The sequence below is a fragment of the Variovorax sp. 01N425 genome, assembly GCF_056399465.1.
Genome location: NZ_JBFTRJ010000021.1, coordinates 55834 through 110724, shown reverse-complemented (window position 1 = coordinate 110724; position 54891 = coordinate 55834). Strand labels below are relative to the sequence as shown.

Sequence of the window (54891 nt, the reverse complement as noted above, 5' to 3'; positions counted from 1 at the left end):
TGCAACAAGACCGTCGGTAGATGTGCAGTCTGTTCCTCGTTTCGTTGCGCCTCGATCCTCAATGCCTCGCAAGCGATACAGCTTGGTAGAAAAACCAACCCAAACCCGTGCTTGACTGCGCGAGAAGTCCCGGTACAAGGGGGAGGCCGCAGGCCGGAGGACATTCGCGGAGCAAGGTACCCCGTCGGCGGGAGCGCGCCCTGAACCGACAAGCGCGCAAGAACCAGAATTCAGACCACCGGCACCCGCACCGAATCCGCCGGGTCCACGTTGCGCCGATAGAGCACCAGCGTCGCCACCAGCCCGCAGGCGGCAGCGGCCGTCATCCACAGGCCCGGCGCGCCCTTGTCGCCGGTCATCTCGATCAGGCCGGTGGCAATGGCGGGCGTGAAGCCGCCGAACAGCGCCGTCGCGAGGCTGTAGGCCAGCGAGAAGCCGGCGGTGCGCACATTGACCGGCATCACCTCGGTGAGCGCCACCACCATCGCGCCGTTGTAGCTCGCGTAGAGAAACGACAGCCACAGCTCCACTTCGAGCATGCGCCCGAAGCTCGGCGCGCCGACCAGCCACTTGAGCGACGGGTACGCAGTGAGGATGGTCAGCACCGTGAAGAGAATCAGCAGCGGCTTGCGGCCCACGCGGTCGGACAGCGCGCCCATGACCGGCAGCCAGATGAAGTTGGAGATGGCCACGCACAGCGTGACGACCAGCGCGTCGGTCGTGCTCAGGTGCAGCACCGACTTGCCGAAGGTGGGCGTGTAGACCGTGATCAGGTAGAACGACACGGTGGTCATCGACACCAGCATCATCCCGGCCACGACGAGGCCCCAGTTGGCCACCATCGACTGGAAGATCTCGCGCGCGTCGGGCCGGTGCTTGCGCGCCATGAACTCCTCGGTCTCCTGCAGCGAGCGGCGGATGATGAACAGCACCGGCACGATCAGGCAGCCGACGAAGAACGGAATGCGCCAGTAGAAGTCGCCGATCTCCTGCGGGCTGAACGTCACGTTGAGCCAGTAGCCGAGCGCGGCCGCCACGATGATCGCCACCTGCTGGCTGGCCGACTGCCAGCTCACGTAGAAGCCCTTGCGTCCCGGCGTGGCCATCTCCGACAGGTAGACCGAGACGCCGCCCAGTTCCACGCCGGCCGAGAAGCCCTGCAGCAGCCGCCCGACCAGCACCAGGAGCGGCGCCGCGAAGCCGATGGTGGCGTAGCTCGGTACGCAGGCGATGAGCAGCGTGCCCACCGCCATCAGCGCGAGCGTGGCGATCAGGCCCTTGCGGCGGCCCACGCGGTCGACGTAGGCGCCCAGGAAGATCGCGCCCAGCGGCCGCATCAGGAAGCCCGCGCCGAAGGTCATGAAGGTCAGCATCAGCGAGGCGAATTCGTTGCCCGCCGGGAAGAAGGCCTTCGAGATCTGCGTGGCGTAGAAGCCGAACAGGAAGAAGTCGAACATCTCCATGAAATTGCCGCCCGTCACGCGCAGCACGGTGGCGAATTTCGAGGAGGAGGAAGCGCTGGAAGAAGCGGTGCCTGGCGCGGTGCGGGCGGCGGCCGCGGCCGATGGTTGCGCGGCGGATTGCGCAGGATTCATCTGGTTGTCCCCTTGGGCGATGTCGTTCGTCCGAGGGTAGGCCGGGGTTCCCGACCACCGCCTGACCGCGCGAGTCAGGTACCTGTCACTGCCTGTGGGGCGTCGTCAGCTCTTGTACTTCACCGAGCAGCCGTAGGGCCGCGTGGAGGCGGTCGAGATCGGCTTGCCGCCGAAGGCTTCGCCGAGCGCCCGGTTGACGTAGTTGGTCGCGCTCTTGATGTCGTCGGGCCGGGCCGAGGCGATGCTGTCGATGCCGCCGGCATACACCAGCATGCCCTTGGGATCGATGATGAAAATGTGCGGCGTGGTGCGCGCGCCGTAGGCCTGGCCGATCACGCCGTCCTCGTCCATCAGCACTGCGGTGGGCGCGGCCTTCTGCGACTTCATCCAGGCGTCGAGCGCGGCGGGCTGCAGGTAGTCGCTGGCCGCGCGCTCGGTGGAATTGACCGACAGCCAGACCACGCCCTGGGCCGTGGCGGCCTTCTGCGTGGCGGGCATGTTGCCGCTGTTGTAGTGCTTGCGCACGAAGGGGCAGCCCGGGTTGGTCCACTCGAGCACCACGAACTTGCCGGCAAAGTCGGACAGCTTGTGCTTGGCGCCGCTGGTGTCCACCGCAACGAAGTCGGGCGCCTGCTGGCCCACGGCGGGCGCGGCGAAGGCATTGTTGCCCATCAGGAAGGTGGCGCCCAGCGCCACGGCGGCCGCCACCACGGCGCGGCGCGAGGCGCGGCTGAGGGCCGCACGGGCATGGCGCGCGGCACGAATGGAACGCGAGTCGGACGATGGCGAAAGTGACATGGCCAGCTTGAACTCCAAAAGAAAAAACGAACAACGGCGACAGCTTAGAGCGCTTTGCTCATGTGCATGTGACAACCCATGTCACGCCGGGGGTCAAAGCGCGGCAAGCGCGGCGCGCACCTCGTCCTTGCCCAGGATCTCGGTCAGCACGACCGGCGCCTTGCCGGGCGCCTGCAGCACGTACAGCGGCACGCCGCTGCGGCCGAGCGCGGTCAGCGCGGCGGTGATGGCCGGGTCGCGGCGCGTCCAGTCGGCGCGCAGCATCGCGACCTTCTTGCTGTCGAAATCGGCCAGCACCTCGGCATCCGCCAGGGTGGCCTTCTTGTTGTACTGGCAGGTCACGCACCAGGCGGCCGTGAAGTCGATGAACACCGGCTGCCCGGCGCCCGTGAGCTCGGCCACGCGCTCGGCCGACCAGGGCTGCCAGCGCTGCCCCGCGGTGGCCGCCATCCTGGCCGGCTCCACCGTCTGCAGCACGTTGCGCCCGATGGCAGCGGCCAGCACCGCGGTGAATGCGACCATCAGCGTGGCAATCACCAGCCGCGTGCGGCCGCGCAGCGTCAGCGCCCAGACGATGGCGGCCATGCACACTAGCAGCGCGAGCAGGGTGCCCGCGCCATCGATGCCGCTTTGCTGGCCCAGCACCCAGACCAGCCAGGCCACGGTGGCGAACATCGGGAACGCCAGCAGCCGGCGCAGCGTGTTCATCCAGGGGCCGGGCTTGGGCAGCAGCAGCGCCACGGCCGGAATGAAGCCCGCCACCAGGTACGGCAGCGCCAGGCCCAGTCCCAGCGCGGCGAACAGCAGCAGCGCCTGGGTCGCCGGAAGCCCGATGGCAAAGCCGAGCGAGACGCCCATGAACGGCGCGGTGCAAGGCGAAGCGATCACCACCGCCAGCACGCCCGAAAGAAAGTCGTTGGCAATCGGATGCCGGGCCTGCGCCGAGCACAGCGACAGGGGCGCGGCGCGGCCGAATTCGAACAGGCCCGCGAGGTTGAGTCCGATCAGCGTGAACAGCGCCGCCAGCGCCGCCACCACGGCCGGCGATTGCAGCTGGAAGCCCCAGCCGAGCTGGGCGCCGGCCGCGCGCAGCCCCAGCATGGCGCCGCCCAGCGCGAGCACCGAGAGCATCACGCCGGCGGTGTAGGCCAGGCCCGCGGTGCGGTGCGCGCTGTGGTTCCCGGCCTGCCGCGCGAAGCCCAGCACCTTGATCGCCAGGATCGGGAAGACGCAGGGCATGAGGTTCAGCAGCAGTCCGCCGAGCAGCGCGCCGAGCAGCGCGGCCATCAGCGTGACCGTGGGTTGCGGCGGCAGATCCGAAGAAGGCGACGAAGGCGCGGCGGCCGCATTGGCGGCCAGGGCCGCCTGCAGCGCGGGCGAGACCTCCGCGCGCGGCGCCGCGGCCGGCCAACTGCCGCTGACGGGCGCCTCGGTGCGCCAGGCAACGGGCTGGCCCGGCTGCCGGTCGGCCTCGGCCAGCGCCACCACCAGTGGCAGGGTCGTCGGGCTGGCGCTGCGCTGGTCGGCCAGCGGGAGCGTGGCGGTCCAGGTGCCGCCTTGCCAGCTCTGGGTCCAGTCCTTGCCCGATTCGGCGGCGGTGCGGATCAGCTCGGGCGTTTCGGGGAAGAAGCCCAGGGTCTTGCCGCGGGCCGAGGCGGGCAGGCCTTCGAGGCGCACCTGCAGGTTGTTGCCGCTGACCTCGACCGCGCCCGGCTTGGCCAGCGGCTGCGGCTGCGCGGCCTGCGCCGCGTCGAACTCGGCCTTGTGCAGCGCGGTCGAGCCTTGCAGCGGCAGGGCCAGGGTGAATTCGCCTTCCTCGGGAATGCATTCCTTGCGGCACACCAGCCAGCTGGCCTTGAGCCGCACGTCGAGCGCCGATGCGCCGGCGCCCAGGGCCAGCGGCGGCTTGAAGTTGCTCGACACCTCGAGCGGCACCGGCAGCAGCACCGTGCCTTCGTAGCCGTAGTTGGCGAGGTTGCCGACCGGAATCTTGCGCGGCACCGGCCAGGCGATCTCGCCGGCCGCCACGCCGCTCGGCAGCGTCCAGTTCAGCTCGGTGGGAAGGCCCGAATCGCCGGCGTTCTTCCAGTAGGTGTGCCACTCGGGCTGGTGGGTGATCTGCAGACCGACCCAGACCGGTGCGCCCGGCGCAACGCCTTCGGGCGCATGCGCCACCAGTTCGGCGCGCACGTGGGGGGTGGTGACCACCGCTCCCGGCCTGGATGCCAATTGGGCCGCAGCCGGCATGCAGGCTGCGGCGGCTGCTACCAGAAACGTAGCGATGTTAAAGCGGGAAAAGATCATGCCGTCAGTCGGAGCAGGGGAGTGGTGCGAAGTTCCGAGGGTTGCGGCGGCTCAGGCGGCCCAGCCCAGCACCACGCGGCGGCTGTTGGCGCTCTTTTTCTCGATCTTGGTGACCATCACGGCGCCGATCTCGGCGGTGTTTGCAACATGCGTGCCGCCGCAGGGCTGGAAGTCGATCTGCGCCTCGCCCTCGCCGCCGATGCGGATGGTGCGCACCGTACCCGTGCCGCGCGGCGGCTGCACGCTCATGCTCTTGACCAGCGCCGGGTTGGCGTCGAGCTCCTCGTCGGTGATGGCACCCACGGTCAGCGGATGCGCGGCTTCCACCAGCCGCGCAAGGCCGGCCGTCAACGCTTCCTTGTCGAGCGGATCGGTCATGTGGAAGTCGATGCGCGCGTAGTCGGGCGTGATCGAGCAGCCGTTCACCGGTACCGGCACCAGGTGGCACAGCAGGTGGCTCGCGGTGTGGAAGCGCATCAGCCGGTGGCGGCGCTCCCAGTCGAGGCGGGCGGTCACGGCGGCGCCGGGCTCGAGCGCGGCGAGCAGTTCGGCCTGGCCGGGCGCGGGCACGTGGACGACTTCCTGCGTGGGCTGGCCTTCCTCGTTCTTTGCCTTGCGCGTGTCGGCAATGGCCAGTTCGCGCCCGTCGGCCAAGGCCAGTACACCGGTGTCGCCGGCCTGCCCGCCGCCCAGCGGATAGAACACCGTGCGGTCCAGCACGATGCCGGTATCGTCGATGCGCAGGATGCGGGCTTCGCAGGCGCGCAGGTAGGCGTCGGCGCGGAACAGGTCGTCGGTCATGCGGCCGATGGTAGCGGCGATGCGTGAATGGGGTGCGCCCACGCCAAAAAGCGCCCATGGCCGACAGTCCATGCCGGCGCCGTCCTCATCATTTGCCGAAGGAACGACGCTGAAAAAGGAAAAGGGCGGCCTCCGCGCCGCAGCAACCAAGGAGCGCGAATGAAGGTACCGAGCATCGCCATTTCCCCGCTGGCCTGGATGGCCGCCGTGGCTGCAGCGCTGGCGCTGGCCGGCTGCGGCGAAACCGCCAAGGTGGCGCCCGAGGCCACCATCGGGCCACGCCCGCAACTGGCCGAACCCAACAAGACGCTGATTCCCACCGTCAACGTGGCCGAGGCGGTCGGCTGGACCGACACCGCCGCCCCCAAGCCCGCCCCGGGCCTGCGCGTGAGCGCACTGGCGCGCGGGCTGGACCATCCGCGCTGGGTCTACACGCTGCCCAACGGCGACGTGCTGGTGGCCGAAAGCAACAAGCCGCCCAAGCCCGAAGGCAGCAGCGACGGCGGCAGCGGCCCGATGGTCAAGGTCCGCAACTGGGTCATGGGCAAGGTCATGGGCCGCGCCGGGGCCAACGCGCCCAGCGCCAACCGGATCACGCTGCTGCGCGATGCCGACGGAGACGGCGCGGCCGAGGTGCGCCAGGTGTTCCTGTCGAACCTGAGCTCGCCCTTCGGCATGGCGCTGGTGGGCAACGAGCTGTTCATCGCCAACGCGGACGCGCTCGTCAAGGTGCCCTACACCGAGGGCCAGACCTCGGCGAGCGCAACCCCCACGGTGGTCACGCCGCTGCCCGCGGGCATCAACCACCACTGGACCAAGAACGTGATTGCCAACGCCGAAGGCACCAAGCTCTACGTCACGGTCGGCTCCAACAGCAACATCGGCGAGAACGGGCTGGCCGCCGAAGAAGGCCGCGCCGCCATCTGGGAAGTGGACGTGAAGAGCGGCGAAAAGCGCCTGTTCGCAAGCGGCCTGCGCAACCCCAACGGCATGGCCTGGCACCCCGAGACCAAGGCGCTGTGGACCGTGGTCAACGAGCGCGACGAGATCGGCAGCGACCTGGTGCCCGACTACCTGAGCTCGGTGAAGGACGGCGCCTTCTACGGCTGGCCCTGGAGCTACTACGGCAGCAAGGTGGATGCGCGCGTCGCGCCGCAGAACCCCGAGATGGTGGCCAAGGCCATCGCGCCCGACTACGCGCTCGGCGCCCACGTCGCGGCGCTGGGCCTCGTCTTCTCGGACGGCCGCGGCATGCCGCCCCAGTTTGCAAGCGGCGCCTTCATCGGCGAGCACGGCTCCTGGAACCGCAAGCCCAAGTCGGGCTACAAGGTGGTGTTCGTGCCGTTCTCCGCGGGCAAGCCGAGCGGGCCGCCGGTCGACGTGCTGACCGGCTTCCTTTCGGCCGACGAGAAGGCGCATGGCCGGCCGGTGGGGGTGGCGCTCGACAAGAGCGGCGCGCTGCTGGTGGCCGACGACGTGGGCAACGTGGTCTGGCGCGTGTCGGCGCAGGCGAAGTAGTCGCGCGTGGCCTTGCTCATCCTTGCTTCGGCCGCGCGATGCGATAGAGCCTGTGCCGCCGCAGCGAATGCCCCTCGGGCACGGCCGGGTGGTCGAAGGCGCCATCCACGTCTTCGCGCATGCCCAGGCGCTCCATCACCGCCGCCGAGCGGTGGTTGCCGAGCGCGGTGAACGCCACGATCTCTTCGAATCCGAGCCGCTCGAAACCCACCTGCAGGGCGGCGCGCGCGGCCTCGGTCGCGAGCCTCTGGCCCCACCACTTTCGGGCGAAGCGCCAGCCGATCTCGACGCAGGGCGAAAAGGGCAGCGCGGCCAGCGGCACGTTGAGGCCCGTGAAGCCGGCGAACTCGCCCGATGCCTTGTGCTCCACGGCCCAGAGGCCCCAGCCCTGCTCGGCGATGCGGGCCCTGATGCGCGCGGCGAGTGCATCGCTCGCGGCCCGCGTGGGCACGGGCAGCAGGAACTCCATCACCAGCGGATCGGCCGCGAGCGCGGCAAAGGGCGCGAGATCGCGCTCCCGCCACTGGCGCAGCCGAAGGCGCGGGGTTTCGAATTCGATCGGGGGCTGGATGCTGTCTTCGGCCATGCGGCCGATTGTGCTCAGAACCCCGCGAGCACCACCTTGCCCTGCGCCTTGCCGCTCTCGATCAGCGCATGCGCCTTCCGGAGGTTGGCGGCGTTGATGGTGCCGAAGCTCGCATTGGCGGTGGTGCGGATGCGCCCCGCGTCGACCAGCGCGGCCACCTCGGCCAGCAGCGAGCCCTGCTCGGCGATGTCCGGCGTTTCGAAGCGCGAGCGCGCGAACATCATTTCCCAGTGCAGCGAGATGCACTTGGTCTTGAGCGGCATCGCGTCGAGCGACGGCAGGTCGTCGATCACCGCGAGCTGGCCCTGGGGCTTCAGGCTTTCGATGATCTGCGCGTAGTGCTGGCCGGTCTGCGTGAGGCTCGCGACCATGTCGACCTCGCCGATGCCCGCGGCCTTGAGCTCGGCCGCGAGCGGCTTCGAATGGTCGATGACCGCGTGGGCGCCGAGCGCGAGGCACCAGGCCCGCGTCTCGGCGCGCGAGGCCGTGGCCACCACGCGCAATTGCGTGAGCTGGCGCGCAAGCTGGATGAGGATCGAGCCCACGCCGCCGGCCCCGCCGGTGACCAGCAGCGTCTGGCCCGCACCGCCGTTCTTCGGCACCTTGAGGCGGTCGAACAGCAGTTCATAGGCGGTGATGGTGGTCAGCGGCAGCGCCGCGGCCTGTGCGTCGTCGAGGCTCGTGGGCGCCAGCGCCGCGATGCGCTCGTCCACCGCATGCAGTTCGGCGTTGGCGCCGGGCCGCACGATCGAGCCGGCGTAGTACACGCGGTCGCCGACCTTGAAGTTCTTCACCCCGGCGCCGACGGCCTCGACCGTGCCCGCGGCATCCCAGCCCAGCACCTTGGGCTGGCCGGCTTCGGGCGCCATGTTCTTGCGCACCTTGGTGTCGACAGGGTTGACCGAAATGGCCTTCACGCGCACCAGCAGGTCGCGCGGGCCGGCCACGGGGGCGGGCAGTTCGATGTCCTGCAGCGACTCGGGGTTGTCGATGGGCAGGGGCTGGTAGTAGCCGATGGCTTTCATGGTGGATGACCTTTCTTTCTTGAACGATGGCTCGACTGTAGGATGGCAACCAGAAATTGATAAGACTGCCTCAATGAGCAACACTTTCAAATGAAGATTGAAAATCTGTCGGACCTCCAGGTGCTGGTGCAGACCGCCCGCGGCGGCACGCTCACCGCCGCGGCCCATGCGCTCGGCATGACGCCGGCGGCGGCCAGCGCCACGCTCAAGCGGCTGGAAACGCAGCTCGGCGCCCGGCTGTTCGAGCGCTCGACCCGCGCCATGCGCCTGACTTCGCAGGGCCAGACGCTGCTCGACTACGCGGTGCGCGCCTTCGAACTGCTCGACGAAGGCGAGTCGCTGGTCACGGCCGAGCGTGGCGAGCTGGTCGGCACCTTGCGCGTGGCCGCTCCGTCGGACCTCACGCGCAGCACGCTGCTGCCCTGGTTCGACGAATTCCTTGAACGGCACCCGGGTGTGCAGCTGTCGCTGTCCGTCGGCGACCGGCTGCTCGACGTGACGCGCGACGAGGTCGACGTGGCGCTGCGCTACGGCGCGCTGGCCGATTCACGGCTGGTGGCACGGCCGTTCGCGCTGACCAATCCGCTGCTCACCGCATCTCCCGCCTACCTGCGCCGCCACCCCGCGCCGAAGACGCCGCAGGACCTGGTGCACCACAACTGCCTCACCTTCGACCGCGGCGGGCGCCGCCACCGCACCTGGCGCTTCGCGCAGAACGGCCAGTGGACCGAAGTGCGCGTGAAGGGCGACCGCAGCGTCGACGACGCCTCGCTCGCGCGCGAGTGGGCCGTCGCGGGCTTGGGCATCGTGCTGAAGTCGGCGCTCGACGTGCGCGAAGACCTCCGCAAGGGCGCGCTGGTGCGGCTGCTGCCCGAATGGGACACCGAGCCCTATCCGCTGCACGCCCTCTTGCCGAGCGGGCGCTTCGTGCCCGCGCGCGTAAGGGCATTGGTCGATTTCCTGGCGCTGAAGTTCGAGGCGCTGACGGCTGCTTAGATCATCGGCGTCACGGCGCCGTCCATCGCGACGATCGCGCCCGTCACATAGCTCGCCTTCGGCGAGGCCAGGAACACGACCGTGTTGGCAATCTCCTGCGGCGTGGCGATGCGCCCGAGCGGCAGCCGGGCCGTGGCGCGCTGCAGCGCCTCGTCGCTGCCGATGCCCTGCAGCTTCGCATCCGCCTTCATGCCTTCCTGCAGCCGCTCGGTCAGCGTGAGGCCGGGGTTCACCGCATTCACGCGCACGCCCTTGGCCGCATAGGCCGCGGCCATGCCGGCGCTCACCAGCATCAGCGCCGCGTTGGCCGCGCCGCCGGCCATGTGCACCGGGCTCGCGACCTTGCCGCCCTGTCCGATCACGTTGACGATCGCGCCGCGGCCGCGCCGGCCCATGCGCTTGACCACCGGATCGATCATGTGGATGTAGGTGAAGTACTTGGCGTCCATCGCGTCGTGCCAGGCAGTGGCATCCAGCTCGTCGGGCGGCGTGCGGCGCGCGGCGCCGGCCGAATTCACCAGCACGTCGACCGGTCCGAAGGCCAGCTCGGCCGCATCGAGCGCGGCCACGGCGCTGGCCGGGTCCTTGAGGTCGGCTGCATGCACCGAGACCCGGCCCTCGGCCTGCGCAAACGCCTCGGCCAGCGCCTTGCGGCCCCGCTCCAGGTTCTGCAAATCGCGCGACACGAGGCTCACGCGCGCGCCCTCCTGCAGGAAGCCGAGCGCGCAGGCCAGGCCGATGCCCTTGCTGCCGCCGGTGATGAGAACGTGCTGGTCCTGGAGCTGGAGATCCATCGGGTGTCCTTGTGTGTCGTCGAAGCGCGCAAGGCGCGGGTCGCGTGGATTGAAGCACCGCTCTAAGATCGGCGGATGAACGCATCCCCGGTATCCCTGCCCCGCTACTGGTCTCAACTGACGACGCGCGACTTTGCGGCGCTCGATGTGGCAGCCACGGTCGCGGTGCTGCCCCTCGGTGCCACCGAACAGCACGGGCCCCATCTGCCGCTGGGCGTGGACACGGTGCTGGCCGACGGCATCGTGGCCGCGTCGCTGCCGCTGCTGCCGGCCGCGCTGCCGGTGCTGTTTTTGCCGACGCAGCAGATCGGCCTGAGCCCCGAGCACGCGCGCTTTGCGGGCACGCTCACGCTGTCGGCCGAGACCCTGATCCGCATGTGGAAGGAGATCGGTGCCGGCGTGGCGCATGCCGGCGTGAAGAAGCTGGTGCTGTTCAACGCGCATGGCGGCCACGTGGGTGCGATGGACATCGTGGCGCGCGAACTGCGCGCGGCGCACGGCCTCATCGTCTACAGCGTGAGCTGGTTCAACCTGCCGCTGGGCGATGCGGGCGCGCAGTTCGATGCGGGCGAGCACCGCTTCGGCGTGCATGCGGGCGAGATCGAGACCTCGATGATGCTGGCCCTGGCGCCGCAGCAGGTGCGCATGGCCGAGGCGAAGAATTTCCGCTCCACCTCCGAGCAGCGCGCGGCCGACTACGCGATTCTCGGCAACGGCAAGAGCGCCAAGCTCGGCTGGGCCATGGAGGACTACAACGCACAGGGCGCAGCCGGCAACGCCGCCGCCGCAACGGCGCCGCGCGGGCAGGCTGTTGTCGATGCGGCTGCGCAGCAGCTCGCGCTGTTGCTGGCGGAGGTGTCTCGGCTGCCGCTGGACACGGCTCGTACGGGGCCGCTGCTTTAGCTTGTTGTTGCTGTTGTTCTTGGCGCCGTTGTTCAGGGCGCGCTCCCGCCGACGGGGTACCTTGCTCCGCGAATGTCCTCCGGCCTGCGGCCTCCCCCTTGATTTCGCTGCGCAAGGCACCCCATCRGCSTGATCGTTGTTCAGCGCGGTGGTTGATCRGCTGYGMACCSRSAGCGTGCCCTGGTGCACAGGGCATCGGGTGCTCCCCGCAGCGAAATCAAGGAGGAGCCGAAGGCGGGGGACATTCGCGGAGGGGAGTACCCGGTGGCCTGTGCACGCGCCCTGAACAAAGCGCGCTTGGTCACGCCAATGCGCCAGCGCCCCCCAGCACCCCCGCGAACATGCCCGAATCGACATTGCCGCCGCTCACGCAGATACCCACCGTCTTCCCGCGCCAGCGATCCTGCTGCTGGAGCGCGCCCGCCAGCGCCGCGGCGCCAGCACCTTCCGCCACGTTGTGCGTGTCGCTGAAGAGAATGCGCATGGCCTCGGCCACCTCGTCGTCGGTGACGGTGATCACGTCGTCGGCTTCGCGCAGGATCACCTCGAGCGATTCGGGCACCGGCGTGCGGCAGGCCATGCCGTCGGCCAGCCGCGTGCCGGCCGGCGACTCGACGGGCCGGCCTGCGCGGAACGAATCGCGGTACGCCGTGGCATGCGCCGACACCACGCCGATGAGCCGGGTCGACACGCCGCAGTGCGCCCGCGCGGCGGCCGCGGCTGCGAAGCCGGAGCCCAACCCGATCGGCACGAACAGCACATCGGGCGGCGCATCTTTGAGTGCGCTGAAGAATTCGACATACGCCGTCGACACGCCGCGCACCAGCTCGCGGTGGAACGAGGGCACGCGGTGCATGCCGCCTTGCTCGGCGAGCAGGGCCGCATGCTCCGCAGCCGCCTGGAAGTCGTCGCCATGCTCGACCAGCTGCACGCCCAGCGCGCGCATCGCGGCGTTCTTTTCGAGCGAGTTGCCATGCGGCACCACGATGGTGGCCGCGAGCCCGTGGCGCCGCGCCGCGAAGCCCACCGACTGGCCATGGTTGCCGCGCGTGGCGCTGATGGCATGGCGCACGCCGGGTTGCTCGCGCGCCAGCGTTTCGAAGTAGGTCAGCCCGCCGCGGATCTTGAAGGCGCCCGCCGGCGTGTGGTTCTCGTGCTTGGCCCACACCGTGCAGCCCAGGCGCTGTGCGAGCAGCGGCCATGCATATTGCGGCGTGGGCGGCATGGCCGCGCCGACGGTGCGCTGCGCGGATTCGATTTCTTCGCGGGTGAATCTCACGCGCGCTCCTTCTCTTTTACTTGCGTTCCGTCAGCGCCACGCGCACCGCCAGTGCCGCCAGCACGCTGCCCATGATGTAGCGCTGCGCGCGCAGCCAGCCGGCGCTTTGCGACAGCACCGCCGTGATGCTCGCGGCGCCGAGGATCACCGCGGTGTTGACCGCGGCGCTGCTCGCCATCTGCGCCATGCCCAGCTGCATGCTCTGCAGCAGCACCGAGCCGCGCTCCGGATGGATGAACTGCGGAAAGAACGAGAGATAGAACATCGCGACCTTCGGGTTCAGCAGGTTGGTGAGAAAGCCCATGCGAAACAGCTTGCCCGGCGGATCGGCCGGCAGCGCGCGCGCCTCGAAGGGCGCATTGCCGCCGGGCTTGACCGCCTGCCATGCGAGCCACAGCAGGTAGGCGGCGCCGGCAAGCCGGATGGCGTCGAACGCGACCGGCACGGCCAGCAGCAGCGCGGTGAGGCCGAGTGCGGCCGCGAACAGGTGCGCAAGAAAGGCCATCATCACGCCGCCGAGCGAGACCAGCCCGGCGCGCCGGCCCTGGATGAGCGTGCGCGACACGCAATAGATCATGTTCGGCCCCGGCGTGAGCGCCAGCAGCATCGAGGCGAGTGCGAACCAGGCGATTTCGGTCAAGCTCAGCATGTCAGAGTCCTTCGGATTGAAGCGTGACGGGGCCGCGGGGCGTGTCGAGCACGGCCACCAGGTTGGGCGCGCCGGCCTGCACCGCCATGCCGGCCATGCCGATGGCCGACAGCGCCGCAGAGAGGTCGGCCGCGCGCGGATGCGTGGCCTGCAGCGAGCGCATCGCAAGGCCCGAAGCCGGCATGGCGTCGGTGGGATGCACGGGGCCCCACTGGATCAGCGTGGGCAGCGCGCCGTAGAACAGGCGCTGGCCGTCATTGCGCACCGTGATCTGCCATTCGAGCCGGCCGGCGGGCGTGTCGCGCGAGGCTTCGAGCAGCTGGCCGCGGTCGATGTGGGCGTGCTCCTCGCGCGCCAGCGCCTGCAGCGCGGCGTGCGCGTCGGGCACGCGCGCGACGAAGTGCACCAGCCGCGGTCCGCGCCGCACGAGCCCGGCCTGCAGCACCGGGTCGTCGAGGTCGAACCAGCGGCGCGTGCCGGGGCGCGATGGCCGCTTGCCGGGCTCGATCGCGATGATTTCCAGGTAGGCCTGCGGGAACGCCTCGGCCGCGATGTTCAGCAGCCGGTTGTGCGTGCCCATCAGCGGATGCGAGCCGCCAGGGCCGGGCGTGACGCCCAGCGTGGCCTCGCACCACGCCACGCCCTCGGCCAGCGAGGCGGCGGCGATTACCAGGTGGTCGAGCTGCGCGCGCATGGTGCCTTGCCTTTACAGCGTGACCTGGCCGTCGACGCAGGTCACGGCATCGCCGCCGACCCACACCTTGCCGTCGGCGTCGCGCTCGATGTACACGCGCCCGGAACGGCCGAGGCACTGGCCCTGCGCGGCCACATAGCGCGCGGGCATGTGGCCGTCGGCAATCAGCCATTCGGCCAGGCTGGCGTTGAGGCTGCCGGTGACCGGGTCTTCCTCCACGCCGATGGGCGCGGCAAAGGCGCGCACCTCGAGGTCGATCTTCGGGCCTTCGCCTTCTTCGATTGCAGCGGACTTGCCGCCGAAGGCGCGCGCCTCGCGGTTCGAGCGGCCGATCAGCATCGACGAACCCTGCTCGGCAGGCATGCCCGCCACGCCGGCCTTCACACCCAGCTCCTTGAGCAGGCGGTGGTCGGGCACGAGCCGGAGCACGGTGTCCGCATCGCTGAGCAGCAGGCCGAACCACACCGGCCCGTTGTCGAGCACCTGCGCCGCAACCACCTGCTGCGCCTTCAGGCCCAGCGCACCCGCCACCTTGGCCAGCAGCGTGGGGCTCGGCGCGCTGCGCTTGAGCGGCGGGGCCGAGAAAGCCAGGCGCTCGCCTTCATGGCGCAGCGGCACCAGGCCGGCCGCGCACTGCTGCACGATCCGGCCCGCCGCCTTGGGCCTGCCGCCGGCCTGCAGCCAGGCGTGGCAGCTGCCGATGGTGGGATGGCCCGCAAAGGGCAGCTCGCCGCCGGGCGTGAAGATGCGCACGCGGTAGTCGGCCGTGGGCTCGGTCGGCGGCAGCAGGAAGGTGGTTTCCGAAAGATTGGTCCACTGCGCGAAGCGCTGCATCTCGGCGTCGCCCAGGCCGCTGCCGTCGAGCACCACGGCGAGCGGATTGCCGTGGTAGGGCGTGGCGGTGAAGACGTCGACTTGTTTGAACGGGCGGGGTTTCATGCTTTTCATTCGAGCGGGAGGTCGAGCACGCCGCGCGTGCCCGGCCGGGAGATCAGTTCGCCGTACCAGCGTTCGAGGTTCGGCCAGCTGGGGCGCTGGTATTCGGCCGGCGGCAGGCCGAACCAGCGGTGCGCCTCGCAGCCGATGGGGATGTCGGCCATGGTGAAGCGGTCGCCGGCCATGAAGGGCTGCCGCGAAAGATGCGCGTCGAGCATCGCGAACAGCGCCTCGCTCGCATGCACCGAGGCCGCGATCAGCGCGGGGTCGCGCTCGGCCGGCAGCGTGCGCACCCATTGCACGAAGGCGTCGCGGCTCGCGCGGTTGAGCGTGGTCTGCTGCCAGTCCATCCAGCGTTCGGCATCGAAGCGCGCGGGCAGCTCGCTCGGATAGAACTTGCCGTGCGAATGCCTGGCGCAGAGGTAGCGCACGATCACGTTCGATTCCCAGAGCGTGACGCGATCGCTGCCTTCGCCGTCGTCGATGGTGGGCACCATCGCGTTCGGGTTGAGTGCCAGGTACTCGGGCGTCTGCACCACGCCGAACCGGCCGCCGGCCTCGGTGCGTTGAAAGTCGAGCCCGAGTTCCTGCGCGCACCAGACGACCTTGCGCACGTTGATCGAACTGATGCGGCCCCAGATATTGAGCATGGTGTTCAGCTTCCTTGGACAGGTGTGGCGGACAGGGCGGATGGCACGGCGGGACGGTCGAGCAGCAGCAGGCGGATCGCCAGGCCGACCATCACCAGGGCCAGCAGGCCGCGCTGGAACTTTTCAGCCCCCGGACGGCGCTGCAGCCAGCGGCCGAGCTGTCCGCTGCAGGCGCCGAGCAGCGTGTTGAACGCGAGCGCGGCTGCCGACAGCATGACGCCGAGCTGCACCAGTTGCAAGGGCACGCTGCCGCGCGCCGGGTCGACGAACTGCGGCAGGAACACCATGAAGAACAGCAGCGCCTTCGGATTGACGAGGTTGTTCAGGAAGGCCATGCGCACGATGCGGGCGAAGGCGGATGGCTGCGCACGCGCACCCGCGGGGAGGCCGCCGCTGCTGCTGCGAAGCGCCTGCACCGCGAGCCACAGCAGGTACAGCGCGCCCGCATAGCGCAGCAGGTCGAAGGAGGGCGGCCAGGCCGCCACCAGCGCCGTGACGCCGGTGGCGGCGAAGAGCGTGTGCACCAGGTCGGCCGACGAGATGCCGAGCGCCGCTGCGAAGCCGCCGCGCGGGCCGTGGGCCACGCCGTGCGAGAGCACGAAGGCCATGTTCGGTCCCGGCGACAGGAACAGCGCGAGCACGGCCAGCAGGAAGAGCGCGAGCGTGGCGAGGCTGATCATGATGCGTCCTGCGGCGCTTCCCTCAGGCGGCGTCGGCCGTGGCTGCGGGAACCGGTGGAAGGTAGGGCTCGATGTTGCGCAGCGCGCGCGCCACGTAGTCTTCCTTCTCGCCCACCGGCGCCACGTAGTGCAGCGCGCTCTTCGCGGCCTCGATGCCTTCGCTGCGTGCGATGAGCCAGGCCGCGAGGTAGGGCGCCGACAGGCAGCCGCCGGCCGTCGCCACATTTCCCTTGGCGAAGAAGGGCTGGTTGAGCACCTCGACGCCGGCCTCCTGCACCCAGGGCTTGGTCGTGAGGTCGGTGCAGGCCGGCACCGCGCCCAGCAGGCCCAGCTTGGCGAGCAGCAGCGTGCCCGAGCACTGCGCGCCGATCAGCTGCCGCTTCGCATCGAGGCGGCGCAGCGCGCCCATGATGGCCGGATCGGCCGCGATCTCGCGCGTGCGGATGCCGCTGCCGACGAGCACCGCGCCGGCTTCGGCGGCCGCCTCGAGCGTGGAGCTCGCATGCATGGTGACGCCGTTCATCGAGGTGACCGTGGCGCTGGGCGCGGCCAGCGTCACGCGCCAGCCCGGCCTCTTGATGCGGTTGAGCACGCCGAGCGCGATCAGCGAGTCGAGTTCGTTGAAGCCGTCGAAAGTCAGGATGGCGATGTGCATCGTGGTCTGCCTCGCGTTGCGTCTCAGACGGGTTCGGGCGCGAGCTTGCGTTCGCCCAGCAGCGCCAGCTCTTCGCGCAGCGTCAGGGCCAGCGCGGCGATCGCGGTGTCGATCTCCTCCACGCTGGCCGTCACGAACGACAGCCGCAGCGTGCGCGGATCGCCCTGGTCCGCATAGAAGGGCGCGCCCGGCACGAAGGCCACGTTGCGCTCGACCGCCTTGGGCAAGAGCGCGACGGTGTCGATGCCCTCGGGCAGGCGCGCCCACAGGAACATGCCGCCCTTGGGTGCATTGAACTTCACGTCCAGCCCGGCCATCTCGCGCGTGAGCGCGGCCATCATCGCGTCGCGCTGGCGCTTGTAGAGCGCGCGGATGGTGGGCACGTGGCGCTCGAGGAAGTTGTCCTTCATCACGGCCGAGACCATGCGCTGCGTGAAGATCGGCGTGTGCAGGTCGACCGCCTGCTTGGCCTGCAGCAGCTTCGGGAAGATGGCCTTCGGCGCAACCAGGAAACCCAGGCGCAGGCCCGGTGCGAGCACCTTCGAGAACGAACCCAGGTAGATGCAGCCTTCGGGATTGCGCGCGGTCAGCGGCAGCGGCGGGGCTTCGTCGAACCACAGTTCGCCGTACGGGTTGTCCTCGACGATCGGCAGGCCGGCGGCGGCCGCGGCGGCCGACACGGCGGCGCGGCGCGCCTCGGTCATGGTGCGGCCCGTAGGGTTCTGGAAATTGGGCAGCAGGTAGACGAAGCGCCCATCCTTCGCCTTGGCCACCAGGTCTTCGACGATCACGCCTTCGTCGTCGCTCGCCACGCTCACCGGGTTCGGCTCCATCGGGCCGAAGGCCTGCAGCGCGCCCAGGTAGGTGGGCGTCTCGACCAGCACCTTGCTGCCCGGATCGATGAGCACCTTGGCCACCAGGTCCAGGCCCTGCTGCGAGCCGGTGGTGATGAGCACCTGCGCGGGATCGACGTTCCACGGCAGCATGTCGGCCACGGCCTGGCGCAGCGGCGCATAGCCTTCGCTCGCGGCGTACTGCAGCGCCGCCTGGCCGTCGTTGTGCAGCACCTCGGCGCAGGCGTCGGCAAAGGCCTGGATCGGGAAGGTCTTGGGCGAGGGCAGGCCGCCGGCCAGGCTGATGATGCCGGGGCGCTCGGTGACCTTGAGGATTTCACGCAGCACCGACGGATTCATCTTGGCGGCGCGGGCGGCGAGTTTCCAGTTCATGGGGTCTTCTTTCAGTCGGGTGGGGTGGGATTCAGGATTGTTCGGCATGCGCGGCGCGCGGCGAAACGGCAGGAACGGGCTGCGGCTGCGACAGGCGCTTGCCGAGCACCACCGTGCAGACCACGGCAATGGCAAAGCCCAGCGTGACCACGTCGAGCGGTTCGCCCAGCAGCGGAATGGATGCAAGGATGGAGAGAAAGGGCTGCAGCAACTGCGTCTGGCTCACGCGCAGCGCACCGCCCAGGGCCAGGCCGCGGTACCAGGCGAAGAAGCCGATCCACATCGAGAACACGCCCACGTAGACGAAGCCCAGCCAGGCCGAGGTGGCGATGGGCTCCGTGGGCCACATGGCCAGCGTGGCGGGCAGCGTCACGGGCAGCGCCATCACGCAGACCCAGCAGATCACGCGCTCGGCGCCGAGCGACGGCGTGACCTGCGCGCCGTAGATGTAGCCGAACGAAGCCGCGACCACCGCGCCGACCAGCAGCAGGTCGGCCCATTCGAAGCCGAAGCCATGGCCGCCCTGGCTCGCGCGCAGCACCGAGAACAGCACCACCAGCACACTGCCCGCGATGGCGCAGAGCCAGAAGCCGAGCCGCGCGCGCTGGTGCAGCACCCAGGCCGCGACCGCCGCGGTCACGAGCGGCAGCAGCGCCGTCACCACCGCCGCGTGGCTGGCCGTGACCACGCGCAAGGCGTAGCCCAGCAGCAGCGGATAGCCGATCACATTGCCGAGCACCGCCATGCCAAGGGGCTTCCACTGGTGCGGCGCGGGCCGCGGCGAACGCGTCGCCAGCAGGAAGACCGTCGAGAGAATGCCCGCCAGCGCGGCGCGCCCGAGCGTCACGAACCAGGGCGACAGCTGCGGCGCGCCCTGCGTGCCGGTGGCCAGCCGCGTCATCGGCAAGGTGACCGCGAACAGCGCCACGCCGATCACGCCAAGCCACATGCCCAGCGTTTCGTCCTTGATAGGGAGGCGGTTGTTCATACACCCAGCATCCACCAGGCCGTGAGCACCAGCACCAGCCCCATCGCGCGGTTGAACCACAGCAGGCGCTTGCCCTTGGAGAGCCATTCGCGCAGCAGTGCGCCCGCCAATGCATAGGTGAAGTTGCTGATGAAGGCGTAGACCAGCATCACCGGCGCGACGATGGCGAAGCGCCCGAGCGCATCGGGCTGGCCTGCGATCCAGCCGGCCACCAGCGTGAGCGCGAGCAGCCAGGCCTTGATGTTGACGAACTGCAGCATCACGCCCTGGCCAAAGCCGACGTCGAGGCTCGCGCCGTCGGCACGGCCGAGCGTGCCGCTGCCGCTCAGCTTGTGGGCCAGCCACAAGAGGTAGCCGACACCCAGCGCCTTGATGGCCAGGCGCAACGAAGGCACCGCCACCACCAGCGCGCCGATGCCGGCTGCGCACAGCACCAGCAGCAGCGTCCAGCCGACCGGCACGGCCACCACGAAGCGCATGGCGCGCGGCAGGCCACCGTTGGCCGCGAGGGCGGTGGAGAGCGTGGTGTTGGGACCGGGCGAGAAACTCATCGCCGTGGCCAGCACCAGCAGCGCGGTGAATTCTTGCCAGTTCATTGCATACACTCTAAACTTTCACACCATTACAGTTCCGATACAGTTAGTCGAACATATTCGAAAACTGTATTGGTCTTTCTTTCGACACAGAAGCCGAGCCCCAGATGCTGACACGAACCTCCACCCAGTCGCTCACGGGGCAATTGGCCGACCGGCTGGCCGAACGCATCCGCACCCGGCTGCTGCCGCCCGGTGCGCGCCTGCCCTCGGTGCGCGAATGCGCGCGCCAGCAGGGCGTGAGCCCCTACACGGTGGTGGCGGCCTACGACCAGCTGCTGGCGCAGGGCCTGGTCGAGGCGCGCCGCCAGCGCGGCTTCTACGTGCGCGACTCGGCGCCGGCGCAGGAGGGGCGTCCACCCAACGCGGCGCCCATGGTGGTCCAGATGATGGCCTCGCGCGTGCCGGCCGATGCGAGCTCGCTCATCCGCAGCATGTTCCACCGGCCCAGCGACAAGCCGCAGCCGGGCATGGGCGTGTTTCCGCCCGACTGGATGGCGTCCGCCTTCATGCCGACGGCGGTGCGCCGCATGACCAGTACAGCCGCGCTGCAGGAACTGTCGCTCCAGTACGGCGAACCCTCGGGCGACGCCGCGCTGCGCCGCAGCCTGTCGAACAAGCTGGTGGGCATCAACGTGCCCGCCGCGCCCGACCAGATCGTGACCACGGTGGGCGCCACGCACGCGCTGGACATCGTGAGCCGCACGCTGCTGCGCGCGGGCGATCCGGTGATGGTCGAGGAGCCCGGCTGGGCGCTCGAATTCGCGCGGCTCGAGGCGCTGGGCATGCGCATCCTGCCGGTGCCGCGCCGCGCCGACGGGCCCGACCTGGAGGTGATGGCGCAGTACTGCCAGCTGCACAGCCCCAAGCTCTTCGTGAGCGTGAGCGTGCTGCACAACCCGACCGGCTACAGCCTCACGCCCGGCAGCGCGCATCGCGTGCTCAAGCTGGCCAACGAGCACGACTTCCACATCGTCGAGGACGACACCTACAGCCACCTCGCGCCCGAGCACGCCACGCGGCTCAGCGCGCTCGACGGGCTGCAGCGCACCATCTACGTCAGCGGCTTCGCCAAGATCCTGGCGCCCAACTGGCGCATCGGCTTCCTGGCCGCCTCGCCGCAACTGAAGGAGCGGCTGCTCGAGACCAAGCTGCTGGCCACGCTCACCACGCCCACGCTGTTCGAGCGGGCGCTTTCGTGGTGCATCGACCAGGGCCAGCTGCGGCGGCATGCCGAGCGCATACGCATCCGGCTCGACGGCGCGCGCGGCCGCGCGGTGAAGCTCGCGATGGCGCACGGCTGCAGCTTCGCGTCGGAGCCGGCGGGCCTGTTCGGCTGGGTCGACACCGGCGTCGACACCGACGCGCTCACCCAGCGCATGCTCGACCAGGGCTACCTGCTGGCGCCGGGCTCGCTGTTCCATGCGCGGCGGCCGCCGAGCACGATGATGCGGATCAATTTCGCGACCTCGCAGGACGCGGCGTTCTGGAAGGTGTTCAGCAAGGTGCGCGCGGAACTCTGAGGGGGCAAAGGGGAGGGCGCCCGGGCCCAAAACGGCGGTGCCTTGGAGTAAGCTGGCATCACAAGAAAACCCAACCGGAGACCTCCGCATGAGCAACGCCAGCCAACCCTTCGACTTCAGTCAATTCGTCCCCGGATTCGATTTTCTGAAGAACCTTGCCGGCGGTGGCGCCGGCGGCGCGGCGGGCAGTGCGGTGCCCGGGTTGCCGAGCCTCGCGAGCTGGGTGGCCCCCACGCTGAGCGTGGAAGAGGTCGACAAGCGCATCCAGGAACTCAAGACGGTGCAGTATTGGCTCGAGCAGAACGGCCACGCGCTCAAGGCCACCATCCAGGCGCTCGAAGTGCAAAAGATGACACTTTCGACCTTGCGCGGCATGAACGTGCGGATGGAAGATATCGCCAGCGCGTTCACCAAGCAGGCGGCCGCCGTGGCGCCTGCCGCTGCTCCGGCACCTGCAGCAGCCGCTGCGCCGGCCGAACCGGAAGCCGAGCCCGAGGAAGAAGAAGCCCCGGCACTGGCGAAGAAGGCGCGCAGCAAGCCGGCTTCGGCCGCTGCCGCTTCGGGCGGCAATGGCGCCGCCGGCGTGATCGATCCGATGCAATGGTGGGGCTCGCTGACCGAGCAGTTCCAGCAGATCGCGAGCTCGGCGCTGCAGGATGCAGCCCAGCTCAAGGTGCCGGCCATGGCCCAGCCGGCGGCTAATGCTCCCGCGGCTTCGAAACCCGCGGCCAGGAAGGCGGCAGCGCCCGCCGCCGCCAAGAAGGCATCGGCCGCCGCGCGCAAGCGAACGACCGGCCGCCGCTGACGTCATACACACATCTTTCTTGAAGAGAACGGGTTGGCACGCATCATGAAGCTGTTTCCTTCCGGCCATGCCACCCACCCGCAATGGCGCATGGCAGCCGGCCTCGTGCTGGCCCAGTTGCGCGCGCAGATGGCGCTGCCCGACTACGCGGCATCGCCCACGCTCGGGCTGCTCTACATCACCGACCATTACGCGGCGGACGCGCAGGACATCCTCGACCACCTGAGCGCCGAACTGCCCGAGGTCACCGACTGGTCGGGCACGGTCGGCATCGGCGTCTCGGCCAACAACGCCGAATATTTCGACGAGCCTGGCCTCAGCCTGATGCTCTGCGCGCTGCCCAGCGACCAGTACCGCGTGTTCTCCGGCGTGGCGCCGCTGGGCAATTCGGAAATGAGCGGCTTCGAGGCCCACACGGCGCTGGTGCACGCGGACCCCGCCACGCCCGACCTGACCGAACTCATCGGCGAGATGGCGGGCCGCACCGACACCGGCTACCTGTTCGGCGGGCTCTCGTCGGGCCGCGGCGGCGCGCTGCAGTTCGCGGTGGGCGGCAACGGCAACATCCGCGGGCACGGCGCCGCGGGCGGCGTGTTCTCGGGCGGCCTGTCGGGCGTGGTGTTCGGCGAGGGCGTGCGGCTGGTGTCGCGAGTCACCCAGGGCTGCCAGCCGCTGCGCTCGGGCGCGGGGCGCGAGCGCGAGATCACCGAGGCCGATGGCAACCTGCTGCTCAAGCTCGACGGCGAACCCGCGCTCGACGTGCTGCTGGCCGACCTGCAGGTGTCGCTCGAGCGGCCGCAGGAAGCCATCGACGCCGTGCGCGCCACGCTGGTGGGCCTTGCCGACGCGGGCAGCGACGGCATTCGCCGCACGGGCGACCTGGGCGCCGATGTGCTGGTGCGCCACATCATCGGCCTGGACCCCACGCGCCGCGGCATCGCGATTGCCGACGTGGCCGAGGCGGGCATGCGCCTGACCTTCTGCCGCCGCAATGCGCAGGCCGCGCGCGCCGACCTGATGCGCATCTGCGCGGAAATCCGGGAGGAACTCGAGCCCGAGGAGCAGACGCTGGCCACCGCACGCGCCGTCGCGGCCGGGGAGGCCGAAGCGGCGCCGCATCCGGCGCGCCGCATCGCGGGCGCGGTGTACGTGAGCTGCTCGGGACGCGGCGGGCCGCATTTCGGCGCGCCGGGCGCCGAGCTGCAGATCGTGCGGCATGCGCTGGGCGACGTGCCGCTGGTCGGCTTCTTCGCCGCAGGCGAGATCGCGCGCCACCACCTGTACGGCTACACCGGCGTGCTGACGGTGTTCACCAGCAAGGACTGAGTCTCCCTCGCCCTGCCTGCCGGCATTCAGGCCGGCTGCAGCACGCGCGCTGCCGGCGCAGGCATGCCGGTGAACGCAAAGTCGACCTCGGGCGCGAGTCCGCTCACGATGCGCGCAATCGACTTGCCCGAGCCGCAGGCATGCGTCCAGCCGAGCGTGCCGTGGCCGGTGTTGAGGAACAGGTTCGGCAGTTTCGTCTTGCCGATCAGCGGCACGTTGCTTGGCGTCGCGGGGCGCAGGCCGGTCCAGAACTGGGCCTGCGTGGTGTCGCCGGCACCCGGAAAGAGCTCCTCGACGCGCCGCACGATCGCCTCGCAGCGCACGCGGTTCAGGTCGCGGTCGTAGCCGTTGAGCTCGGCCGTGCCGGCAATGCGCAGGCGGTCGCCGGAAGCCGAGGTGTAGCGCGAGAACACGAGCTTGAACTCGTCGTCGGTCAGCGAGACCTGGTGCGCCCTGGAGGCGTCCTTCACCGGCAGCGTCACCGAGTAGCCCTTGGCCGGATAGATCGGCAGCCGAATGCCCAGCGGCGCGGCAACGATCGGGCTCAGCGAACCCATCGCGAGCACGAAGGCGTCGCCGCGGATGCGCTGGAAGCGGCCTTCGCTGTCGGTGGCTTCGACATGATCGATGCGGCCGCCGGCCTCACGCAGCGCGGTCACCGTGTGGCTCATGAGGAACTTCACGCCCGCTGCGGCCGCGCGCTTTGCCAGCTCGCGTGCAAAAAGATTCGCGTCGCCGGACTCGTCCTCCGCCGTGTAGGTGGCACCCGCCAGCTTCGGGCGGATGTGGGCGAGGGCGGGCTCGATCTTCACGGCTTCGTCGGCCGAGATCACCTGGCGTTCGCAACCCAATGCGCGCATCTGCTCGGCGGGCTGGAGGGCGCCGTCGAACTCCTTCTGCGTCGTATAGAAGTGCAGGATGCCCTGCGTGCGCTGGTCGTATTGGAGGCCGGCGTCGGCACGCAGCTGCTGCAGCACCTCGCGGCTGTAGGTGCCCAGGCGCACGATCTGCTCGATGTTGTGCCGGGTGCGCGCCGGCGTGCATTCGCGCAGGAACTGCAGGCCCCAGAGCCATTGGCGCATGTCGGCGCGGATGCGAAAGAGCAGCGGAGCGTCTTCCTTGCCGAGCCATTGCAGCACCTTGAGCGGCGCGCTCGGGTTGGCCCAGGGTTCGGCATGGCTGACGGAGATCTGCCCGCCGTTGGCAAAGCTGGTTTCGGCGGCCGGCGTGGCCTGCCGGTCGATCACGGTCACCTCGTGGCCGAGTTGCTGGAGGTAGTAAGCAGAAGTCACGCCGAGCAGGCCGGCGCCAAGAACGATCACACGCATTTCAAGTACCTTTGAAGATTGGCACTTGAACGGCGGACTTGGTGTGCTACTGATTCAATAGCAAGCAACCGGACGAACGCCGTCCAAGTTGCCGCTCCCCCTGTCCTTGGTACCTGAGAGATTCACCTGTTGCACCTTGCAACGGGTTTGCTCCTTCGGTGCATCACGCGAGGTGATGGCTCTCCAGACGGCTTGTCAGTTGATGCAGTACGTGCCACGCAACTCTTTGAAAGAACTTCAAGGAATCTGTGGGCCAACCTGAGCGTTTATGGGAGTTTGCGCCTTCGGTGAAGTAGTAATAGGTACTACTCGCTCTCCTGCAGTGAAACGATTGTAGGCGGGGACCGCAAAGCCGCCAACCATGAATTTTGACAATTCGGACCAATGGGATAATTGTCATTGATTCGAAACTTCGGGGAGACTCATGATCCTGGTAACCGGCGGCGCGGGCTTTATCGGCGCCAACTTCGTACTCGACTGGCTGGCGCAGAGCGACGAGCCTGTCGTGAACCTCGACAAGCTGACCTATGCCGGCAACCTCGAGACGCTCGCGTCTCTCAAGGGCGACCCGCGGCACATCTTCGTGCAGGGCGACATCGGCGACAGCGCGCTGGTCGACCGCCTCCTGGCCGAGCACAAACCGCGCGCCATCGTGAACTTTGCTGCGGAATCGCACGTCGATCGCTCCATTCACGGCCCCGAGGACTTCGTGCAGACCAACGTGCTGGGCACCTTCCGCCTGCTCGAGTCCGTGCGCGGCCACTGGAGCGCGCTGCCGGCCGAGCAGAAAGCCGCCTTCCGCTTCCTGCACGTGTCGACCGACGAGGTCTACGGCTCGCTCTCCAAGACCGACCCCGCCTTCACCGAAGAAAACAAGTACGAGCCCAACAGCCCCTACTCGGCCAGCAAGGCCGCGAGCGACCACCTCGTGCGCGCCTGGCACCACACCTACGGCCTGCCGGTCGTCACCACCAACTGCTCCAACAACTACGGGCCCTTCCACTTCCCCGAGAAGCTCATCCCGCTGATGATCGTCAACGCCCTGGCCGGCAAGCCGCTGCCCGTGTATGGCGACGGCATGCAGGTGCGCGACTGGCTCTACGTGAAGGACCACTGCAGCGCCATCCGCCGCGTGCTCGAAGCCGGCCGGCTCGGCGAGACCTACAACGTCGGCGGCTGGAACGAGAAGCCCAACATCGAGATCGTCAACACCGTCTGCGCGCTGCTCGACGAACTGCGCCCGCGCGCCGACGGCAAGCCCTACAAAGAGCAGATCAGCTACGTCACCGACCGCCCCGGCCACGACCGGCGCTACGCCATCGATGCGCGCAAGCTCGAGCGCGAACTCGGCTGGAAGCCCGCCGAAACCTTCGACAGCGGCATCCGCAAGACCGTCGAGTGGTACCTGGCCCATGGCGAATGGGTGCGCAACGTGCAAAGCGGCGCTTACCGCGAATGGGTCGAGAAGCAATACGACGCCGCCCCCGCGGCCAAGGCTGCGGCATGAAGCTGCTGCTGCTGGGCAAGGGCGGCCAGGTCGGCTGGGAGCTGCAACGCAGCCTCGCGCCGCTGGGCGAGCTGGTTGCGCTCGACTTCGACAGCACAGACTTCAACGCCGACTTCAGCCGCCCCGAGCAACTGGCCGACACCGTACTCAAGGTGCGCCCCGACGTTATCGTCAATGCCGCGGCCCACACCGCCGTCGACAAGGCCGAGAGCGAGCCCGAGTTCGCGCGCAAGCTCAACGCCACCTCGCCCGGCGTGGTGGCCGAGGCCGCGCAGCAGATCGGCGCGCTCATGGTGCACTACTCCACCGACTACGTCTTCGACGGCAGCGGCAGCACGCCCTGGAAAGAAGACGACGCCACCGGCCCCCTCAGCGTGTACGGCCGCACCAAGCTCGAAGGCGAACAACTGGTGGCCAGGCACTGCGCGAAGCACCTGATCTTCCGCACCAGCTGGGTCTATGCCGCGCGCGGCGGCAACTTTGCCAAGACCATGCTGCGCATCGCCGAGGAGCGCGATCGCCTGACCGTCATCAACGACCAGTTCGGCGCGCCCACCGGTGCCGAGCTGCTGGCCGACGTCACGGCGCATGCCATCCGCGCCACGCTGCAGGACCCGGCCAAGGCCGGCCTGTATCACGCGGTGGCCGGCGGCGAGACCACCTGGCACGGTTATGCGCGCTTCGTGATCGAGCAGGCCAAGGCGGCCGGCGTCGAACTCAAGGCCGGACCCGAAGCCGTCGACCCCGTGCCCACCAGCGCCTTCCCCACGCCCGCGACGCGCCCCGCCAACTCGCGCCTGGACACGCGCAAGCTGCAGACCACCTTCGGCCTGGTGCTGCCGCACTGGCAGCAGGGCGTGGCCCGCATGCTGCGCGAGACCCTTTGACAAGCGAAGCAAGCAAGCAAGAAGCGGAGAACACAACACAATGACCACGAAGACCACGCAACGCAAAGGCATCATCCTGGCCGGCGGCTCCGGCACCCGGCTGCACCCCGCCACGCTCGCGCTCAGCAAGCAGCTGCTGCCGGTGTACGACAAGCCGATGATCTACTACCCGCTCAGCACGCTCATGCTCGGCGGCATGCGCGACATCCTGATCATCAGCACGCCGCAGGACACGCCGCGCTTCCAGCAGCTGCTGGGCGATGGCAGCCAGTGGGGCATCAACCTGCAGTACGCGGTGCAGCCCAGCCCCGATGGCCTCGCGCAGGCCTTCATCATCGGCGACAAATTCGTAGGCAATTCGCCGAGCGCGCTGGTGCTGGGCGACAACATCTTCTACGGCCATGACTTCGCGCACCTCTTGGCCGATGCCGATTCGAAGCCCTCCGGCGCCACCGTCTTCGCCTACCACGTGCATGACCCCGAGCGCTACGGCGTGGTGGCCTTCGATGCCAAGGGCAAGGCCAGCAGCATCGAGGAGAAGCCGGTCAAGCCCAAGAGCAGCTATGCCGTGACGGGCCTGTACTTCTATGACAACCAGGTGGTCGAGATCGCCAAGGCCGTGAAGCCCAGCGCGCGCGGCGAACTGGAGATCACGGCGGTCAACCAAGCCTACCTCGACCTGGACCAGCTCAACGTGCAGATCATGCAGCGCGGCTATGCCTGGCTGGATACCGGCACGCACGAGAGCCTGCTGGAGGCCGCGCAGTTCATCCAGACCCTGGAGCATCGGCAAGGGCTCAAGATTGCGTGTCCTGAAGAGATTGCGTGGCGCAATGGATTCATCGATCGCGAGCAATTGGCAAAGCTTGCCGTGCCGCTGCAAAAGAACGGCTACGGCAAATATCTGAACCATTTGCTGGCGGAGGAGGTGCGCTCGTGAAGGCAACACCTACCGCGATTCCTGAAGTGCTGGTCATCGAGCCGAAGGTCTTCGGCGATGCGCGCGGCTTTTTCTATGAGAGCTTCAACGGCAAGGCGTTCGATGAGGCGGTCGGCCGGCACGTCGAGTTCGTGCAGGACAACCATTCGCGCTCGGCCAAGGGCGTGCTGCGCGGGCTGCACTACCAGATCCAGCAGCCGCAGGGCAAGCTGGTGCGCGTGGTGCGCGGCGCGGTGTTCGATGTGGCGGTGGACATCCGCAGGTCGTCGCCAAGCTTTGGCAAATGGGTGGGGGTGGAGCTCAGCGAGGACAACCATAGGCAGTTGTGGGTGCCTGAGGGGTTTGCGCACGGGTTTCTGGTGCTGAGCGAGACGGCGGAGTTCTTGTACAAGACCACTGATTACTATGCGCCGGCGCATGAGCGCAGCATTGTCTGGAATGATGCCGCCTTGAATATCCAATGGCCAGCCATCGGCATGGCGCCCCAGTTATCGGCCAAAGACGAAGCTGGCGCCGACTTTGCCAGTGCAGAAGTATTCAGTTGAGGCTCGGATAGGTCGGATAGGTATTGCCCGAGTCGAGCTGCTGCTTCAAAAGATATTCATATTTGCGAACAGCCGGCGCTATCGGCCTGTAGCCCGATTGAGTGCTGGGCGCTCGTCTCTTGCTGCGGGCCTGCTTGTCGGCAGCGCCGAAGTCCTGGCGCTGAACTTGCTCGCCATGGTCGACTAGAAGCGTATGAAAGTCATTGCGGGCTTTGTCCACCTGATTCTTGCAAGCAATCCGAGGGAGTTCGTTTCTGCGACGCCCATTCCCATCCATACGTCTTTTTTCGAGCGACGCTTCGGCTGAGCGGCGCATCAACAAAACAACTATATGGCACGCAGCACACTCGCAACACTCTATTCCAGGCACCAAGGCAAGCTTTCGGACAAATGGTCGATCTACATTTCGATCTATGAGCGGCTGTTTTTCGAACTTGTCGACCAGTCCCTGCGGGTTCTGGAAATTGGCATCCAGAACGGCGGATCTCTGGAGATCTGGTCCGAATTTTTCCCTAGAGCTACGAAAATTGTCGGGTGTGACATCAACGAGGCGTGCCGGCAGCTCATTTACGGTGATCCGCGTATCGGTGTCGTCGTAGGAGATGCCAACACCAATGAAGTGGAGGAGGCTATCGCCGCGCATTCGCCGAAGTTCGACCTCGTCATTGACGACGGCTCGCACCGATCCGGCGACATCATCCGTTCTTTTGCTCGCTATTTTCCGCGTCTTGAGGACGGAGGCATGTTCGTCGTTGAGGACCTGCATTGCTCCTATTGGGCCGAGTTCGAGGGCGGATTGTTCGATCCTGCGTCCTCGATGGCATTCTTCAAGCGCCTTGCCGACGTCATCAACCACGAGCACTGGGGCGTTCCCGATACGCGGACCGCACTGCTCGAATCCTTCACCAGAAGGTATGGTGTGGCATTCGACGAGGAGTTGCTCGGGCATATCCATGCGATAGAGTTCCTGAACTCGGTCTGCGTGATTCGCAAGAAGGCAGCTGCCGACAACCGACTCGGTACGCGCGTGATTGCGGGGAAGGAAACAATTGTTGATGCAGGTCCGTTGGCATTGCACGGCACTGCTTCGCGGCAATCCAATCAATCGGATAACGCTTGGTCAAGGGTCAAGCCCCTGCCTGAGGATGAACTCGCGGCACTTCGTGCTTCGACGCGAGACCTTCAAACAGATCTGGCGTCACGCTCCGAAGAACTGCGCGACGCCCAGAGGGCGGCTCTCTACGCAGATATCCGGTCGAATGTTGCGCAGAACCACATTCACCAGATCAGGGCGAAGTTGAGCGAGAGGGCGCGGGAGGCCCAGCAACTCGTCGAGTCGCTTCAAACACTTCGTGCGCACACAAGCGCACTCGAAAGCGCGTTGCGGCAGCGCCAGGTGCAGGTCGAGGAAATATTCGGCTCCACGAGTTGGCGTGTCACGAAGCCTCTTCGATGGGCCGGCCTTCAGAAGGGGCGGATCGCGCGCGCGGTCAAGCTGTTGCCCGTGCTCTCTCAACGTGCGGGTGGGTTCTCAAATCTGGCTCGCCGAGGCATTCAGGTGCTGAGCGAATCGGGCCTGGGCGGCGTACGCAGCGCTATCCGTGCTGTTGAAGCTGAAGAACTGGTGTCGAAGGCCTCGCCCGTGCCTTACGACCACACTACGTCGGGCGGCGATCCATTCGAGGATGTTGCTCGCCAGATATACACCAGCCAACAGGCGCAACTGGCCCCTCGCGAGATTTTCGAGTCCATTAGGAACTTCGAGCAAAAGCCCCTGATCTCCGTAATTATGCCGGTCTATAAAACACCGGTGCAGTGGCTGAGTCGTGCCATCGAGTCGCTACAGGAGCAGTTCTATGACAATTGGGAGCTGTGTGCTGTGGACGATTGTTCACCGACGGCGGACCAACGAGAAATCCTGCAGCAGTATGCAACGTGCGATCCTCGCGTGCGTTATCGGGTGCTTGAGAAGAACGGCGGCATCGCCGCAGCGTCCAATGCAGCGCTCGAGATGGCCCAAGGCGGATTCATTGCATTGCTGGATCACGACGACGAATTGCCGGGAGATGCGTTCTTCTGGATCGTGGATGCCATCAACAAGAATCCGGGTGTCGATTTCATCTACACCGACGAATGCAAGATCGACGACACATCGGAGCGTCAACTTTCCCACTTCATATTCAAGCCGGATTGGTCGCCCGAGATACTGTTCAACTCCATGCTGACCGGACATCTGACGGTCTACAAGAAGGATGCGGTCGATGCGCTGGGAGGCTTCCGCAGCCAGTATGATTTTTCGCAGGATTACGATCTCGCATTGCGGATGGCCGAGGTGGCGAAAAGGATCGTGCACGTGGAGCGGGTGCTCTATCTTTGGCGTTCCATCCCTGGTTCGGCGGCAAGCGGTGGAAAGGACTTTGCACGTGAGTCCAACATCGCCGCGCTTGACGATGCGCTTGCCCGACGCGGCATCGAGGGGAAAGCGATACCGCTGCCCCACGCCAACTATGCCCGTATTGACGTGCCAACGACCGCCAAGGTCTCGATCGTCATTCCTTCGGATTCCTTCAAGAATCTCAAGCTCGCACTGAATGCGATCCTGGAGAAGACCGACTACCCGAACTACGAGGTGGTGGTCGTCTGCAACGGCCCCCTTGCCGAAGAGCTGAAAGGCGAGTTTCATAGCTCGCCGCACATCGTCTTCCTCCCATATGATAAGAAGTACAACTTCTCCGACAAGTGCAATGAAGGGGCGCGAGCAGCCGGGGGCGAAATCATCGTCTTCTACAACGACGATGTGTTGCCCGCCCAGCCCGACTGGATCGAGAAACTGATCGAGTACCTCTGCATATCGGATGTCGGAGGCGTTTCACCCAAGCTGCTGCACGAGGACGAGACGATTCAGTACGCGGGGATGATTTCGGGGACGCCAGGCCTTTGTGGTACCGCGTACAACAATGTCCCCAGAGAAGCGAACGATTCGTTCCTCTCCATGCACAAGTACGTGCGCAACGTCTCCATCCTTTCGGGCGCCTGCTGCGCGCTCAAGACCGAATTGTTCTGGCGTATCGGTGGCTTCGATGCAGTCAACACGCCCGACGGCCATTCGGACATGGACCTGAGCTACAAGCTTCTGGAGGCGGGGTACCGGTGCGTCTACACGCCGTACGCTGTCCTCTATCACATTGGGAATCACTCCTGGGGCGCAAAGTCCGCTAAATACAAGGCCGACATCTTCGTGCTGAAGCGTTGGGGCGCCTACGTTTCAAGAGATCCGAATTTCACGGATTCGATGAAAAAGGTGCTCTATCGCGATTTCCGGTTTAACTACAAGATTTTTGCATCGCATGTTGATGCATCTGCCACGTACACGGGCCCGGACGTCTTGTTCGTCTCGCACGAACTTTCGCTGACCGGGGCGCCTCGCATGCTCCTGTGCGCAGCGGTTGCAGTGCTGCGCGGTGGCGGTTTCCCTGTCGTGGTGGCCCCAGCGGATGGACCGATGCGAAAGGAGTTGGAGCAGGCAGGCGTGGTAGTGATCGTGGATCAGTCGCTTCGCGACGGGCATTTTCTGTTCGAGCGTTTCGCAAGAAATTTTGATGTAGTCGTTGTCAATACGATGGCAATGAGCGGCGTCGTTCGGCAGCTCGAAGCTATCGACAACCTGGACGTGATCTGGTGGTTGCACGAAGGACAGGCGCTCGAAGTCGAACTGGCGGCTGAACCTGAGCTCGACAGTACGCGCGTGCGGTTGCTTTGCGTCAGCGAGTACGCTCGCGATTATCTGCCTGCCGGTTTTCGAGCTGATGTGGTCTATAACGGGATCCCGGATCGCAGTGGCGAGATTCAAAAGAAGCCACTGCCCGACCGATGTACCTTTGTGCTTGCGGGAACGCTCGAAAGTCGCAAAGGACAAGACCTGTTCGTCGACGCGATCCTTCTGTTGCCGGAAGACGTACGTGCTTCCTGCCGATTCTTGATAACTGGCAGGCTCCCCGAACAGAACATCCCCTATTGGTCGGACGTGTACAAGCGGATGGAGGCTGCCCCGGAGATCGAATATCTGGGCCTGGTGGACCACGGTGAACTGCTCGGGCTACTGGCCGGCGCGGATGCGGTCGTCTGCTGCTCGCGCGACGAAGCTTTTTCACTGGTCGCCGTTGAAGGTGCAATGCTCGCCAAGCCGTCGATCATCAATCCACATGTCGGTATTGCGGAGGTGCTGGAGCACGACAAGTCTTGTCTTCTCTTCGAAGCAGATGATGTGAATTCACTGGCAGAACAATTGCTAGCGGCCTTCCGAGATCGGGCCAAGATGCGCGACATCGGGCTTCAGGCGCGCAAAGTCTACGAAGAAAAATTCACCATCTCCCGCTTTTCGGAAGAGTTTCTTCGACTCGTGAGATAGGAGGGGGCGTTGGATCGAAGATATTGCCAAGAGGGGCCTCGATCGGCCCGGCACGTGAATGGAGAAGAAGAGCTGGTCGGCACTAGTCCCTGTCTCTTTCGGTTGAAATCTAAAAAAGCAAGGAAGTAGCGATGAATGAGCGATGGAGGCGGCTTGTGGCGTTTTGGAATGAGCACGGCACGGTTGCTGTGGCGCGGCTCATTCGCACCAAGATAGATGCCGCGATTGCGGGGCGCCCAATCTTCAACGAAGTGGCCCCTGTCAATCCCGCGGTCTTCGACGAAGTGGCCCCTGCCGATCCTGTAGTGCAAAGTCACCTGATGGATATTGCCGTCAACACAGACAATCACCCGCCGGCTGCGAGCAAGGTCGTTCGCGAACGTTTTCAGACCACTCAGCCGTTGGAGACTTATCTTATTCCCAAGACGTCTATCCGAAGGGTGAGCTTGGTGACCGACAGCATTGGCAGGGAAAGTTTGTTTGGTGGAGTGGGGACAGCGTTGTTGCTGGCTGCACAGCTGGCAAATCGAATGAATGCCACTTTGCGGATCGTGACACGCACCCAAATACCATCAGCTTCCAACGCTGCGCAAATCTTGAGTGCGTACGGAATCCAACTGACACACGAGATTCAGTTTGCATTTTCTCCCTCGGCCTGGGATTGCACGACGCCCCAGAACAACGCAGAGGTCGCGGGCCTGGATATCCACCCCGACGAGACATTTATCACCACCTCGTGGTGGACGACCGCCGCAACGCTGACCAGTGTGCCCCCTGCTTCGATCATCTACCTCCTTCAGGAGGACGAACGGATGTTCTATCCATTCGGGGATGATCGAGTTCATTGCGAACGAATCCTGAGTAACCAGGACATCCGATTCGTCGTCAATACGCGGCTCCTGTATGACCATCTGATCGCGAGTGGCTTGGACAACCTGAAACACAACGGGAGTTGGTTCGAACCAGCGTTTCCGAAGACGCTGTTTCACGAGCGCCAGCGGGAGCCGGGCGGCAAGAAGAAGTTCTTCTTCTACGCGCGGCCAAACAATCTGCGCAATCTTTTTTATGTTGGGCTTGACATCATCGAGAGGGCCGTGAACGAGGGGATTCTTGATATCGAGCGCTGGGACCTTCTTCTGGTCGGCAAGCACATCCCGAACGTGGCCTTCGGCAATGGCTATGTGCCCGAACGCTGCGAAGGGCTCGACTGGGAAGCCTATGCTGATCTTGTAGGAACGGTCGATCTCGGGCTCTGTTTGATGTACACGCCGCACCCCAGCTATCCGCCGCTCGACTTGGCGGCCAGCGGCGCGGTCGTGGTGACCAACAAGTTCGCCAACAAGCAGGATTTGTCCAACTATTCGCGCAACATCATTTGCGCCGAACTGAATACAGAGGCCGCGCTCGATGCGCTTCGCGCTGGGGTGGCGCTTGCGGAAGACAAGGAAACACGCGCGCGCAATTTCGCGGCCAACGGGCTGGGCGCGGACTGGACTCAATCGTTCGAGCCTATCCTCGAGTTGCTCACGACGGCACGCTGATGTTTGAACTGGCGACTCCCCTCGTTCCGTACGCGGACCCTTGGCTTCAGCCTCTTTCGGAGCGGCTGGCAATGCTGCATCGACGTGAGGTGCGCGTTGCTTACTTCTACGAGGAGCCGAACAACAGCACGTTTCGCTATCGCGCCTACAACATGGCTCAGGTGCTGAACGGGTGCGAGACAGGGAACGTCTCGGCGAGCTATTTCTTCTTGTCTGACCGAGAGCGTTTCGACGAAATCGCCGACGCGGCGGACATACTGGTTATCTGTCGTTCGCGCTACTGCCATGAGGTCAACGGACTGATCACCAAGTTTCGTGCGCGCCGAAAACGCGTGTTGTTCGACATAGATGATCTGGTGTTCGATACCGACTACGCCCATCTCGTAGTTGCCACCCTAGGCGTCGACGTGACGAGAAAGGGTCTGTGGGACGACTGGTTTGCAATGATTGCCCGCATGGGGCAAACATTGAAGATGTGCGATGGCGCCATAACGACCAACGAGTTTCTCGCGCGGAAACTTGCTAACTACTCGGGCCTTCCGGTGTTCGTCGTGCCGAATTTCATGAATAAGGAGCAACTCGAGCTTGCAGAAAGGATCTTTGCCGAGAAGGAGCGCGCGCGCTTTGTCGGCGACGGCAAGGTATGCCTTGGCTACTTCAGCGGCTCGCCGTCTCATCGCCTCGACTATGCGATCGTCGAGCCCGCGCTGGCCGAGGTGCTGGCCGAGCGGCCAGATGTGGAAGTCATGGTCGTCGGCTACATCGACCATGGTCCTGTGATGCGCGAATTTTCTCACCGCATCAGTCGGCAACCCTTTCAAGACTATGTGAATTTGCAACGCCTGCTCGGGACCGTTGAGTTCAATCTCATGCCGTTGCAATCGAATGCCTTCACCGACTGCAAGTCCGAGTTGAAGTATTTCGAGGCTGCCAGCGTTGGCACTTTGAGCATCGCTTCCCCGAGCTTCACTTACCGACGAGCAATTCGCGACGGTGAGAACGGGTACCTGGCCAAAGCACACGAATGGACCGAGACGATTCTGCGAGCTTTGGATCGCGGCGAGGCTTATGAGGTAATGGCGGCGGAGGCTCGGCGTGATGCGCTCTTGAAGTTTGGCTGGCAGCACCAGACCGAAGCGATTCTCCGCGCGCTGCAGCTCGGCTAATCTTGCTTGGCAAGCAACACGTGTTTCAGCGTCTCTTCCAGCGAAGGTTCATGCAGCGCGACGCCCTGCTCGGAGAAGAGCGCTTGGAGCTTCTGCGGGTCACCACATAAGCGGCGCACTTCATTCGCCCTGATAAAGGCTGGATTGATCTCGATGCGCAGATCATGCGAAGTCATCCGTGCAAATGTCTCGATGATCCGGCGCAGCGCATACGGCCGTCCCGAGCAGATGTTGTACGTCTCGCCCGGCTCTCCATGTGCGAGCAGCAGCAGGTAGGCATCGCAGACCATCTGCACATCGTTGAACTCGCGCTCGACATCCAGATTGCCCAACTCGATCGACGGCGCACGCGAGGCAAAGTGCGCGGCAAGTTTGGGGATCAGAAAATGAGCGTCCTGTCCGGGCCCGGTGTAGTTGAAGGGGCGCGCGACCACCAGGTTCAACTGCTCGTTGTAGGTCCTCGCCATGAATTCCATGGCGAGCTTGCTCATGCCATAGTGGTTGATGGGCGCCGGCGGCTGGCTTTCGGTGATGGGCGATTGGGCCGTGTTGCCGTAAACATTGGCGCTGCTGGCCAGGAGAACACGGGCAGGCCTGGCAGGCAGTTGCACCAGCGCGTCCAGCAGATGGGTGGTCCCGACCACATTGACTGCGTAGAACGCTGCCTCGTTGGCGTGCCCCACAAAACTGATGGCTGCCAGGTGCACCACGGCGTCGGGCGCAAGCGCCAACACTTCCTGGTGCAGGGCCTCGCGATGCGTCAGGTCGGACTGAAGTGCAATGACGGCGTGGCCAGCCGCAACAGCTCGCTTGGCAAATACCTGGCCGGTGAATCCTTCGGCGCCGGTCAGCAATATCCTCAAAACGACTGGCCCTGGGCGTTTCGCCGAAGGTCAGCCTCGACCATCAACTGGCACAGCTGCTCGAGAGTGGTCGCAGGTTCCCAGCCAAGCTTGGCCTTGGCCTTGGCGGGATTGCCGATCAAGAGTTCCACTTCGGCCGGGCGATAGAACGCCGGATTGATGCGCATCACGGTCTTACCGGTGGCCGTGTCGACCGCGGACTCCGAATCGCCGGTGCCCCTGAATTCGATGGCCATGCCGGCGCTCATGAATGCCATGGCAACGAACTCGCGCACGGTCTCCGTGCGATTCGTTGCGAGCACGTAGGTGTCGGGTTCTTCTGCCTGCAGCATGCGCCACATGCCCTCGACGTATTCCTTCGCAAAGCCCCAGTCGCGCTTGGCATCGAGATTGCCGAGTTCCAGCACGTCCAGTTTGCCGAGCTTGATCTTCGCAACCCCGTCGGTGATCTTGCGGGTGACGAATTCCCGGCCTCTCAGGGGGCTTTCATGATTGAAGAGGATGCCGCTGCAACCGAAGATGTTGTAGCTCTCGCGGTAGTTGATCGTCATCCAGTGGGCGTAGAGCTTTGCAACGCCATAGGGGCTGCGCGGATAGAAGGGCGTTTCCTCGGTCTGCGGGATGGCTTGGACCTTGCCGAACATCTCGGATGTCGAGGCTTGATAGAAGCGGATCTTGGGGTTGACCAGCCGGATGGCTTCCAGCAGATGCAGCGTACCCAGGCCGGTGATCTGCGCGGTGGCGATGGGCTGATTGAAGCTGACGCCGACGAAGCTCTGGGCTGCGAGGTTGTAGACCTCGTCCGGCGCTGCGTCGCGGATCAGCGTGATCGAGCTGCCAAGGTCGGTAAGGTCGTATTCGACCAGATGAAGATCGGGGTTGTGCTGGATTCCAAGCTCTTCGATGCGCCAGAAGTTCACCGAACTGGTGCGGCGGTAGGCGCCATAGACAACATAGCCCTTGGCGAGCAGAAGCTCGGCCAGGTAGGCGCCATCTTGCCCGGTGATGCCCGTAACAACAGCATGCTTCTTCATGAAACCCTCTCTCTTTGTTCAAGGAAAGCGCACAACTTTGCACGTCGAATGCCGATACGTGCTGCAGACGCTTGAATTCTGCCTTGGAAGAGAGAGATTGGACACATGGGCCGGAGCCCTGCCGGCCAAGGCGCCCGCGGCACAGGTCTAAGGCCGGTCGTCCAGTTCCGTTGCGTCGGCCAGCACGGAAAGCTCGGCGGGCTCGAGCCGCCCATGGCTCAGCTTGACCACCATGTTGCATTCCTTCGCGATCAACGCCGGCGAATGCGAGGCCAGGACCAGGATGCCCGACTTGGAAACCACGTCCCGCATGCGCTTTTCCGCCTTTTCGGTGAAGTCGGCATCGCCCACCGAGAGCCATTCGTCCATCAGGAGAATGTCGGCCTCGACGCTGGTGGAGATCGAAAAGGCGAGCCGCATCATCATCCCGGTGGAATAGGTGCGCACAGGCATGTTCACGTACTGCCCGAGGCCGCTGAATTCGCAAATCTCCGGGATCCGTGCGTCGATCTCCTTCTTGCTCAGTCCCATGACGAGTCCGCGCAGCATGATGTTCTCGATGCCGGTCGCGTCGGCCTCGATGCCGAGCGACGGATCGATCAGGCTCGATACCGTTCCCTCGCGCTTGAATTCGCCGGCGGAGGGCTCGTAAACGCCGGCCAGCGTACGCAGCAGGGTCGATTTGCCCGCCCCGTTGTGCCCGATCAGCCCCAGGCGGTCTCCGCTCTTCAGCTCGAGGTTGATGTCGCTCAGCGCCTGAACGACGGTGACGCCGGTCTCCTTGCCAAACCTGCCGCCGGTGACGGAAGCCGCAAGTGTTTTCTTCAATGACGCTGCACCAGCGCCATAGATCGGAAAGTTGACGGCAACGTTTTTGAGGGAAATGGAAGCCATGTATCAGAGCCAGTAGACAACGCGTCGGCGGTATCTGGAGAACAAGATTGCGGAGCCGATAAGAGTCAGGGCAGACCATCCCAGGATGCCGAGCCAACTGTGCGCAGCGGCAACCCCCCCCATCAGCGGCGTGCGCAGCAGGTCGAGCATCTGGGCAAACGGGTTCCACAGGATGTACTTGGCGCGGTCCGGAAGACTCTCGGGCAGCCAGAATACAGGGGTCAGGAACATGAGCATCTGCATGACGCTGCTCACGATCTGGGTGACGTCGCGGAAGCGGGTGCAGATGAGCCCGAGCAGCAGTCCAAGGGCGTGGGCATTGACAATGGCGATGGCCATTGCCGGAATGACCAGCAACGCAGACCAGGACAAGGAAATACCCGCCCAAAGCGCAACCGGGACGTACAGCACGATCTGATGCGCAAACTGGATCAGGTTTCGCGCAATGCTCCGCCAGACGAACAGGCTGATTGGAAAATAGCCTTGCTTGAGGTAGTTGGAGGAGCCTACGAAGGCGTTGCATGACTCCGTCACCACGCTCGAAAAGAAGCCCCAGAAAATGATGCCCAGCGCAAGGTGAGGGAAGAACTTGGAGAGTTCCGTTCCGAACAGCGAACTGTACAGAGGCCCCATGCCGCCGATCATGGCGCCCATGCTCAACGTGAGCCAGAGCGGACCCAGCATCGAGCGGCGATAGCGCAGCACCACGTCGAACCATGCGAGCGTCCACCAGATATCCGTGCGGCGGGTACCTTCCCACCAGTCAGACCATGGGCTGCGGTGCAAATTGGAATGGACTTGGCTCATATGCGCCCGTTGGTGTTTGCCAGGCGCGCGAAGCCGTTTTCGCCCGGATGTTCTCGACACTGGGCTTCAATGAGCACCAGTTCCTCGTTGCCGATGTTCGTCAATCGATGTTTCTCTTTCAATGGGTATGGCGATATCCGCCGAGAAAGGGTCCCCTGCTGGACTTGCCGATCTGGCCAATACCGCGGGCCTGGACGCGGGCCCAGTGCGCTGCGCATTGGTGATGATATTGCAGTGACAGTTCCGCCCAGGCCTCACAAACATGCACCTGGCTTGGATGTTGCCTGCTGCGATGCCGGTCGGATCCGGGATTCTGCGCGCCCCAATAGCACAATTGAGAGGGCGCGCATTTTCTTGTTCGGGAGTGAAGAAAGGGATAATTTTACCGGCCCCCGCGCTGGAGGCTCCAGGAACCGTTGAAACCGCATCCCATCGCCTCGCCACATTGATAACCGCTCGCAAGACGAGCAAGCCATGAGCATCCCCCCTTCCCCCGAGATCTCCGTCGCCCTTTGCACCCACAACGGCGCGCGTTTCCTGCGCGAGCAGGTGCGCAGCATCTGCCTGCAGACCCTGCCGCCGGCGGAGATCGTGCTGTCCGACGATGCGTCGACCGACGGCTCGGTGGAGGTGGTGCGGGCTGCGGTGGCCGAGTGCGCGGCCGAACAGCCGGGGCACCCCGTGGCCCTGCGCATCTTCGAGAACCGGCCCGCGCTGCGCGTGGTCAAGAACTTCGAGCAGGCCATCGGGGCCTGCACCAGCGAACTGATTGCGCTCAGCGACCAGGACGACATCTGGCTCCCCGAGCGCCTCGCGCAGATGGCGCCGCTTTTCGAGAGCGATCCGAATCTTCTGCTTCTGCACACCGATGCGCGCCTCGTCGATGCCGAGCGGCGCGACATCGGCGATACGCTGTTCCATGCGCTCGAAGTCACCCCCTCGGAGATCGAGCGCGTCCACGGCGGCAACGCTTTCGATGTGTTCCTGCGGCGCAACCTCGTGACCGGCGCGACCACGGTGTTTCGCCGTTCGCTGCTCGAGCATGCCCTGCCTCTGCCCGTCGAATGGGTGCACGACGAGTGGCTGGGCATCATCGCGTCGGCCATTGGCCGGGTCGACCTGCTGGAGCAGCCGCTCATCGACTATCGCCAGCACGAATCGAACCAGATCGGGGCCCGGCGCGACACTTTCGAAGCCAAGGTGCGCAAGGCACTGGCTTCCAGGGGCAACACGCATGTGGAGCGGGCCATCAAGGCCGAACTGCTCCTTGCGCGGCTGCAGAAGATCGGAGGCCGGGTTTCGCCGGAGATTCTCGACAGGGTGCGCAGCAAGATCGAGCACCAGCGCTTCCGCGCAGCCTTGCCGGCATCACGGCTCGCCCGATGCCTGCCCATTTTTCGCGAAGCCATGACCGGCCGCTACGACAAGTTTGGCCGTGGCTTCCGGGGCGTGGTGCGCGACCTCTTCGAATCTGTGTAGGCTTGCGCCCAAGCGAATCGCGTCACTCCCACAAAAACAATGACCACCACGAATTCACCTCCTGTTTCCATCGCCGGCACTCCGGGCGCTCCGCCCAGTGTGGTGGTGATCATTCCGTTCTACAACGGGGCGGACTTCATCGAGCGTTCTGTCCGCAGCGTGTTCGAGCAGTCGGTGCCCGCGAACGAGGTGATCGTCGTCAACGATGGCTCCCGGCCCGAGGAGCGCGCGGCGCTCGACGCGCTTGCGAAACGCTATCCGTTCCGCATCCTGGACAAGGAGAACGGAGGGCAGGGTTCGGCGCGCAATGCCGGCGTCGCCGCGTCCACGTCCGAGTACCTCTGCTTCCTGGATCAGGATGACTTCTACCTGCCCAACCACATCGAGACGCTGGTCAACGCCATTCCGCCCGACGATCAGCTCTTCGGCTATGTCTACGCCGACTTGTTCGAGGCGGATGCCGATGGCAATGTGATTCGCACGGATGTTGTCAAGGATCACGCAAAACACCCGAAGCGCAGCATCTTCGACCTGTTGCGCTACGACATGTTCGTTCTGCCTTCAGCCAGCTTGGTGAGCCGCAAGGCCTTCGAAGCCGTGGGCGGCTTCGACCCTCAGTTCATGGGCTATGAGGACGATGACCTTTTCCTGCGTATTTTTCGCAAGGGCTACAGCAATCAATTCGTGGACAAGGCCGTCACCGTCTGGTGCATTCATACGGCCAGCACGTCCTTCGGCATCCGGATGGTCCGTAGCCGCTTCAAGTACTTCAAGAAGCTGCTGCAGATGTTTCCCGATGAGCATCAACGCGGCCGCTACTACCTGCGCGACTCGCTGATGCCGCGGTTCCATCCGTTCTTCGTGAACGAGGCCATTGAGGCAATCAAGACAGATTCCGAATACCGCGGTGAAATGAGTGCGGTACTCGCCGAATATGCGGCCATCGTCTTTGCCAATCCCCATGTGGGCCGCAAGGCAAAGCTGCGCCTGTGGATCACGCTTCAGGCGCTGCAACGCAGCACGCCGGGGATGGTGCGCTTCGTGGGCGCGATGACGCGGCTGCCCGGCATTCGTCGCTTGCGGCGCATCTACGGAGGCTGATCCCACGCCCTGAGGGGGCCTTGTCGACTATCGTGGGGCTTCGGCGGGAGGCCTCTGCGTACTCATCGCCTTATCGATGTATGTGGCGAATTTGCGCACGTACTCGGCACGCAAATGGCCGGAGTCCTTGTAGATCGGTGTGGCATCGGCATCCGCGCGGGTGCATTCGCCGTTCTTGCAGAGCGTCGGGATCGGGTCGATCACGATGGCACCGCTTCGCTGGGCAATCTGGCGCATGCGTTCGTGCAATTGCTTCTGTGCCGCCGGCCAGGGAGCAGTAGGCGACATGCGCGCCACTTTCATGTCTCCGAGCCGGCCTCCCTTGATGAATTCTTCGGGCCCAAAGCCTTCCCCCACAGGATTGTCCAGCACCAGATAAACCTGCTTGTGCTTGGCAAGGTTGGTCATCACCGCCTCGAGCATGTTGAGCGCAAGGTCCACGCCGCCGCCCCCCAAGAAGCGGTGCTTGGTCTTGCCGTCGGAGTAGTAGTAGCGGTCCATTTCGGCGGTTGCCGCATCGGGCTTGCCGGTTTCCGAGAAGTAGCAGTTCCAGCAGCCGCCGAACACCACTGCGTCGAACTTGTCGCTGATGGCCAGGCGCATGGCGCCGTCGCGGCGCTCGCCGCAGAGGTTGTTCTTTTCGTCGACCACGTTGGGAATGGGCGGGCAGGCGCCCCAGGTGGCGAAGGAGAGCGAATCGAGGGTGTCGGGCGCGATCTTGTTCAGCTCCACGGCGCGCGGGCCGTATTGCTCGATGTGGCTGTCGCCGAAAAGCAGCACGCGGCGCTTGCCGTGGCCGATCTGCTGGAGCACCTCGCCATCGACCTTGATCGGGCTGAGCCCGTCCGGGTAGCCCCAGTCCTTGGCGGCCGCGGCCGTCTTGTTGAAGTAGGGGTCGCTGTGCCGCCCGACGTAGTAGCGCGTGGCCGCCAGCGTGCCCAGCACCACGAAGCCCACCATCAGCGCCACCAGCACCGAGATCACGGTGCTGCTCTCGCTGCGGCGCATGCCGCGCTCGACAAAGCGGTAGGTCAGCCAGGCCAGCACGACGGCCGCCAGCAGCATCAGCGCGCGCAGGCCGTTGGAGGGCAGTTCGCCCTCGACGATGCGCGCATACACCAGCAGCGGCCAGTGCCAGAGGTACAGCGGATAGCTGATGAGGCCGACCCACACCATCGGCCTGGAGGCGAGCACGTAGCGGTTGAGCACGCCGGTCGGGCCGGCCGCAATGCAATAGAAGGCGCCCAGCGTGGGCAGGATGGCCCAGAACCCCGGAAACGCCTTGCCGCCGCGGATGAATGCAAGGCCCAGGCCGATCAGCACCAGACCGGCAATCGACTGCGCATGGCGGCCCCAGCCCGGCTTGGGCAGCGGACGGTGCAGCCGCATGTACGCCAGCATGCCGCCGATCATCAGCTCCCAGAAGCGCGACAGCGGCGAATAGAACGCGGCCTCCCGGTGGCTGTGGATGGTCGCGACGTTGAGCAGGAACGACAGGGCCGCCACCGCGCCCACCACCGTGAGCACGCGCCACTTGCGCTTCCACGCCAGGCCCAGCAGCACGGGCCAGAAGATGTAGAACTGCTCCTCGATGGCCAGCGACCACAGGTGCAGCAGCGGCTTGGTCTCGGCCGCGTTGTCGAAGTAGCCGGCCTCGCTCCAGAAGGCGAAGTTCGAGACGAAGCCGGCGCCCGCGGCCACGTGCTTGCCGAGCTGCTCCCACTCGTGCGGCAGCAGCGCCCACCAGCCGAAGGCGAAGGTCGCGGCCAGCACCAGCACCAGCGCCGGAAAGATGCGCTTCACGCGGCGCGCGTAGAACTCGCGGTAGCTGAACCCGTCGCCCTCGAAGCTGCCCAGGATGATCGTGGTGATCAGGAAGCCCGAGATGACGAAGAAGATGTCGACCCCGATGAAGCCGCCCTTGATCCACTGCGGGAACGCGTGGTAGCCGAGCACGGAGAGCACCGCGACGGCGCGCAGGCCGTCGATGTCGGGTCGGTACTTGGGATGGAGCAGGTGGGCGTGTTCCTGCGGGGCTGTCGGGCTGCTCGTGGTCGTCATCGTCGTGGTTGGGAGGGGACGGCGCCTGCGGTTTCTGCTGGCTTCCCGGCCCCGGATTGTCTGCGCAAACGCGGGAGCGGCTTTTTTCAGGTCCCGCGGGAGCGGGTCCGCAGGTAGCGCCAGAACGCGCCCGAGGTCCACACCTTGAGCAGGCTGGTCACGTGCCAGTAGAGGTGCTTCCTGCTGCTGCGGCTGGCGCGCTGGGCCTCGTGGCGCGCGAGCAGGTCTTCGCCCACCTGCAGCTTCCAGCCCGCCAACTGGGTCCGGGCGCAGATGTCGAAGTCTTCGCCGTACATGAAGAAGCGCTCGTCGAAGCCCCCGATCTGGCGGTAGGCCTGGCTGCGGAACAGCATGAACAGGCCCGGAATCCAGTCCGGCACCGCCGGGCGCACGTACCCCGGCTTGCGGCGCGTGAGGATCTCGAGCGGCGTGATGACGGCGCGGTGCTGCTCGGGCGCGCTGCGGCCGGGCTCCAGGATGCGCGGCGTCAGCAGGCCGGCGTCAGGCGCGGCCTGCGCGACCAGCGGCGCCAGCACGTCGCCGTCCAGGCGGATGTCGGGGTTGAGCACCAGGAACCACGGCGTATCGCAGTGCCCGAAGGCCTGGTTGTGGTTGGCGCCAAAGCCCTTGGGGCTCGTGTTTTCGATCCGCTCGACCGCAAAACCCCATTCCAGGCCGGCCAGCACGTCGGGTTCGGGGATGTTGAGCGTGAGCACCACCTTGGCGGTCGAGCTGCGGCAGAAACGGTCCAGCTGCTCGAGCAGCGGGCGCACCAGCGCGAGCTGGCCGTGGCTGACGATCGAAATGGTGATCGGGGGGGAAGAAGGGGAAGGGGGCGCTGGCATGGTCTAATTTCGCTCGGGAATTCTAGGGTTCCCCAACACCCACACATGATTGCTCTGATCGTCATCAGTTTCTTCGTCTCGGCCTTCGGGGTCCAGGTGTTCATGCGCCGCGCGCGCAGGCACGCCCGGCTCTACGGCGCCGACATGCCCCAGCGCTTCCACAAGGGCCACGTGCCGCGGCTCGGGGGAGCGGGCATCCTGCTGGGCATGGGCGCGGCCTGGCTGGCCTCCGGCATCACCGGCACCGACCCGTTCAACGTCTCCTGGCCGCTCAAGACCTCGATGCTCACGCTGCTGTGCATTGCGCCGGCGGTGCTCGGCGGCATCGTCGAAGACGTGACGCAGAACGTCAAGGTGCGCTACAGGCTGGCGCTCACCATCGGCTCCGCGCTGCTCGCGTGCTGGGTGCTGGGCCTGGGCCTGTCGCGCACCGGCATCGAGGCGGTCGACGGCTGGCTGGCCCTGGTGCCGTACGGCGCCGTGCTGTTCGCGGCCCTGGCCATCGGCGGGCTGCCGCATGCCTTCAACATCATCGACGGCTACAACGGGCTGGCCGGCACGGTGGCGGTGCTGGTGTGCCTGGCCGTTTCGCACGTGGCGCTGCAGGTGGGCGACCGCCAGCTCGCGGCCATGATGGTCTGCCTGGTCGGCGCCACCATCGGCTTCCTGATCTGGAACTATCCGCGCGGCAAGATCTTTGCCGGCGACGGCGGCGCCTACGTCTGGGGCATGGTGATTGCGCTGGCCTGCGTGACGCTGGTGCAGCGGCACCGCGTCGTCTCGCCGTGGTTTCCGATGCTGCTGCTGATCTACCCGGTGTGGGAGACGCTGTTCTCCATCTACCGCAAGCTCGCGCGCGGGCAGTCGCCCGGCACCGCCGACGCGCTGCACTTCCACCAGCTGATCTTCCGGCGCATCGTGCGCGTGGCCTTCGCGGACGACGAGGCGCGCCAACTGCTCGCCCGCAACAACCGGACCTCGCCCTACCTCTGGATGTTTGCCGCGCTGTCGGTGGTGCCGGCGGTGCTGTTCTGGAACAACACCATCGTGCTGATGCTGTTCTGCCTGCTGTTCGTCACGACCTACGTGGGCGCCTACCTGATGATCGTGCGATTCAAGGTGCCGCGCTGGCTGCGCCCGTGACGGCTTCCCTGCTGCAAGAATTCATTCTTTCCATCGTCCCCACCGTTTTGGAGCCTGCCCGCCCATGACCGATCCCGTCCTCAACATTCCCCCGCGCGACAAGGCCGAGATCCTGGCCCAGGCGCTGCCGTACATCCGCAAGTTCCACGGCAAGACCATCGTCATCAAGTACGGCGGCAATGCCATGACCGATCCGGCCCTGCAGGCCGACTTCGCGGAAGACGTGGTGCTGCTCAAGCTGGTCGGCATGAACCCGGTGGTGGTGCATGGCGGCGGCCCGCAGATCGAGGCGGCGCTCAACCGCCTGGGCAAGAAGGGCAGCTTCATCCAGGGCATGCGCGTGACCGATGCCGAGACCATGGAGGTGGTCGAATGGGTGCTGGCCGGCGAGGTGCAGCAGGACATCGTGGGCCTGATCAACCAGGCCGGCGGCAAGGCCGTGGGCCTGACCGGGCGCGACGGCGGCATGATCCGCGCGCAGAAGCTCAAGATGGCGGACCGCGCCGACCCCAACCTGCACCACGACGTGGGCCAGGTGGGCGACATCGTCTCCATCGACCCCAGCGTGGTCAAGGCGCTGCAGGACGACGCCTTCATTCCCGTGGTGAGCCCGATCGGCTTCGGCGAGGAGAACGAGAGCTACAACATCAATGCCGACGTGGTGGCCGGCAAGCTCGCCACCGTGCTCAAGGCCGAGAAGCTCATGCTCCTGACCAACACGCCCGGCGTGCTCGACAAGGACGGCAATCTGCTCACCAACCTGAGCGCGCGCGAGATCGACGACCTGTTTGCCGACGGCACCATCTCGGGCGGCATGCTGCCCAAGATCGAGGGCGCGCTCGATGCGGCCAAGAGCGGCGTGAACGCGGTGCACATCATCGACGGCCGCGTGCCGCACGCGATGCTGCTCGAGATCCTGACCGACCAGGCCTACGGCACGATGATCCGCGCGCGCTGAGGCCGCAGCCTCAGCAGCCGTTCGCGCCCGCCCTGGCCACCGCGGGTTTCCGGCCGAGATACTCGAAGCCCGCGGCGCCAACTTCCTGCACCGACTGGGGCAGCTTCTCGAAGTCGGTCCACAGCGGCGTATCGCGCAGCGACGGATCGCGCCACAGGTCCACCAGCTCGCCCGCGGGGGCCTCCCGGAAGCGCTCCGCGGCTTCGTCGGACACGTTGGCGCGCAGCGCCTGCTCGCACTCCGACGCCAGCCAGCTGACGGAGTGGTTCGGCGCGAAATTCTCCGACACCCGCACGCGCTCGGCCTCGAACTCTCGGAACCACTGCTCCAGCCCGTAGCGGGTGCAGTTGAAGAAATGCCAGGGCCGCTCGTGCAGCGGCTGCATGAAGGCGGTGCGCACCAGGATGCGGCCACCGGGCTTGAGCACCCGAAGCAGTTCCGCCGCCACCTTCTGCGGTTCGCGGTAGTGCTCGAAGGCGTTCATGACGATCACGGCGTCGAAGACCGCGTCGTCGAACGGCAGCACGTGGGCATCGGCGACCACGTCGGTGTGCCTGAACAGGCAGTATTCGACCTCGACCACGTTCTCGATCTTTTCCTGCGAGCCTCCGCCGCTGAGATTCAGCACCCAGCCCTTGGTGCTCTTGGCGAGCTTCAGGGCCTCGGGCGGCAGCGGGTTGCTGACGTGGTCGGCGGGCTTGACCTCGGGCTCGCCGATGTCCTCGCAAAGAACCGGCCGGCCCTGGACGACGGGCCAGCGCCGCCAGCCGTCCACGGTCGCCAGTGCGCCGCTTGCCGCGTCGGCCGTCAGCTTGAGCCCGGTCTTCGGGCAGCGAAGAATCGGCAGCAGTGCCTGGAGCCGCGACTTCGCGCCGCCGTCGCTCAGCGCCACCTGCAGCGCCGGCGGCTTGCGCGCGAGCCGCTCGTCAATGAGCGACACCCAGGGATGCTGAGCCTTGAAGTTCTCGATCAGCCGCTGGTAATTCTGCGGGACCGTGGTCTCGGCCCTGAGCATCGAGCTCGCATGCACGCGGTAGTCCGCGAGCGTTTGCGGCTCCCGCACGCCGCGCTGGCCCTGCTCCGCGAGCCGGCACCAGAAGTCGAAGTCCTCCCAGCCGTGGCGAACGTGGTTGTAGCCGCCGACGATCGCCCACGCCTCCTTCGAGACCAGCGCCATCGCGTCGATGTAGTTGCCGGCCACGAAGCGCTGCGGCTCGTAGGAGGCATCGCCGAGCAGCGCGCTGGAGGCGCCGAAGTGCTGGATGGTCGGGTAGGCGAAGGCCACGCGCTCGGCGCGGATGGCGCGGCGCAGCTCTTCGCAGCATTTCGGGCGCAGCCGGTTGTCGGCATCCAGCGGCAGCACGTAGGGACTGTCCGCGAGGTGGAAGCCCGCATTGCGCGTGAGGCCCAGGCCGCTGTTGGCCTCATGCCGCGCGACCACCACGCGGTTGAAGCGCCTGGCGTGCTGCCGGGCCCATGCCAGCACGGCGTCCAGCGAGCCGTCGGTCGAACAGTCGTCCACCACCACCAGGTCCAGCACCGCCAGCGTCTGGGCGCGCACGGATTCCAGCGCCTCGACGATGAACTGCTCGTAGTTGTAGAGCGGAATGGCGACCGTGACGTCCGCAAGCTCGGCCTCGTCGGCCCGGTGCTCGAACAGCACTTCCAGCGGCATCAGCTGGGGCCGCGGAATCGGCGCCGCGCGCACGCGCGCATCGAGCGCAAAGGCCCGCGCGGCCAGCGCATCGCCTTGCAGCTGGTCGAGCACGCGGCCGAACTGCGTGGCCCGCTGCAGCGGCCCGTACGAGGCCATCGCGCGCAGGAACGCGGCCGAGCCGACGCTGGCCCTCAGCGCCGGATCCGACGCCAGGGTCGACAGATGGTGGTACCAGTCATCGGCGCTCGCGGCCAGGAAGCCCGACACGCCATGCTCGATGGCCCGCGTGAACGGGCCGGTCGGCGATGCGATGGTCGGCACGTCGACCAGCGCGGCCTCGAAGAACTTCAGTTCGCTCTTGGCCTCGCAGAAGGGGTTGCCGAATTCCAGCGGCGCGATGTTGATGTCGAAGCGCGCAATTTCGCGCGGCAGCGTCTCCAGGGTCTGGAAGGGCCGCCATTCGATGCGGTGCGCCAGGCCGGCCATCACCGGGTATTCCTCCACGTCGACCAGGCGCATGCCCGATTCGGTCTGGAAGAGCACCAGCCGGCACAGCTCGTTCTCGCGCAGTACGCGCGCGATCGCCTCGATGGCCAGGCCCAGGTCGCGCTGGTGCGTTCGCGAGCCGCCGGCATAGCCGATGCGCACCAGGTTGTCGGTCCGCGCGCTGCGCCACTGCCGGGCGCTGCGCCTGGAGAGCTCGAAGGTCTGGTCGTCGAAGCCGTTGAACAGCACATGGGTGGACTTGCCCGCCCAGCGCATGTGATAGGCCAGCTCCTGGGTGCTGGCAATGCAGACATCGGCTGCGAGCATGGCGCGGCGCACACTGGCGAAGAGCTCGCGCACCGCGGCCTCCGGATGGGCGTTGGAGCGGATGCCGTCGATCACCTTGGTGTCGGCCAGGTCGGGTTCGATCATCAGGTCGTCGATGTCGAACACCACCTTCTTGCCTTGCGCATGCATCAGCCCGATGGCTTTTTCGAGCACCGGGCTCCACTGGGTGCGCCAGAGAATCATCACGTCGTGCCGCGACGTCAGCTCGAGCCGCGCCTCCAGCTCTTCCTGCCGCACCCATTCCGCCGGCACGCCGTTCATCCGCGCCGCCTCGATGTAGCGCGCGACACGGTACAGGTGGCCGGGCGTGTCCGCCTCGCCCGAAACGTAGAAGATCGAGAACACCCGGCTGGGCAACGCAGGAATGGGGGGCGGCTCGGTGTCGTCGCTGCCGAGCAGGCCGGCGCGCCGGCCTTCTCGCGCACCCACCAGCGTGTAGTGAATCAGCGGATTGAAGCCCGCCGCGTCCCCGTAGCGCGCCGCGTATTCGGTGCCCGAGAACCATGGGCCGGGTTGGCGCCCTTCGGCCGCGCCGTGGGTGACGTAGTGCTCCGCGGGGTCCGTGCCGGCCGATGCGACGTCGGGGTAGGTCTTCAGGTACCACTCGCGGTCGAAGTAGGGCGAGAACCGGACGATCTCCACCGCCCCCAGGTCCACCGGCTTGCCGGCAAGGCGCCGGGCAAGCAGCCGCAAGCGCCTGCGCAGCTTGGCCTTCACGCTCAGGGACGGATCGACCCGCAGGCGCGTGAAGCGCTCCATCAACGATTCGACCCGGTCTTCCTTCCGGTCGGCAAGGTTCTTCCAGGCCAGCGCGGTGCGCTGCTGCAGGCTCTTGGCTTCGCTGGTCTCGTTCAGGTCGTCGCGGGTCTTGTTCAGGTCGGTGGCCAACTGCGCCACGACATTCCGCAGCTCGGCCACGCGCCGGTTCGCCTGCTCGTGGGCGAAGCCGGTTGCGCGCGCGGCGGCTTCGGCCTGGGCGGCCTTCGCCTGCGCATCGCCGGCCTGCCTGTTCAGGTCTTCCAGCTGGGCGGCCTTCTCGGCCACCTCGTGGGACAGGGCGTCCAGCTGGCCTTCGGCGCGGGCGCGGGCCTCGGCCTCGGCCGCGCGGGCGGCCGCCACCTGGGCCAGCTCGGCTTCCACCGGCGCGCGCAGGGCATTGGCCTCGTGGATGCGCTGATGCAGTTCGGCCGAGCCGAGCTGTTCGCGCGTGGTCACGAACCAGCGCGTTCCCAGGTGAGCGAAGCGCGCCCTGGCGGCATCGGCGCGCTCGGGTTCGAGGTTGCACAACGCCATGGCGGCGGCCGGCGCGCGGTCGCCCACGGCCAGCACGCCGAGCCCGTGGCCGTGCAGGAACTCGAACGAGGGATAGTGCCGTGCCTGCTCGGCAAAGAACCGGAAGACGCCGAAATTGCCGCTGCGCACATTGGTGTCGTGGAACAGCACCACGGCCTTGTCAGACAGCTTGGGAAGCCAGGTCTCGAAGTCGTGCTTGACCGCCTCGTAGGTGTGGAAGCCGTCGATGTGCAGCAGGTCGACGGAGCCGTCGGCAAAGTACGGCAGCGCGTCGTCGAAGGTGGACTTGAGGAGTTCGGAGAAGGCGCTGAAGTGCTTGTCGTGGAAGTCGCGCAGCTCGTGGTAGACCTGCGCGTCGAAGTGCCCGGCATGCTCGTCTCCGGCCCAGGTGTCCACGGCATAGCAGCGCGTGGCCGACTTGAGCCGCGCCACGGCCTCGCAGAACGCCGCGTACGACACGCCGTTGTGCGTGCCCAGTTCCACCAGCAGGCCCGGCTTGCAGGCGGCCACGATCCAGAACGCGAACGGCGTGTGGGTCCACCACGCGCTGGCCTTGCCGAGCAGGTGCGGCGTCCAGAACAGCGGGTCCAGCACCGGGTGCGTCAGCACGTCGAGCGACCGGTCGACCGTCGGAAGAATGAGGGTGGGTTCTTTCATTTGTATTCCTGCCCGGACGGGTCCGGGCCTCCGCTAGAAAGTCGATGAAACCGCCGCGCCCGCCTCAGCGCGCGAGCTGCCATTGCTGGCCGGCGCTGGGGGCCAGGTGCGCGCCGGTGAGCCAGTCCCACTGGACATTCGGGTTGTGATAGGGGTCGTGCTCGAAGCGATCGATCCACTTGGTGCTGGCGTGCGCCTGCTCGCGCGCTGCCCGCTGCTGCTTCTCTTCGGAAACATGGTCGTGCCCGCGCGAGGCGCTCTCCAGGTGCAGCAGCGAGGCGAACGGCGTGCAGACGTTGCGGTAGCCCGCATCGTTCACCTTCAGGCACAGGTCGATGTCGTTGTAGGCCACCGGCAGGTGCTCGCCGTCGAAGCCGCCCACCTGCTCGAACACCTGGCGCCGAACCGCCAGGCAGGCGCCCGTGACCGCCAGGTAGTCGCGCGTGCCCGCCAGCCGCCCGTCCAGGCCGCTGTCGGTGGCGCCGTCGGTGCGGCACACATGCATCGCCAGCGGGCCGCTTTGCAGCATGACGCCGGCATGCTGGACCGTGCCGTCGCCGTACAGCAGCTTGGCGCCCACGCAGCCGATGTCCGGCCGCATGGCTTCGCCGACCATCTCCCTGAGCCATCCGCCATCGAGGATCTCGATGTCGTTGTTCAGGAAGAGCAGCACCTCGCCGGTCGAGGCCTGCACGCCGGCGTTGTTGATGGCCGAAAAATTGAAGGGCCCCGGCACCCGCAGCACGCTGACGCGAGGGTCCGCGGCCAGTTCGGCGAAGAGGGACAGCGTGGCCGGCTCGACGCTGTCGTTGTCGAGGATGAGGACTTCGAAGTCCGGATAGTCGGTCTTGCGCAGCAGGCCGTCCAGGCAGGTCCTCACCAGGTTGGCGCGGTCGCGCGTCGGCACGAGCACGCTGACCCGTGGCGCGGGGCTGGGCAGCGGGCGGCGGACATGGTTGACGAACTCGGCGATCGGCGAGGGCAGCACCTCGGCCGCCAAGCCCGCCTGCCGGAACGCCGCCTCGGCCGCCACCCGCCGGGCCGCCGCCGCATAGGCCTCGACGGCCTGCCGCGTGTCGCCCGCATCGATGACCAGCGGGACCTGCCGGTGGTACAGCACCGAGGGAACATGGCGCACCTGGCTGCAGGGCAGCGGCATGGCCACCCTGCAGTGCAGGTCGTAGCCGGCGGCCGGCTCGAATTCGGCGCGAAAGCCTCCGGCCGCCAGGACGTTGGCGCGCCTCATCACGCACAGGCCGTCCAGCAGGTCGAAGCCGAGCTGCGCCTCCGGATCCCATGCCGACTTGAAGCGCGGCTTGCATCGCAGTTGGCCCTCTGCGATCCAGTCCTCGTCCGCATAGACGACGGCCGCATCGGGCCATTTGGCGAGGGTGAGCTGGATCGACGAAACGGCCTGCGCGGCAAGGCGGTCGCCCGCGAGGATCACGCCGAACCACGGCTCGGCCGTGTGCTCGAGCGCGAGCTGCTGCAGTTCGAGCCGGCTGGCCGGCGCACTCGCGGGCACCAGCCGCACATTGATCGAATCGCGAACGAACAGGAGCGCATGGCCGACCACTTCGGCGCGCGAAGGGTCGCAGGCCACCACCACGTCGAAGCGGTGGCACAGCTGTGCCGAGAGCGAAGCCAGCGTGCTGTGCAATGCCTCGTCGCTGCCGCTGTCGGCAATGGCGAAGGTCAAGCCCTCGCGGTACGGAAGATTCTCCAGCTCAGAGCGAAGCGCCGGCTGTTCTGCCTTGTGGCGGGACGCTTCGTCGCGTGTCCACGCGCTGTAGGCGGTGTCGGTGAAGGCAGAGAACCGGCACGCCGCGGCCCATTGGGCGTATCGCGCTTGATCGATAGGCAAATCTTTCCCCCTACTCTGCAAAGAGATGGCACAACCCTCGGGGCTTGCCGGCATGCAGAGCCCCCCATCAATTCAGAATAGCGACGCGATGGATCGCTTGGGTAACAACCCACTTAACATTTGTTGCGGCCGGGTTCCGCGGTGAGCATTCGTTACATGCCCGGGAACCCTTGCGGGGCTTGTTTCCGAGGAGGCCGGCCGTCCCGGTCAGCAAGCGGTCAGTGACCTTTCGTAGCCGTTCGGATTGCCCTGCTGCCAGCGCCAGCTGTCGGCGCACATCTGGTCGAGCCCGCGGCGCGCGCGCCAGCCCAGCGTGGCTTCCGCCAGCGAGGGGTCGCCCCAGTACGCGGGTACGTCGCCGGGCCGGCGGGGACCGATCTCATAAGGCAGCGGCCGTCCGCTCGCGCGCTCGAAGGCCTGCACCACCTCCAGCACGGAGGCGCCGCGGCCGGTGCCGAGATTCAGCGTGACCAGTCCCTCATGGCCTTGCGCATGCCGAAGCGCCGCCACATGCCCTTCGGCGAGGTCCATCACATGCACGTAGTCGCGCACGCCCGTGCCGTCGGGCGTGGGGTAGTCGTTGCCGTGGATCAGCAGCTTGTCGCGCTGTCCCACGGCCACCTGGCAGACGAAAGGCATCAGGTTGTTCGGCTTGCCCTGCGGATGCTCGCCGATGAGGCCGCTTTCATGCGCGCCGACCGGGTTGAAGTAGCGCAGCAGTGCAATGCGCCAGCCCGGCTGTGCACGGTGCAGGTCGGCCAGCGCCTCTTCCACCATGCGCTTGGAGCGCCCGTAGGGATTGGCCGGCCTGCAGGGCGCGTCTTCCGGAATGGGCGAGTGGTCGGGTTCGCCGTACACCGTGGCGGACGACGAAAAGATCAGCGTCCGCACGCCCGCCTGCTGCATGGCCGAGGCGAGCACGAGGCTGCCGTGCACGTTGTTGTCGTAGTAGGTGAGCGGGTCGGCCACCGAGTCGCCCACGGCCTTCAGGCCCGCGAAGTGGATCACGGCCGCAAAGCTCTCTTCGCCCAGCACGCGGTCGAGCAGCGCCCGGTCGCGCACGTCGCCCTCGATCAGCCGCGGCGCGCTGCCGGTGATCTGCCGCAACCGCTCCAATACCCGGATATCGCTGTTGCCCAGATTGTCGAGAATGACCGGCGTGTATCCGGCGGCGGCCAGCGCGACGCAGGTGTGGCTGCCAATGAAACCTGCACCACCTGTCACCAGAACGCTTTTTGGGGCCATGAGAACTCTTGCTTGGTTGAATGGGCCGATTCTGTACGAGCTTTCCCGGGGCCGGTTTGCGCGCGCTCACTGCGCGGCCCTGTGCGAGAATCAATTGATTACATCTTTGCACGCGCTTCCATGCAGAACGAAGAGACAAGCTATCCCGGCATAGAAACCCAGACCGAAACGCTGACGCCCGTCGCGCCGGTCCGAAAACGCCCCAAGCCCGGGGAGCGGCGCGTGCAGATCCTGCAGGCGCTGGCCGCCATGCTCGAGCAGCCCGGCGCCGAGCGCGTGACCACCGCGGCACTGGCTGCGCGGCTCGACGTCAGCGAGGCCGCGCTCTACCGCCACTTTGCGAGCAAGGCGCAGATGTTCGAGGGCCTGATCGACTTCATCGAGCAGAGCGTCTTCACGCTGGTGAACCAGATCCTCGAGCGCGAAGGCGCAACGGGGGCCCAGCAGGCCGCAAAAATTCTCACGCTGCTCGTGCAGTTTGCCGAGCGCAACCCGGGCATGACGCGCGTC

Annotated in this window: 46 protein-coding genes and 1 riboswitch (1 of these 47 only partly in view); of the genes, 18 read left to right on the top strand and 28 right to left on the bottom strand. The window is 66.4% G+C overall.

From position 1 onward, the window contains the following. Nucleotides 1–230: 230 nt before the first annotated feature. The 4 genes from tcuC to AC1DSC_RS29155 all read right to left on the bottom strand — a co-directional run bounded on the left by tcuC (nt 231) and on the right by AC1DSC_RS29155 (nt 5498). Complete coding sequence (gene tcuC / locus AC1DSC_RS29170) at nt 231–1595, bottom strand: MFS transporter (RefSeq protein ID WP_307596473.1); 1365 nt, start codon at nt 1593–1595, stop codon at nt 231–233. A 105-nt stretch (nt 1596–1700) separates the two neighbouring features. Then, complete coding sequence (locus tag AC1DSC_RS29165) at nt 1701–2393, bottom strand: thioredoxin family protein (RefSeq protein WP_196230430.1); 693 nt, start codon at nt 2391–2393, stop codon at nt 1701–1703. A 93-nt stretch (nt 2394–2486) separates the two neighbouring features. Then, nucleotides 2487–4697 carry a protein-disulfide reductase DsbD family protein gene (locus AC1DSC_RS29160; protein ID WP_436287250.1) on the bottom strand — a complete coding sequence of 737 codons (2211 nt, stop codon included), beginning with the start codon at nt 4695–4697 and terminating at the stop codon, nt 2487–2489. A 51-nt stretch (nt 4698–4748) separates the two neighbouring features. Beyond that, nucleotides 4749–5498, bottom strand: a complete 750-nt coding sequence (locus AC1DSC_RS29155; RefSeq protein WP_026283887.1) for an alanyl-tRNA editing protein — start codon at nt 5496–5498, stop codon at nt 4749–4751. A 159-nt stretch (nt 5499–5657) separates the two neighbouring features. On the opposite strand from AC1DSC_RS29155, the gene AC1DSC_RS29150 reads away from it, so the two are divergent. Then, entirely contained in the window at nt 5658–7016 is a 1359-nt protein-coding gene (locus AC1DSC_RS29150; protein ID WP_436287251.1) for a PQQ-dependent sugar dehydrogenase, read from the top strand. Nucleotides 7017–7032: 16 nt separating this feature from the next. Here the strand turns inward: AC1DSC_RS29150 and AC1DSC_RS29145 are convergent, their stop codons facing one another. After that, nucleotides 7033–7602 (bottom strand): GNAT family N-acetyltransferase, encoded by a 570-nt coding sequence (locus tag AC1DSC_RS29145; RefSeq protein WP_436287252.1) that lies wholly within the window; start codon nt 7600–7602, stop codon nt 7033–7035. A 14-nt stretch (nt 7603–7616) separates the two neighbouring features. Beyond that, nucleotides 7617–8627, bottom strand: a complete 1011-nt coding sequence (locus AC1DSC_RS29140) for a zinc-binding alcohol dehydrogenase family protein (RefSeq protein WP_436287253.1) — start codon at nt 8625–8627, stop codon at nt 7617–7619. A 90-nt stretch (nt 8628–8717) separates the two neighbouring features. Here AC1DSC_RS29140 and AC1DSC_RS29135 point away from each other — a divergent pair, with 90 nt between their 5' ends. Then, a complete protein-coding gene (locus AC1DSC_RS29135) occupies nt 8718–9623 on the top strand; it encodes a LysR family transcriptional regulator (protein WP_307596467.1) in 906 nt (301 codons plus the stop codon). On the opposite strand, the gene AC1DSC_RS29130 is transcribed toward AC1DSC_RS29135, so the two are convergent. Beyond that, complete coding sequence (locus AC1DSC_RS29130; protein WP_278880881.1) at nt 9620–10417, bottom strand: SDR family oxidoreductase; 798 nt, start codon at nt 10415–10417, stop codon at nt 9620–9622. The two genes, AC1DSC_RS29135 and AC1DSC_RS29130, sit on opposite strands and share 4 nt — an antisense overlap. Before the next feature lie 75 nt (nt 10418–10492). On the opposite strand from AC1DSC_RS29130, the gene AC1DSC_RS29125 reads away from it, so the two are divergent. After that, a complete protein-coding gene (locus AC1DSC_RS29125) occupies nt 10493–11320 on the top strand; it encodes a creatininase family protein (RefSeq protein ID WP_436287254.1) in 828 nt (275 codons plus the stop codon). 301 nt (nt 11321–11621) lie between these two features. On the opposite strand, the gene AC1DSC_RS29120 is transcribed toward AC1DSC_RS29125, so the two are convergent. From AC1DSC_RS29120 to AC1DSC_RS29075, 10 genes are read right to left on the bottom strand one after another with little or no spacing between them, the layout of a single operon-like run. Then, the gene (locus AC1DSC_RS29120) at nt 11622–12599 is read right to left on the bottom strand and encodes a threonine dehydratase (protein WP_436287255.1); all 978 of its coding nucleotides are present in this window, start codon (nt 12597–12599) and stop codon (nt 11622–11624) included. 16 nt (nt 12600–12615) lie between these two features. Further along, nucleotides 12616–13248 (bottom strand): LysE family translocator, encoded by a 633-nt coding sequence (locus tag AC1DSC_RS29115; protein ID WP_012745892.1) that lies wholly within the window; start codon nt 13246–13248, stop codon nt 12616–12618. 1 nt (nt 13249) lies between these two features. Further along, nucleotides 13250–13942 (bottom strand): VOC family protein, encoded by a 693-nt coding sequence (locus AC1DSC_RS29110; RefSeq protein WP_436287256.1) that lies wholly within the window; start codon nt 13940–13942, stop codon nt 13250–13252. A gap of 12 nt (nt 13943–13954) precedes the next feature. Further along, on the bottom strand, nt 13955–14881 hold the full coding sequence (locus tag AC1DSC_RS29105; RefSeq protein ID WP_478131989.1) for a PhzF family phenazine biosynthesis protein: 927 nt from the start codon (nt 14879–14881) through the stop codon (nt 13955–13957). Nucleotides 14882–14886: 5 nt separating this feature from the next. Beyond that, nucleotides 14887–15528, bottom strand: coding sequence for a glutathione S-transferase family protein (locus AC1DSC_RS29100; RefSeq protein ID WP_018903771.1), 642 nt, complete (start codon nt 15526–15528; stop codon nt 14887–14889). Between the two features lie 5 nt (nt 15529–15533). Then, on the bottom strand, nt 15534–16208 hold the full coding sequence (locus AC1DSC_RS29095) for a LysE family translocator (protein WP_278880875.1): 675 nt from the start codon (nt 16206–16208) through the stop codon (nt 15534–15536). A gap of 22 nt (nt 16209–16230) precedes the next feature. Next, complete coding sequence (locus tag AC1DSC_RS29090) at nt 16231–16863, bottom strand: DJ-1/PfpI family protein (protein ID WP_436287258.1); 633 nt, start codon at nt 16861–16863, stop codon at nt 16231–16233. Nucleotides 16864–16886: 23 nt separating this feature from the next. Then, a complete protein-coding gene (locus AC1DSC_RS29085; protein WP_412510350.1) occupies nt 16887–18089 on the bottom strand; it encodes an aminotransferase-like domain-containing protein in 1203 nt (400 codons plus the stop codon). A 31-nt stretch (nt 18090–18120) separates the two neighbouring features. Then, complete coding sequence (locus tag AC1DSC_RS29080) at nt 18121–19077, bottom strand: DMT family transporter (protein ID WP_436287259.1); 957 nt, start codon at nt 19075–19077, stop codon at nt 18121–18123. Further along, nucleotides 19074–19673, bottom strand: coding sequence for a LysE family translocator (locus tag AC1DSC_RS29075; RefSeq protein ID WP_436287260.1), 600 nt, complete (start codon nt 19671–19673; stop codon nt 19074–19076). Before AC1DSC_RS29075 ends, AC1DSC_RS29080 begins: the two co-directional genes overlap by 4 nt. Nucleotides 19674–19777: 104 nt before the next feature. Between AC1DSC_RS29075 and AC1DSC_RS29070 the strand changes: the two genes are divergently transcribed. The 3 genes from AC1DSC_RS29070 to AC1DSC_RS29060 all read left to right on the top strand — a co-directional run bounded on the left by AC1DSC_RS29070 (nt 19778) and on the right by AC1DSC_RS29060 (nt 23324). After that, nucleotides 19778–21193: an aminotransferase-like domain-containing protein gene (locus AC1DSC_RS29070; protein WP_436287261.1), complete on the top strand. Its 1416-nt coding sequence runs from the start codon at nt 19778–19780 to the stop codon at nt 21191–21193. 88 nt (nt 21194–21281) lie between these two features. After that, nucleotides 21282–21998 carry a PhaM family polyhydroxyalkanoate granule multifunctional regulatory protein gene (locus AC1DSC_RS29065; RefSeq protein WP_436287262.1) on the top strand — a complete coding sequence of 239 codons (717 nt, stop codon included), beginning with the start codon at nt 21282–21284 and terminating at the stop codon, nt 21996–21998. A gap of 45 nt (nt 21999–22043) precedes the next feature. After that, on the top strand, nt 22044–23324 hold the full coding sequence (locus AC1DSC_RS29060; protein WP_278881099.1) for an FIST signal transduction protein: 1281 nt from the start codon (nt 22044–22046) through the stop codon (nt 23322–23324). Nucleotides 23325–23350: 26 nt separating this feature from the next. Here the strand turns inward: AC1DSC_RS29060 and AC1DSC_RS29055 are convergent, their stop codons facing one another. Further along, nucleotides 23351–24652, bottom strand: coding sequence for a D-amino acid dehydrogenase (locus AC1DSC_RS29055; protein ID WP_436287263.1), 1302 nt, complete (start codon nt 24650–24652; stop codon nt 23351–23353). 90 nt (nt 24653–24742) lie between these two features. Further along, nucleotides 24743–24849, bottom strand: a riboswitch (glycine riboswitch). A 227-nt stretch (nt 24850–25076) separates the two neighbouring features. Between AC1DSC_RS29055 and rfbB the strand changes: the two genes are divergently transcribed. Genes rfbB through rfbC form a run of 4 tightly spaced genes read left to right on the top strand, consistent with a single transcriptional unit; the run spans nt 25077 to nt 28531 of the window. Beyond that, entirely contained in the window at nt 25077–26159 is a 1083-nt protein-coding gene (gene rfbB / locus AC1DSC_RS29050) for a dTDP-glucose 4,6-dehydratase (RefSeq protein ID WP_018903761.1), read from the top strand. Continuing rightward, on the top strand, nt 26156–27046 hold the full coding sequence (gene rfbD / locus AC1DSC_RS29045; RefSeq protein WP_436287264.1) for a dTDP-4-dehydrorhamnose reductase: 891 nt from the start codon (nt 26156–26158) through the stop codon (nt 27044–27046). Before rfbB ends, rfbD begins: the two co-directional genes overlap by 4 nt. 40 nt (nt 27047–27086) lie before the next feature. Next, a complete protein-coding gene (gene rfbA / locus AC1DSC_RS29040; protein ID WP_018903759.1) occupies nt 27087–27986 on the top strand; it encodes a glucose-1-phosphate thymidylyltransferase RfbA in 900 nt (299 codons plus the stop codon). Continuing rightward, entirely contained in the window at nt 27983–28531 is a 549-nt protein-coding gene (rfbC, locus tag AC1DSC_RS29035) for a dTDP-4-dehydrorhamnose 3,5-epimerase (protein ID WP_436287265.1), read from the top strand. Before rfbA ends, rfbC begins: the two co-directional genes overlap by 4 nt. Here rfbC and AC1DSC_RS29030 read toward each other — a convergent pair. Further along, nucleotides 28524–28751 carry a hypothetical protein gene (locus AC1DSC_RS29030; RefSeq protein WP_436287266.1) on the bottom strand — a complete coding sequence of 76 codons (228 nt, stop codon included), beginning with the start codon at nt 28749–28751 and terminating at the stop codon, nt 28524–28526. The two genes, rfbC and AC1DSC_RS29030, sit on opposite strands and share 8 nt — an antisense overlap. A gap of 111 nt (nt 28752–28862) precedes the next feature. On the opposite strand from AC1DSC_RS29030, the gene AC1DSC_RS29025 reads away from it, so the two are divergent. From AC1DSC_RS29025 to AC1DSC_RS29015, 3 genes are all read left to right on the top strand, one after another. Next, nucleotides 28863–32939: a glycosyltransferase gene (locus AC1DSC_RS29025; protein ID WP_436287267.1), complete on the top strand. Its 4077-nt coding sequence runs from the start codon at nt 28863–28865 to the stop codon at nt 32937–32939. 131 nt (nt 32940–33070) lie between these two features. Continuing rightward, on the top strand, nt 33071–34480 hold the full coding sequence (locus AC1DSC_RS29020; RefSeq protein ID WP_436287268.1) for a rhamnosyltransferase WsaF family glycosyltransferase: 1410 nt from the start codon (nt 33071–33073) through the stop codon (nt 34478–34480). Nucleotides 34481–34551: 71 nt separating this feature from the next. Beyond that, on the top strand, nt 34552–35646 hold the full coding sequence (locus AC1DSC_RS29015) for a glycosyltransferase (protein ID WP_478131988.1): 1095 nt from the start codon (nt 34552–34554) through the stop codon (nt 35644–35646). Here the strand turns inward: AC1DSC_RS29015 and AC1DSC_RS29010 are convergent. The 4 genes from AC1DSC_RS29010 to AC1DSC_RS28995 all read right to left on the bottom strand — a co-directional run bounded on the left by AC1DSC_RS29010 (nt 35643) and on the right by AC1DSC_RS28995 (nt 39244). Beyond that, on the bottom strand, nt 35643–36509 hold the full coding sequence (locus tag AC1DSC_RS29010; protein WP_436287270.1) for a GDP-mannose 4,6-dehydratase: 867 nt from the start codon (nt 36507–36509) through the stop codon (nt 35643–35645). The genes AC1DSC_RS29015 and AC1DSC_RS29010 overlap by 4 nt on opposite strands. Continuing rightward, complete coding sequence (gene gmd / locus AC1DSC_RS29005) at nt 36506–37543, bottom strand: GDP-mannose 4,6-dehydratase (protein WP_436287271.1); 1038 nt, start codon at nt 37541–37543, stop codon at nt 36506–36508. The genes AC1DSC_RS29010 and gmd overlap by 4 nt, the downstream gene beginning before the upstream one ends. A 147-nt stretch (nt 37544–37690) precedes the next feature. Then, nucleotides 37691–38437 carry an ABC transporter ATP-binding protein gene (locus tag AC1DSC_RS29000; RefSeq protein ID WP_018903750.1) on the bottom strand — a complete coding sequence of 249 codons (747 nt, stop codon included), beginning with the start codon at nt 38435–38437 and terminating at the stop codon, nt 37691–37693. 3 nt (nt 38438–38440) lie between these two features. After that, the gene (locus tag AC1DSC_RS28995; protein WP_436287272.1) at nt 38441–39244 is read right to left on the bottom strand and encodes an ABC transporter permease; all 804 of its coding nucleotides are present in this window, start codon (nt 39242–39244) and stop codon (nt 38441–38443) included. Nucleotides 39245–39718: 474 nt separating this feature from the next. Between AC1DSC_RS28995 and AC1DSC_RS28990 the strand changes: the two genes are divergently transcribed. After that, on the top strand, nt 39719–40723 hold the full coding sequence (locus AC1DSC_RS28990) for a glycosyltransferase family 2 protein (RefSeq protein WP_436287273.1): 1005 nt from the start codon (nt 39719–39721) through the stop codon (nt 40721–40723). Nucleotides 40724–40762: 39 nt separating this feature from the next. Next, the gene (locus tag AC1DSC_RS28985) at nt 40763–41824 is read left to right on the top strand and encodes a glycosyltransferase family 2 protein (RefSeq protein ID WP_436287274.1); all 1062 of its coding nucleotides are present in this window, start codon (nt 40763–40765) and stop codon (nt 41822–41824) included. A 27-nt stretch (nt 41825–41851) separates the two neighbouring features. On the opposite strand, the gene AC1DSC_RS28980 is transcribed toward AC1DSC_RS28985, so the two are convergent. Further along, on the bottom strand, nt 41852–43885 hold the full coding sequence (locus AC1DSC_RS28980) for an acyltransferase family protein (RefSeq protein WP_436287275.1): 2034 nt from the start codon (nt 43883–43885) through the stop codon (nt 41852–41854). 86 nt (nt 43886–43971) lie between these two features. Beyond that, a complete protein-coding gene (locus AC1DSC_RS28975; protein WP_436287276.1) occupies nt 43972–44730 on the bottom strand; it encodes a glycosyltransferase family 2 protein in 759 nt (252 codons plus the stop codon). A 45-nt stretch (nt 44731–44775) separates the two neighbouring features. Here AC1DSC_RS28975 and AC1DSC_RS28970 point away from each other — a divergent pair, with 45 nt between their 5' ends. Further along, nucleotides 44776–45873, top strand: a complete 1098-nt coding sequence (locus tag AC1DSC_RS28970) for a glycosyltransferase family 4 protein (RefSeq protein ID WP_012745925.1) — start codon at nt 44776–44778, stop codon at nt 45871–45873. A gap of 64 nt (nt 45874–45937) precedes the next feature. Further along, nucleotides 45938–46831 (top strand): acetylglutamate kinase, encoded by an 894-nt coding sequence (gene argB, locus AC1DSC_RS28965; RefSeq protein WP_012745926.1) that lies wholly within the window; start codon nt 45938–45940, stop codon nt 46829–46831. Between the two features lie 10 nt (nt 46832–46841). On the opposite strand, the gene AC1DSC_RS28960 is transcribed toward argB, so the two are convergent. The 3 genes from AC1DSC_RS28960 to galE all read right to left on the bottom strand — a co-directional run bounded on the left by AC1DSC_RS28960 (nt 46842) and on the right by galE (nt 54381). Beyond that, a complete protein-coding gene (locus AC1DSC_RS28960; protein ID WP_436287277.1) occupies nt 46842–51272 on the bottom strand; it encodes a class I SAM-dependent methyltransferase in 4431 nt (1476 codons plus the stop codon). Nucleotides 51273–51336: 64 nt separating this feature from the next. Then, nucleotides 51337–52971 (bottom strand): glycosyltransferase family 2 protein, encoded by a 1635-nt coding sequence (locus tag AC1DSC_RS28955; RefSeq protein ID WP_436287278.1) that lies wholly within the window; start codon nt 52969–52971, stop codon nt 51337–51339. Nucleotides 52972–53343: 372 nt separating this feature from the next. Next, nucleotides 53344–54381, bottom strand: a complete 1038-nt coding sequence (galE, locus tag AC1DSC_RS28950; RefSeq protein ID WP_436287279.1) for a UDP-glucose 4-epimerase GalE — start codon at nt 54379–54381, stop codon at nt 53344–53346. Nucleotides 54382–54501: 120 nt separating this feature from the next. Here galE and slmA point away from each other — a divergent pair, with 120 nt between their 5' ends. Next, nucleotides 54502–54891, top strand: the 5' portion of a protein-coding gene (gene slmA, locus AC1DSC_RS28945) for a nucleoid occlusion factor SlmA (protein WP_012745930.1). It continues 264 nt past the right edge of the window; only the first 390 of its 654 coding nucleotides appear in the window; the start codon lies at nt 54502–54504; the stop codon falls past the right edge of the window.

What these genes read in the sequence shown, in the direction of transcription:
- tcuC (WP_307596473.1), bottom strand. Translation starts at nt 1,595, where the DNA reads ATGAATCCTGCGCAATCCGCCGCGCAACCATCGGCCGCGGCCGCCGCC.
- AC1DSC_RS29165 (WP_196230430.1), bottom strand. Translation starts at nt 2,393, where the DNA reads ATGTCACTTTCGCCATCGTCCGACTCGCGTTCCATTCGTGCCGCGCGC.
- AC1DSC_RS29160 (WP_436287250.1), bottom strand. Translation starts at nt 4,697, where the DNA reads ATGATCTTTTCCCGCTTTAACATCGCTACGTTTCTGGTAGCAGCCGCC.
- AC1DSC_RS29155 (WP_026283887.1), bottom strand. Translation starts at nt 5,498, where the DNA reads ATGACCGACGACCTGTTCCGCGCCGACGCCTACCTGCGCGCCTGCGAA.
- AC1DSC_RS29150 (WP_436287251.1), top strand. Translation starts at nt 5,658, where the DNA reads ATGAAGGTACCGAGCATCGCCATTTCCCCGCTGGCCTGGATGGCCGCC.
- AC1DSC_RS29145 (WP_436287252.1), bottom strand. Translation starts at nt 7,602, where the DNA reads ATGGCCGAAGACAGCATCCAGCCCCCGATCGAATTCGAAACCCCGCGC.
- AC1DSC_RS29140 (WP_436287253.1), bottom strand. Translation starts at nt 8,627, where the DNA reads ATGAAAGCCATCGGCTACTACCAGCCCCTGCCCATCGACAACCCCGAG.
- AC1DSC_RS29135 (WP_307596467.1), top strand. Translation starts at nt 8,718, where the DNA reads ATGAAGATTGAAAATCTGTCGGACCTCCAGGTGCTGGTGCAGACCGCC.
- AC1DSC_RS29130 (WP_278880881.1), bottom strand. Translation starts at nt 10,417, where the DNA reads ATGGATCTCCAGCTCCAGGACCAGCACGTTCTCATCACCGGCGGCAGC.
- AC1DSC_RS29125 (WP_436287254.1), top strand. Translation starts at nt 10,493, where the DNA reads ATGAACGCATCCCCGGTATCCCTGCCCCGCTACTGGTCTCAACTGACG.
- AC1DSC_RS29115 (WP_012745892.1), bottom strand. Translation starts at nt 13,248, where the DNA reads ATGCTGAGCTTGACCGAAATCGCCTGGTTCGCACTCGCCTCGATGCTG.
- AC1DSC_RS29110 (WP_436287256.1), bottom strand. Translation starts at nt 13,942, where the DNA reads ATGCGCGCGCAGCTCGACCACCTGGTAATCGCCGCCGCCTCGCTGGCC.
- AC1DSC_RS29105 (WP_478131989.1), bottom strand. Translation starts at nt 14,881, where the DNA reads ATGAAACCCCGCCCGTTCAAACAAGTCGACGTCTTCACCGCCACGCCC.
- AC1DSC_RS29100 (WP_018903771.1), bottom strand. Translation starts at nt 15,528, where the DNA reads ATGCTCAATATCTGGGGCCGCATCAGTTCGATCAACGTGCGCAAGGTC.
- AC1DSC_RS29095 (WP_278880875.1), bottom strand. Translation starts at nt 16,208, where the DNA reads ATGATCAGCCTCGCCACGCTCGCGCTCTTCCTGCTGGCCGTGCTCGCG.
- AC1DSC_RS29090 (WP_436287258.1), bottom strand. Translation starts at nt 16,863, where the DNA reads ATGCACATCGCCATCCTGACTTTCGACGGCTTCAACGAACTCGACTCG.
- AC1DSC_RS29085 (WP_412510350.1), bottom strand. Translation starts at nt 18,089, where the DNA reads ATGAACTGGAAACTCGCCGCCCGCGCCGCCAAGATGAATCCGTCGGTG.
- AC1DSC_RS29080 (WP_436287259.1), bottom strand. Translation starts at nt 19,077, where the DNA reads ATGAACAACCGCCTCCCTATCAAGGACGAAACGCTGGGCATGTGGCTT.
- AC1DSC_RS29075 (WP_436287260.1), bottom strand. Translation starts at nt 19,673, where the DNA reads ATGAACTGGCAAGAATTCACCGCGCTGCTGGTGCTGGCCACGGCGATG.
- AC1DSC_RS29070 (WP_436287261.1), top strand. Translation starts at nt 19,778, where the DNA reads ATGCTGACACGAACCTCCACCCAGTCGCTCACGGGGCAATTGGCCGAC.
- AC1DSC_RS29065 (WP_436287262.1), top strand. Translation starts at nt 21,282, where the DNA reads ATGAGCAACGCCAGCCAACCCTTCGACTTCAGTCAATTCGTCCCCGGA.
- AC1DSC_RS29060 (WP_278881099.1), top strand. Translation starts at nt 22,044, where the DNA reads ATGAAGCTGTTTCCTTCCGGCCATGCCACCCACCCGCAATGGCGCATG.
- AC1DSC_RS29055 (WP_436287263.1), bottom strand. Translation starts at nt 24,652, where the DNA reads ATGCGTGTGATCGTTCTTGGCGCCGGCCTGCTCGGCGTGACTTCTGCT.
- rfbB (WP_018903761.1), top strand. Translation starts at nt 25,077, where the DNA reads ATGATCCTGGTAACCGGCGGCGCGGGCTTTATCGGCGCCAACTTCGTA.
- rfbD (WP_436287264.1), top strand. Translation starts at nt 26,156, where the DNA reads ATGAAGCTGCTGCTGCTGGGCAAGGGCGGCCAGGTCGGCTGGGAGCTG.
- rfbA (WP_018903759.1), top strand. Translation starts at nt 27,087, where the DNA reads ATGACCACGAAGACCACGCAACGCAAAGGCATCATCCTGGCCGGCGGC.
- AC1DSC_RS29025 (WP_436287267.1), top strand. Translation starts at nt 28,863, where the DNA reads ATGGCACGCAGCACACTCGCAACACTCTATTCCAGGCACCAAGGCAAG.
- AC1DSC_RS29020 (WP_436287268.1), top strand. Translation starts at nt 33,071, where the DNA reads ATGAATGAGCGATGGAGGCGGCTTGTGGCGTTTTGGAATGAGCACGGC.
- AC1DSC_RS29015 (WP_478131988.1), top strand. Translation starts at nt 34,552, where the DNA reads ATGCTGCATCGACGTGAGGTGCGCGTTGCTTACTTCTACGAGGAGCCG.
- gmd (WP_436287271.1), bottom strand. Translation starts at nt 37,543, where the DNA reads ATGAAGAAGCATGCTGTTGTTACGGGCATCACCGGGCAAGATGGCGCC.
- AC1DSC_RS29000 (WP_018903750.1), bottom strand. Translation starts at nt 38,437, where the DNA reads ATGGCTTCCATTTCCCTCAAAAACGTTGCCGTCAACTTTCCGATCTAT.
- AC1DSC_RS28995 (WP_436287272.1), bottom strand. Translation starts at nt 39,244, where the DNA reads ATGAGCCAAGTCCATTCCAATTTGCACCGCAGCCCATGGTCTGACTGG.
- AC1DSC_RS28990 (WP_436287273.1), top strand. Translation starts at nt 39,719, where the DNA reads ATGAGCATCCCCCCTTCCCCCGAGATCTCCGTCGCCCTTTGCACCCAC.
- AC1DSC_RS28985 (WP_436287274.1), top strand. Translation starts at nt 40,763, where the DNA reads ATGACCACCACGAATTCACCTCCTGTTTCCATCGCCGGCACTCCGGGC.
- AC1DSC_RS28980 (WP_436287275.1), bottom strand. Translation starts at nt 43,885, where the DNA reads ATGACGACCACGAGCAGCCCGACAGCCCCGCAGGAACACGCCCACCTG.
- AC1DSC_RS28975 (WP_436287276.1), bottom strand. Translation starts at nt 44,730, where the DNA reads ATGCCAGCGCCCCCTTCCCCTTCTTCCCCCCCGATCACCATTTCGATC.
- AC1DSC_RS28970 (WP_012745925.1), top strand. Translation starts at nt 44,776, where the DNA reads ATGATTGCTCTGATCGTCATCAGTTTCTTCGTCTCGGCCTTCGGGGTC.
- argB (WP_012745926.1), top strand. Translation starts at nt 45,938, where the DNA reads ATGACCGATCCCGTCCTCAACATTCCCCCGCGCGACAAGGCCGAGATC.
- AC1DSC_RS28960 (WP_436287277.1), bottom strand. Translation starts at nt 51,272, where the DNA reads ATGAAAGAACCCACCCTCATTCTTCCGACGGTCGACCGGTCGCTCGAC.
- galE (WP_436287279.1), bottom strand. Translation starts at nt 54,381, where the DNA reads ATGGCCCCAAAAAGCGTTCTGGTGACAGGTGGTGCAGGTTTCATTGGC.